At 66.2% G+C, this 57,524-nt stretch carries 50 protein-coding genes and 5 tRNA genes (1 of these 55 running past the window's edge); 33 read left to right on the top strand and 22 right to left on the bottom strand.

All coding sequences use genetic code 11. From position 1 onward, the window contains the following. On the bottom strand, positions 1-636 hold the 5' end (the start) of the coding sequence (locus IEY43_RS15605) for a sensor histidine kinase (protein ID WP_188949541.1). Its footprint begins 882 nt before the window's first position; 636 of the gene's 1,518 nt are visible here — the first part of the coding sequence; its start codon is at positions 634-636; its stop codon lies beyond the left edge, outside the window. After that, positions 633-1,373 carry a response regulator transcription factor gene (locus IEY43_RS15600; RefSeq protein ID WP_047117977.1) on the bottom strand — a complete coding sequence of 247 codons (741 nt, stop codon included), beginning with the start codon at positions 1,371-1,373 and terminating at the stop codon, positions 633-635. The genes IEY43_RS15605 and IEY43_RS15600 overlap by 4 nt, the downstream gene beginning before the upstream one ends. A gap of 617 nt (positions 1,374-1,990) precedes the next feature. Here IEY43_RS15600 and IEY43_RS15595 point away from each other — a divergent pair. The 4 genes from IEY43_RS15595 to IEY43_RS15580 all read left to right on the top strand — a co-directional run bounded on the left by IEY43_RS15595 (position 1,991) and on the right by IEY43_RS15580 (position 6,349). Continuing rightward, positions 1,991-2,776 carry a winged helix-turn-helix domain-containing protein gene (locus tag IEY43_RS15595; RefSeq protein WP_188949539.1) on the top strand — a complete coding sequence of 262 codons (786 nt, stop codon included), beginning with the start codon at positions 1,991-1,993 and terminating at the stop codon, positions 2,774-2,776. A 93-nt stretch (positions 2,777-2,869) separates the two neighbouring features. After that, on the top strand, positions 2,870-3,394 hold the full coding sequence (locus IEY43_RS15590) for a SixA phosphatase family protein (protein ID WP_188949537.1): 525 nt from the start codon (positions 2,870-2,872) through the stop codon (positions 3,392-3,394). A 187-nt stretch (positions 3,395-3,581) separates the two neighbouring features. Further along, positions 3,582-4,715: a DUF1611 domain-containing protein gene (locus IEY43_RS15585; protein ID WP_229777446.1), complete on the top strand. Its 1,134-nt coding sequence runs from the start codon at positions 3,582-3,584 to the stop codon at positions 4,713-4,715. A 17-nt stretch (positions 4,716-4,732) separates the two neighbouring features. Then, complete coding sequence (locus IEY43_RS15580) at positions 4,733-6,349, top strand: ABC transporter ATP-binding protein (RefSeq protein ID WP_188949535.1); 1,617 nt, start codon at positions 4,733-4,735, stop codon at positions 6,347-6,349. On the opposite strand, the gene IEY43_RS15575 is transcribed toward IEY43_RS15580, so the two are convergent. From IEY43_RS15575 to IEY43_RS15565, 3 genes are read right to left on the bottom strand one after another with little or no spacing between them, the layout of a single operon-like run. Then, the gene (locus IEY43_RS15575) at positions 6,346-6,954 is read right to left on the bottom strand and encodes a TetR/AcrR family transcriptional regulator (protein ID WP_188949533.1); all 609 of its coding nucleotides are present in this window, start codon (positions 6,952-6,954) and stop codon (positions 6,346-6,348) included. The genes IEY43_RS15580 and IEY43_RS15575 overlap by 4 nt on opposite strands. Beyond that, a complete protein-coding gene (locus IEY43_RS15570) occupies positions 6,951-9,281 on the bottom strand; it encodes a YhgE/Pip domain-containing protein (protein ID WP_188949531.1) in 2,331 nt (776 codons plus the stop codon). Before IEY43_RS15570 ends, IEY43_RS15575 begins: the two co-directional genes overlap by 4 nt. Positions 9,282-9,284: 3 nt before the next feature. Next, positions 9,285-10,238, bottom strand: coding sequence for a heme ABC exporter ATP-binding protein CcmA (locus tag IEY43_RS15565; RefSeq protein WP_188949529.1), 954 nt, complete (start codon positions 10,236-10,238; stop codon positions 9,285-9,287). 219 nt (positions 10,239-10,457) lie between these two features. Between IEY43_RS15565 and IEY43_RS15560 the strand changes: the two genes are divergently transcribed. From IEY43_RS15560 to IEY43_RS15535, 6 genes are all read left to right on the top strand, one after another. Then, positions 10,458-12,371, top strand: a complete 1,914-nt coding sequence (locus IEY43_RS15560) for an ExeM/NucH family extracellular endonuclease (RefSeq protein ID WP_188949527.1) — start codon at positions 10,458-10,460, stop codon at positions 12,369-12,371. A 306-nt stretch (positions 12,372-12,677) separates the two neighbouring features. Next, positions 12,678-14,009, top strand: a complete 1,332-nt coding sequence (locus IEY43_RS15555; protein ID WP_229777445.1) for an ABC transporter substrate-binding protein — start codon at positions 12,678-12,680, stop codon at positions 14,007-14,009. 63 nt (positions 14,010-14,072) lie between these two features. Then, positions 14,073-15,212, top strand: a complete 1,140-nt coding sequence (locus tag IEY43_RS15550; RefSeq protein WP_188949524.1) for a carbohydrate ABC transporter permease — start codon at positions 14,073-14,075, stop codon at positions 15,210-15,212. Then, positions 15,205-16,086, top strand: coding sequence for a carbohydrate ABC transporter permease (locus IEY43_RS15545; RefSeq protein WP_188949522.1), 882 nt, complete (start codon positions 15,205-15,207; stop codon positions 16,084-16,086). The genes IEY43_RS15550 and IEY43_RS15545 overlap by 8 nt, the downstream gene beginning before the upstream one ends. Beyond that, positions 16,086-17,504 (top strand): GH1 family beta-glucosidase, encoded by a 1,419-nt coding sequence (locus tag IEY43_RS15540; protein ID WP_188949520.1) that lies wholly within the window; start codon positions 16,086-16,088, stop codon positions 17,502-17,504. The genes IEY43_RS15545 and IEY43_RS15540 overlap by 1 nt, the downstream gene beginning before the upstream one ends. 88 nt (positions 17,505-17,592) lie before the next feature. Next, on the top strand, positions 17,593-18,606 hold the full coding sequence (locus IEY43_RS15535) for a LacI family DNA-binding transcriptional regulator (RefSeq protein ID WP_188949518.1): 1,014 nt from the start codon (positions 17,593-17,595) through the stop codon (positions 18,604-18,606). Between the two features lie 81 nt (positions 18,607-18,687). Here the strand turns inward: IEY43_RS15535 and IEY43_RS15530 are convergent. The 3 genes from IEY43_RS15530 to IEY43_RS15520 all read right to left on the bottom strand — a co-directional run bounded on the left by IEY43_RS15530 (position 18,688) and on the right by IEY43_RS15520 (position 19,570). Then, positions 18,688-18,764 (bottom strand) — tRNA-Arg (locus tag IEY43_RS15530). A 90-nt stretch (positions 18,765-18,854) separates the two neighbouring features. Continuing rightward, positions 18,855-19,439, bottom strand: coding sequence for a GNAT family N-acetyltransferase (locus tag IEY43_RS15525; protein ID WP_229777444.1), 585 nt, complete (start codon positions 19,437-19,439; stop codon positions 18,855-18,857). 54 nt (positions 19,440-19,493) lie between these two features. After that, positions 19,494-19,570 (bottom strand) — tRNA-Arg (locus IEY43_RS15520). 318 nt (positions 19,571-19,888) lie between these two features. On the opposite strand from IEY43_RS15520, the gene IEY43_RS15515 reads away from it, so the two are divergent. Continuing rightward, complete coding sequence (locus IEY43_RS15515) at positions 19,889-21,721, top strand: phosphoenolpyruvate carboxykinase (GTP) (protein ID WP_188949516.1); 1,833 nt, start codon at positions 19,889-19,891, stop codon at positions 21,719-21,721. Between the two features lie 88 nt (positions 21,722-21,809). On the opposite strand, the gene IEY43_RS15510 is transcribed toward IEY43_RS15515, so the two are convergent. Further along, positions 21,810-23,012 carry a multidrug effflux MFS transporter gene (locus tag IEY43_RS15510; RefSeq protein ID WP_188949515.1) on the bottom strand — a complete coding sequence of 401 codons (1,203 nt, stop codon included), beginning with the start codon at positions 23,010-23,012 and terminating at the stop codon, positions 21,810-21,812. Between the two features lie 146 nt (positions 23,013-23,158). On the opposite strand from IEY43_RS15510, the gene IEY43_RS15505 reads away from it, so the two are divergent. Together IEY43_RS15505 and IEY43_RS15500 are read left to right on the top strand one after the other, a co-directional pair. Beyond that, positions 23,159-23,686, top strand: coding sequence for a PadR family transcriptional regulator (locus IEY43_RS15505; protein ID WP_188949513.1), 528 nt, complete (start codon positions 23,159-23,161; stop codon positions 23,684-23,686). Continuing rightward, a complete protein-coding gene (locus IEY43_RS15500; RefSeq protein ID WP_188949511.1) occupies positions 23,683-24,795 on the top strand; it encodes an alpha/beta fold hydrolase in 1,113 nt (370 codons plus the stop codon). The genes IEY43_RS15505 and IEY43_RS15500 overlap by 4 nt, the downstream gene beginning before the upstream one ends. 80 nt (positions 24,796-24,875) lie before the next feature. Here the strand turns inward: IEY43_RS15500 and IEY43_RS15495 are convergent, their stop codons facing one another. From IEY43_RS15495 to IEY43_RS15480, 4 genes are all read right to left on the bottom strand, one after another. Beyond that, complete coding sequence (locus tag IEY43_RS15495; RefSeq protein WP_188949509.1) at positions 24,876-26,051, bottom strand: globin domain-containing protein; 1,176 nt, start codon at positions 26,049-26,051, stop codon at positions 24,876-24,878. 153 nt (positions 26,052-26,204) lie between these two features. After that, the gene (locus tag IEY43_RS15490) at positions 26,205-26,657 is read right to left on the bottom strand and encodes an RrF2 family transcriptional regulator (protein ID WP_188949506.1); all 453 of its coding nucleotides are present in this window, start codon (positions 26,655-26,657) and stop codon (positions 26,205-26,207) included. 111 nt (positions 26,658-26,768) lie between these two features. Next, positions 26,769-27,239 (bottom strand): hypothetical protein, encoded by a 471-nt coding sequence (locus tag IEY43_RS15485; RefSeq protein WP_188949505.1) that lies wholly within the window; start codon positions 27,237-27,239, stop codon positions 26,769-26,771. A gap of 9 nt (positions 27,240-27,248) precedes the next feature. Then, positions 27,249-28,682 carry a phosphomannomutase/phosphoglucomutase gene (locus IEY43_RS15480; RefSeq protein ID WP_374189872.1) on the bottom strand — a complete coding sequence of 478 codons (1,434 nt, stop codon included), beginning with the start codon at positions 28,680-28,682 and terminating at the stop codon, positions 27,249-27,251. Positions 28,683-28,828: 146 nt separating this feature from the next. On the opposite strand from IEY43_RS15480, the gene IEY43_RS15475 reads away from it, so the two are divergent. From IEY43_RS15475 to IEY43_RS15465, 3 genes are all read left to right on the top strand, one after another. After that, complete coding sequence (locus tag IEY43_RS15475) at positions 28,829-30,949, top strand: RecQ family ATP-dependent DNA helicase (protein ID WP_188949501.1); 2,121 nt, start codon at positions 28,829-28,831, stop codon at positions 30,947-30,949. A gap of 30 nt (positions 30,950-30,979) precedes the next feature. Next, entirely contained in the window at positions 30,980-31,909 is a 930-nt protein-coding gene (locus IEY43_RS15470; protein WP_188949499.1) for a hypothetical protein, read from the top strand. A 122-nt stretch (positions 31,910-32,031) separates the two neighbouring features. Beyond that, positions 32,032-32,190, top strand: coding sequence for a hypothetical protein (locus tag IEY43_RS15465; RefSeq protein ID WP_188949497.1), 159 nt, complete (start codon positions 32,032-32,034; stop codon positions 32,188-32,190). Positions 32,191-32,700: 510 nt separating this feature from the next. Here IEY43_RS15465 and IEY43_RS15460 read toward each other — a convergent pair. Next, positions 32,701-32,789, bottom strand: a tRNA-Ser gene (locus IEY43_RS15460). A gap of 63 nt (positions 32,790-32,852) precedes the next feature. After that, on the bottom strand, positions 32,853-34,943 hold the full coding sequence (locus tag IEY43_RS15455; RefSeq protein WP_188949495.1) for a prolyl oligopeptidase family serine peptidase: 2,091 nt from the start codon (positions 34,941-34,943) through the stop codon (positions 32,853-32,855). 56 nt (positions 34,944-34,999) lie between these two features. Here IEY43_RS15455 and IEY43_RS15450 point away from each other — a divergent pair, with 56 nt between their 5' ends. Next, positions 35,000-37,039, top strand: coding sequence for an FAD/NAD(P)-binding protein (locus tag IEY43_RS15450; protein WP_188949493.1), 2,040 nt, complete (start codon positions 35,000-35,002; stop codon positions 37,037-37,039). A 74-nt stretch (positions 37,040-37,113) separates the two neighbouring features. Here IEY43_RS15450 and IEY43_RS15445 read toward each other — a convergent pair. Continuing rightward, positions 37,114-37,201 (bottom strand) — tRNA-Ser (locus IEY43_RS15445). 62 nt (positions 37,202-37,263) lie between these two features. Between IEY43_RS15445 and IEY43_RS15440 the strand changes: the two genes are divergently transcribed. The 5 genes from IEY43_RS15440 to IEY43_RS15420 all read left to right on the top strand — a co-directional run bounded on the left by IEY43_RS15440 (position 37,264) and on the right by IEY43_RS15420 (position 42,291). Then, entirely contained in the window at positions 37,264-38,241 is a 978-nt protein-coding gene (locus tag IEY43_RS15440; RefSeq protein ID WP_188949571.1) for an NAD(P)H-quinone oxidoreductase, read from the top strand. 112 nt (positions 38,242-38,353) lie between these two features. Then, the gene (locus IEY43_RS15435; RefSeq protein WP_229777443.1) at positions 38,354-40,588 is read left to right on the top strand and encodes a carbon starvation CstA family protein; all 2,235 of its coding nucleotides are present in this window, start codon (positions 38,354-38,356) and stop codon (positions 40,586-40,588) included. Between the two features lie 2 nt (positions 40,589-40,590). Then, a complete protein-coding gene (locus IEY43_RS15430; protein ID WP_053797362.1) occupies positions 40,591-40,782 on the top strand; it encodes a YbdD/YjiX family protein in 192 nt (63 codons plus the stop codon). A gap of 152 nt (positions 40,783-40,934) precedes the next feature. Next, positions 40,935-41,384 (top strand): hypothetical protein, encoded by a 450-nt coding sequence (locus IEY43_RS15425; RefSeq protein WP_188949489.1) that lies wholly within the window; start codon positions 40,935-40,937, stop codon positions 41,382-41,384. Between the two features lie 64 nt (positions 41,385-41,448). After that, entirely contained in the window at positions 41,449-42,291 is an 843-nt protein-coding gene (locus IEY43_RS15420; protein WP_188949487.1) for an aldo/keto reductase, read from the top strand. 62 nt (positions 42,292-42,353) lie between these two features. Here IEY43_RS15420 and IEY43_RS15415 read toward each other — a convergent pair. The 4 genes from IEY43_RS15415 to tmk all read right to left on the bottom strand — a co-directional run bounded on the left by IEY43_RS15415 (position 42,354) and on the right by tmk (position 45,887). After that, positions 42,354-42,428 (bottom strand) — tRNA-Thr (locus tag IEY43_RS15415). 82 nt (positions 42,429-42,510) lie between these two features. Beyond that, complete coding sequence (locus tag IEY43_RS15410) at positions 42,511-44,031, bottom strand: alpha/beta hydrolase (protein ID WP_229777442.1); 1,521 nt, start codon at positions 44,029-44,031, stop codon at positions 42,511-42,513. A 51-nt stretch (positions 44,032-44,082) separates the two neighbouring features. Next, positions 44,083-45,237, bottom strand: coding sequence for a DNA polymerase III subunit delta' (locus IEY43_RS15405; RefSeq protein ID WP_188949486.1), 1,155 nt, complete (start codon positions 45,235-45,237; stop codon positions 44,083-44,085). Beyond that, the gene (gene tmk, locus IEY43_RS15400; RefSeq protein ID WP_188949484.1) at positions 45,234-45,887 is read right to left on the bottom strand and encodes a dTMP kinase; all 654 of its coding nucleotides are present in this window, start codon (positions 45,885-45,887) and stop codon (positions 45,234-45,236) included. Before tmk ends, IEY43_RS15405 begins: the two co-directional genes overlap by 4 nt. 130 nt (positions 45,888-46,017) lie before the next feature. On the opposite strand from tmk, the gene IEY43_RS15395 reads away from it, so the two are divergent. The 4 genes from IEY43_RS15395 to IEY43_RS15380 all read left to right on the top strand — a co-directional run bounded on the left by IEY43_RS15395 (position 46,018) and on the right by IEY43_RS15380 (position 48,934). Beyond that, positions 46,018-47,175 carry a trans-sulfuration enzyme family protein gene (locus IEY43_RS15395; protein ID WP_188949482.1) on the top strand — a complete coding sequence of 386 codons (1,158 nt, stop codon included), beginning with the start codon at positions 46,018-46,020 and terminating at the stop codon, positions 47,173-47,175. A 66-nt stretch (positions 47,176-47,241) separates the two neighbouring features. Beyond that, positions 47,242-47,559, top strand: a complete 318-nt coding sequence (locus IEY43_RS15390; RefSeq protein WP_229777441.1) for a DUF2516 family protein — start codon at positions 47,242-47,244, stop codon at positions 47,557-47,559. Positions 47,560-47,686: 127 nt separating this feature from the next. Continuing rightward, the gene (locus tag IEY43_RS15385; protein WP_188949481.1) at positions 47,687-48,430 is read left to right on the top strand and encodes a phosphoglyceromutase; all 744 of its coding nucleotides are present in this window, start codon (positions 47,687-47,689) and stop codon (positions 48,428-48,430) included. A 201-nt stretch (positions 48,431-48,631) separates the two neighbouring features. Beyond that, positions 48,632-48,934 (top strand): DUF4193 domain-containing protein, encoded by a 303-nt coding sequence (locus IEY43_RS15380; RefSeq protein WP_038993831.1) that lies wholly within the window; start codon positions 48,632-48,634, stop codon positions 48,932-48,934. Between the two features lie 196 nt (positions 48,935-49,130). On the opposite strand, the gene phoU is transcribed toward IEY43_RS15380, so the two are convergent. Further along, the gene (phoU, locus tag IEY43_RS15375; protein ID WP_188949479.1) at positions 49,131-49,784 is read right to left on the bottom strand and encodes a phosphate signaling complex protein PhoU; all 654 of its coding nucleotides are present in this window, start codon (positions 49,782-49,784) and stop codon (positions 49,131-49,133) included. A 211-nt stretch (positions 49,785-49,995) separates the two neighbouring features. Here phoU and IEY43_RS15370 point away from each other — a divergent pair, with 211 nt between their 5' ends. Continuing rightward, entirely contained in the window at positions 49,996-51,210 is a 1,215-nt protein-coding gene (locus IEY43_RS15370) for a sensor histidine kinase (protein WP_188949477.1), read from the top strand. After that, positions 51,207-51,887 (top strand): winged helix-turn-helix domain-containing protein, encoded by a 681-nt coding sequence (locus tag IEY43_RS15365; protein ID WP_188949476.1) that lies wholly within the window; start codon positions 51,207-51,209, stop codon positions 51,885-51,887. Before IEY43_RS15370 ends, IEY43_RS15365 begins: the two co-directional genes overlap by 4 nt. Before the next feature lie 110 nt (positions 51,888-51,997). On the opposite strand, the gene IEY43_RS15360 is transcribed toward IEY43_RS15365, so the two are convergent. Then, a complete protein-coding gene (locus IEY43_RS15360) occupies positions 51,998-52,534 on the bottom strand; it encodes a hypothetical protein (protein ID WP_188949474.1) in 537 nt (178 codons plus the stop codon). 355 nt (positions 52,535-52,889) lie between these two features. Here IEY43_RS15360 and IEY43_RS15355 point away from each other — a divergent pair, with 355 nt between their 5' ends. The 5 genes from IEY43_RS15355 to IEY43_RS18250 all read left to right on the top strand — a co-directional run. Continuing rightward, positions 52,890-53,375 carry a CarD family transcriptional regulator gene (locus IEY43_RS15355; protein ID WP_047117922.1) on the top strand — a complete coding sequence of 162 codons (486 nt, stop codon included), beginning with the start codon at positions 52,890-52,892 and terminating at the stop codon, positions 53,373-53,375. A gap of 105 nt (positions 53,376-53,480) precedes the next feature. Beyond that, a complete protein-coding gene (gene ispD / locus IEY43_RS15350; RefSeq protein WP_188949472.1) occupies positions 53,481-54,716 on the top strand; it encodes a 2-C-methyl-D-erythritol 4-phosphate cytidylyltransferase in 1,236 nt (411 codons plus the stop codon). 91 nt (positions 54,717-54,807) lie between these two features. Continuing rightward, positions 54,808-56,259, top strand: a complete 1,452-nt coding sequence (gene cysS, locus IEY43_RS15345; protein WP_188949470.1) for a cysteine--tRNA ligase — start codon at positions 54,808-54,810, stop codon at positions 56,257-56,259. 27 nt (positions 56,260-56,286) lie between these two features. Then, on the top strand, positions 56,287-57,234 hold the full coding sequence (gene rlmB, locus IEY43_RS15340; RefSeq protein ID WP_188949469.1) for a 23S rRNA (guanosine(2251)-2'-O)-methyltransferase RlmB: 948 nt from the start codon (positions 56,287-56,289) through the stop codon (positions 57,232-57,234). A gap of 69 nt (positions 57,235-57,303) precedes the next feature. Next, positions 57,304-57,524: hypothetical protein (locus tag IEY43_RS18250; RefSeq protein ID WP_229777440.1), on the top strand; the 221-nt coding region annotated here is incomplete at its 3' end.

Below are 57,524 nucleotides of genomic sequence, written 5' to 3'. Positions count from 1 at the left end.
TACCGAGGCGGCCACCCCGGCCACGCGCTTGAGCGGCGCAAGGGAGCGGCTGATCAGCCAGGATCCGGCCAGGCCCGCCCCGACGATCAGGATCATCGCGATGAACAGGGTCAGCCAGGCCATTTCGCGCAGCGCCATGTCGGTGTCGGACAGCGGCAGGCCGACCACCAGCACGGTATTGGTGCCGGCGTCCTTGACCGCCACCAGGTAGTAGTCGCCGACCGTCAGGTTCGCGCGGCGCGGATGGAAGTCGCCGGTGGTGTGCAGGTCGCTGACCGGCAGCTGCACCATCGGGATGGCGTCCTGCTGGCCCAGCTGCTTGAACTCGCCGGTTTTCTTGTCCAGCACGCCACCGACGAAGACCAGCCGGTCGAAGCGCGCGGTGAGGGTGCCGGCCGACTGCCCGGGGGCCTCGATCCGGCCGTTGCCGGCCTCCTGCGAATAGTTCAGGGCGCGTTCGGTGGTCAGCTTGAGCTGGTCGCCCAGCTGGTCCATGAGCGTCTGGCGCATGCCGGCGTTGTAGAGCAGCCCGAGCAGCGCGGAGACTGCCGTGACGGACGTGAGAAGGATGATCATCAGCTTGCGCTGCAGCGCATGCGGCGAGCTCACCTTCGGGGTGGTGGCGAACATGCTCATGCAGCGGGCTTCAAAACGTATCCCACGCCGCGCACGGTGTGAATCATCGGTTCGGCGTCGACGTCGATCTTCTTGCGCAGGTAGGAAATGTACAGTTCGACGATGTTCGCCTGGCCGTCGAAGTCGTAGTGCCAGACATTGTCCAGGATCTGCGACTTGGACACCACGCGGCGCGCGTTGTTCATCAGGTAGGAGAGCAAGTCGAACTCGGTGGCGGTCAGCTGGATCTCGCGGCCGGCGCGCGAGACGTCGTGGGAGTCGAGATTCAGCACCAGGTCGCCGACCACCAGTTCGGCGGTGTCCGCGGTGGTGGCGCCGGAGCGCTCGACCAGTCGGTGCAGGCGGATTAGCACCTCTTCGAGGCTGAAGGGCTTGGCGACGTAGTCGTCGGCACCGGCGCCGAGGCCCTCGATGCGGTCCTCGACGGCGTCCTTGGCGGTCAGGAAGAGCACCGGGACGTCGGGCAGGTGGGTGCGGACCTTGCGCAGCACCTCGGGACCGTCGAAGCCCGGCAGCATCCAGTCCAGGACCAGGACGTCGGGGGTGAAAGAACGTGCGGTGGCGACGGCTTCGGGGCCGTCGTGGGCCATGGTCGCTTCCCACCCGAGCATGCGGGTTCCCATGGCTACCAGTTCGGCGAGCGACGGCTCGTCGTCAACCACCAGGACCTTGATCGGCGTACCGTCCGGGTGGGTGAGTCGTGGGAGCTGGGCGGGAGAGAATCGGGAATCGTTCATGTTTAAGAGCATCCCCTATTGCCTTGGGCTGACTTTATGATTTACCTGTGCAGAAGCTATGTCCGCATGACGATTTTATGCGAGAAATTTGCAATCAGATAGCGCTTAATTTGGTCAAGGGTATGCAACGGCGAATGTTTGAAGCGTGAACATCGAATGTCAATGAATGAATATTCAGACCCTTGCATAGGGTGCGCATACTGCGCATTGATCCGAAAAATCCTGAACATATTGAGTAGTTAAGCGCTTAGATCGCCGTATTTTGCCTAAAGTGGCACACGTCACTTTCGGACACATCCGTCTCACATGGTGAACATGGGTGCTCATTGTTACTTGCAAGTTCCCAATGTTACGAGGAAACTAGAGGTGTGAGTAAGGCGCAGAGCAGAAATGGGAACCCCGGCGAGGCATCGCCGATGGCTTCCATTTGCTGTTGTCGAATGCTCGGCGTCAGCGGTACCGCATCGAATTCCTGAGTTATCGGGATTCGGTCCACGGACAGCCGCTGACGGGAAACCCAACTGCTGCTGGTGGACGAAGGCCGCTGGCAGCGCAAGCAAAACCCGAAGCATCAGCGCCAAATCACTTGGCCTTCGCACACATAGAGGAAAAGCAATATGTCGGCAGGATCCGGATACGTTCACGTTTCAATTCGCAATGCCCAGAACCGGGCAGCAGCGGCACAGCGCGCGGCCGCAGGAAGCTATGCCCCGGCAGGCTATCGCCCGCTGCGTGCAGTGTCCAACGTGCATGAAACCCGGGAACCAATGCATCAGCCGGCCGCCGCACCGGTCCAGTCGGCCGGAGCCCAGAGCACCGACACCTCGGCCCGCGGCTTCGTGCTGTACGTAGGCCTGGATGAGGCCGCAGCCCAGGCCCAGGGCACCTCGCTGGGCAAGCTGGCCACCCAGGTCCGCGCCTTCCTGGCCACCCTGTCGCCGCAGGCCCAGACGCACGCGGCCGTGGCTCTGGCACCGACCAGCGCCCAGGGCGAGCCGATCGACGTCGTGCGCCAGGCGCTGGGCGATCCGACGCTCTCCCGCCGCCCGCGCGCCGAAGCCCGCCCGAGCACCCCGCGCCCGTCCGGCGTGCTGATCGACCTTTCGCGCCGCGAGGTCTACCTGGACGGCGAGACCCTGAACCTGACCTTCAAGGAATTCGAGCTGCTGAACTTCCTGGTGGAGAACGGCACCCGCACCGTGGGCCGCGAGGAGCTGCTGGAAAACCTGTGGCGCAACGCCGACGAGGTGCCCAACGAGCGCACCATCGACGTGCACATCCGCCGCCTGCGTTCCAAGCTGGGCCGCCTGGCCAACACCGTGCGCACCGTGCGTGGCCAGGGCTACCGCTTCTACGAGCACCCCGAGGTCGTCGTCTGGGCGGCACCGGAATACTCCATCTAGTCTTCGGACGCGGCGCCCCGTCACGGGAGCCGCCAATAGCGCGGCGGGCAAACCATTGGGTTTGCCCGCCGCGCTTGTCTTAAGCTGGGGAACATGAATGCTGCCCAAACCCGCCGACTGATCCTGATGCGCCATGCCAAGGCGGATTATCCGCTGGGCGTGCCCGACCACGAGCGCCCGCTGGCCTCCCGCGGGAACCGCGAAGCGCCCGCCGCCGGAGCCTGGCTCGTGGAGAACAACCTGATCCCCGACTACATCATCTGCTCGGACGCGCTGCGCACCCGGTCGACCTGCGCCTGGGTGCTTTCCAAGCTGGGGGAGAAGGGCCCGACCCCGTACATCGACTCGCGGGTGTACTCCGCCCCGGTCTCCGCATTGTGCTCGATCATCAACGAGGTGCCCGATACCGTGACCACGCTGCTGGTCATCGGGCACCAACCGGTGCTGCAGGAGCTGGCGCTGCGCCTGGCCTCGGCCGACTCCGACGAGGAAGACGTCTACGAGCTGGCGATGAACTACCCGACCCTGGGCACCACGGTGCTGGAGACCGCCCACCCCTATTCGCACCTGGATGCGCGCGACGCGAATGTCACCCACTTCGCCGTTCCGCGCCCCTGAAACCCGGGGCATTGCGCGGGCGGGGCCCTGCGGCCCAAGATGAGAAAACCCTCATGGGTTTCTCCTGCCCATCTCATCGGATGTCCACGTTCGGTTAACCCCGGGCGGCTTTACTGTAAATAGTCGAGCCGAACGGCCGGCCGCGGGGCGCAGGCTCCCCGTGGAAAGCGAGCAAGGAGAACCCGCCATGGGTATTGCACCAATCATCGAAGAGCACCCAACCCCGACGTCGGCGCTGTCGAGCGTCCGCCAGGAGCTGGGCGCCCGCACCGTGGCCGCCATCCGCACCGCCTACACCACCCGCTTCGTCGGCGCGCAGCTGCAGCGCAACCCGGGCGACTTCCATCTTCTGGGCGGCGCCGCGCTGGCCCCTGCCGCCGGCGACGTGGTGGTGGCCCGGGTGACCGAGATCGGCCAGCACACCGCGCTGCAGTCCGCCGAGGGCCGCCGCCAGAAGCTGTTCGTCGGCCAGCTGGTGCTCGTGGCCTACGGCGACCGCTACGCACCGGACCAGTTCCTGGCCCACGTCCCGCTGGATCTCGGCCCGTGCCAGCTGGTGGCCGGCGGCGGCGTGGCCAGCCGCGTGGAATCCATGCATGCCTCCATCGACGCGGCCACCGAGCTGGAGCCGCTGGGCCTGCTGGCCCGCGACGGGCAGGTGGTGAACCTGGCCGACTTCGCCCCGCTGCAGGTGCACACCCCCTCGGCGGGCGCGAGCGCGCAGCCGGCCCAGACCCGCGTGCCGGTCATCGCGGTGCTCGGCACCTCGATGAACTCGGGCAAGTCCACCACCCTGGGCTGCCTGGTCAACGGGCTGACCAACGCGGGGCTGGACGTGGCCGCGGGCAAGGCCACCGGCACCGGTGCCGGCAACGACCCGAACCTCTTCAAGGACGCCGGCGCGGTGTCCGTCGCCGACTTCACCGACTTCGGCTACCCGACCACCTACATGGTCCGTTATGAGCAGGTGCGCGACCTGCTGGTGGCGATGATCCGCGAACAGGCAGCCACCGGCGCCGACGTGGTCGTCATCGAGATCGCCGACGGGCTGTTCCAGGGGGAGACCTCCCGGCTGCTGAACGACCCGGTGTTCTCCCTGCACGTGGACCGCGTGGTCTTCAGCGCCCAGGACGCGCTGGGCGCGTTGGCCGGCGAGCAGATCCTGCGCGCCGCCGGGCTGGACCTGGCCGCGGTCTCCGGGCGCCTGACCGCTTCCCCGCTGGCCGCCGAGGAAGCCCGCGCCAACCTGCGCACCCAGGTCATCGACACCTTCGAGCTGTGCGACCCGCAGGTCGCCACGGCGCTGCTGCCGCGCTCGTAGCCGCGGCACAGGGACTCATGGACAGGGACGCGGACATCCGGATGGGCGAGCGGGCGCGGCGCGGCAAGCTGCCGGCCCTGTGGGCCGCCGGGCGCCGGGCGGCGCTGGCGTGGCTGCTGGGCCTGGGGCTGGCCATGGGTGCGCTCACCATGCTGCTGGCCTGGCTCACCGGACGGCTGACCAGCGCGTTCACCGTCGCCGGGCTCTGGACGGTGCTGGGCCTGGCGCTGGCGTTCGGGCTGGGCAAGCTCGCCGAGCGGGTGCTGGCCGAGAAGCTGGGGCAGCACTATGTGGCGCAGCTGCGCGGGGGGCTGCTGAAGCAGTCGCTCACCGCCGACCGCGCCCCGGGGCTGGGCATCACCGTCGCCCGCTCCACCAACGACCTCTCCTCGGTGCGCAACTGGGTGATCCAGGGCGTCGTGCCGCTCATGGCCGGGATCCCGCTGCTGCTCTTCGCGCTGGCCGGGTTGTATCTCAGCGCGCCGCCGCTGGCGCTGGCGCTGCTGATCCCGCTGGTTCTCGAGCTGCTGCTGCTCGGGGCGCTGGCCCCGGGAGCCTACGGGGCGGCCCGCGTGCTGCGCCGGCGCCGCGGGGCACTGGCCTCGCGGATCGCCGAAACCCTGGGCGCGGCCACCGCCGTGCGGGCCGCCGGAGGCGTGGAGCGCGAGGTCGGCCGGCTGCAGGACACGGCCGCGGGCATGGCCGCCGCCGCGGTGCACCGCGCGCGCTTCGCCGGCGCCCTGCGCGCCAGCGCCCTGGCCGTGCCGCTGATGGGCAGCGTGCTGCTGGTGGGCGTGGCGTCCAGCGCGGCGCTGCCGGCCTCGGCCGTCACCAGCGGCCTGCTGCTGCTGGGCATCAGCAGCGCGGTGCTCGGCGAATTCGGGCGCATGGTCGAATACCGGCAGAACTACAAGGCCGCCCGCCGGATCCTGGCCCCGCTGCTGGCCCAGGTATCCGGCAGCGGCCCCGGCACCGGTGAAGCGACCCGGCTGCCGGCCGGCGCCGTGGGCAACGCCCCCGACGTGGTGCGCCTGCAGCCGGCGCCCGGCCAGGACGCGAAGCGCTGGCCTACGCTGCTGGCCGGCCCGGGCGAGCGCATCGCGGTGGGCGGCGGACGGTCCGCGCAGCAGCTGCTGCACCGGCTGGCCACCACCGGGCTGGCTTCGGATCCCCCGCCCCACGGGGCCTGGGTGGGCGGTCGGAACCTCGGGCTGATCCCCGAGCGGTCCCGGCGCCGGCTGTTGGGCGCGGCGCTGTCCGGGATGGCGCTGGAACGCGGGCCGATCGCCCGGGCGCTGCGCTACCGGCGCCCGCAGGGAAGCCTGGACGAGGCGCTGCGGTTGGCGCAGCTGTTCGGGCTGGAGGTCGACGAGCTGCCCGAGGCGGAGGCGACCATGCTGCGCCGCGGCGGCGAACCGCTGGACGACGCGCAGCGCGCCGGGCTGCTGCTGGCCCGGGCGCTGCTGGAGGAACCGGCGCTGCTGGTGCTGGACGGGCTGCCCGGGGCGCTCGCGCCGAGCGCGGCCCGCGAGGCCGGCAGGCTGCTGGCCGGCTACCCCGGGGTGGTGCTCTACCGCGGGACGCTGCCCGGGCTGCACCCCACCCGGCGCTGGGAGCCGCAGGAGCGGAACTAGCCCGCGTCCCGGGCCATGGCGCGCAGCCCGTGCACGGTGGCCATCACCGCCAGCGTAATGGTGTCCAGGTCCGTCGGCGCCGCGCTGCCCGACCGCTCGCGCGCGGTGAGCAGGGTGGCGCCGAACATCGCGCAGGCCGAGGCCTGCAGCAGCGGCTCGGGCACCTGCACCGCGCGGCGCAGCGCCGCGGTGATCAGGTCGGTGATGCGCTGCCGGAACTCCTGCACCTGCTCGCCCCACGGGCTTTCGCCGCGCTGCTGCTCGCTGACCCACAGCTGGGCGTAGGAGGGGTACTCCTGCACGAAGCCGAAGGCGCGGCGCACCATCGCCTCCAGCGCCGCCAGCGGATCCTCCACTGCCGCATCCCGGCCGAGCTGGTCAAGCAGCTTCTGCGCGCCGAACTCCAGCAGCGCGCCGATCATCTTCTCCTTGGAGCCGAAGTTGTAGTAGACGGTCCCCTTGGACACCCCGGCGGCGCGGGCGATCTCCTCCACCGAGACGGCGTTGACCCCGCGCCGGCCCAGCAGCGCCATCGAGGCGGCGAAGAGCCGCTCCTTGGAATCGGTGGCGCGCACCCGCGGGCGGGCGTCGAACTGCCCGGTCATTCGCCCAGCTCCGGCTGCAGCGTCTTCAGCGTCCAGGTCTTGTGCAGGCGCACCGCCAGCAGGCTGCAGCCCAGGCCCAGCAGGGTGTAGCCGACCAGCACGCCGCCGATGGCGGAGAGCATGCCCAGATCCGCGCCGTACATCAGGTGGCGCATGCCCAGCACCACCGAGCTCATCGGCAGGATCTGGTGCAGCAGGTGCAGCGGTGCGGGCAGGGTCTCCCACGGGAAGGTGCCGCCGGCGGTGACCAGCTGCAATACCATCAGCACCAGCACCACGAACTTGCCAGCGGTGCCCAGCAAGGCGTAGATGCCCTGGATCAGCGCGCTGAAGCACAGCGCCGCGAGCAGGAACAGCCCCCAGGTCAGCCACGGGTGGGCGGTGTTCAGGCCGAGCCCGAAGTGCACCACCGCGAACAGCAGGCTGGTCTGCAGCAGCGCCAGCCCCGCGAAGGGCAGCCAGCCGCCGATGGCGATCTTCCAGTCCACGCCGTTGGAGGCCAGCGCGCGGGTGGTGATCGGGCGGACCACCTGGGTCAGGATCAGCACGCCGATGAACGTCGCCAGGGTCATGAAGAACGGGGCCAGCCCCTCGCCGTAGGCATGCGCCTCGGCCTGCTTCTGCTGGGTCACGGCGACCGGATCGCCGATCACGCTCGCCAGCTGGTCGCTGGTCCGCTCATCCGGGTCCGGGACCTGGCCCACGCCGTCCGCCAGGCCGTTGGACAGCTCGCCCGAGCCGTCCTCCAGCTTGGTGGTGCCCTCGGAGAGTTCGCCGACGCCGTCGGAGAGCTGCACCAGCCCGGAGTGCAGCGCCCCGGAGCCGTCCACCAGTGCCCCGGCGCCGGAATCCAGCTCGCCGGCCCCGGTGGCGGCGCGGGTGGCGCCGTCCAGCGCGTCGTGCTGGCCGCCGGCCAGGGTGGACGCGCCGGAAGCCAGGGTCTTGGCGCCGGCCGCCAGCTCGGAGCCGCCGTCGGCGGCCGTGGAGATGCCTTCCACCAGAGAGGGGACCGCGGCGTTGAGCTTGCCGGTGCCCGCGGAGAGGGTGCCCAGGCCCTGGGCCAGCGCGGCGTTGCCGTCGGCGACCTGCTTCGAGCCGTCGGCCAGCGTATCCAGGCTTGACTGCACGGTGCCCAGTTCGGCGCGGATCTTCGCGGCCTCGTCCTTCACGGACTGGCTCGCGGCCGAATCGTCCACGGCGGCGGAAACGTCCTTGCCGATCGTCGCTGCCTGCTCTTCGCTGAGCACCCCGGAGGCCACCAGCGTATCCAGGCGCTGGGATATGGCGTCTTCGACCTGGCCCAGGCGGTGCTTCGCGTCGGCCTGCAGCTGGTCGATCACCTCGACGGCCCCGTCGGCGGTGGCGGAGAGCTTGGCGTTGCCGTCGGCGACCTGCTTCGAACCGGCGGCCAGCTGGTCCGCGGCCTTCTTGGCGCTGTGCGCGCCGTCCTCCAGCTGCCGCACCGAGTCCGGCAGCGCGGCGGTCTTGGACTCCAAGGTGTCCAGCCCGGCGGAGAGCTTCCCGGCGCCGGCGGAGAGCTCGGCGGCGCCGTCGGCGAGCGAGTCCGCGCCCTCCGCGAGCTTGCCCTGCCCGGCGGCCAGCGTGTCCAGGCCGGAGCTCAGCGAACTGGCGCCGTCCTTAAGCGCGAGCGTGCCGTCGGCCAGCTCGGAGCTGCCGTCCACCAGCTTGGTGGTGCCGTCGGCCAGGGTGAGCACGCCGTCGCCCAGGGACAGGGTGCCGTCGTAGACCTGCTTGGCGCCGTCGGCGGCCTCGCCCATCGACCGGTGGATGTCCACGAAACCGGCGATCATGGCGGAGGCGGTCTCGGTGCCGACCTCGTTGGCCACCGAGGTGCGCACCTCGCTGGCCAGGGTCTTGGCGAAGTTGCTGACCATGAAGTTGTTTGCGTCATTGGTCAGCAGCTCGATGTCCGCCTGGGAGGCGTCCTTGAAATCGCCCGGGGAGGTCAGCGCCGCGGAGAAGTCCTCCGGCAGGATCATCGCGAAGGCGTAGGTGCCGTCCGCGACCGCCTGCTCGGCCGCGTCGCGGGAATCCAGCTGCGCCCAGCTGAAGGTGCCGTCCTCCTCCAGCGACTCGACCACGGTGTCGCCGACCTGCTTCTCCTCGCCGTCGACGACGGCGCCGTCGTCCAGGTTGACCACGGCGGCGGTGACATTGTCCAGGTTGGACTGGGGGTCCCAGTTGGCGTAGAGGTAGAGCGCGCCGTACAGCAGGGGCACGCAGGTGATGGCAATGAGCGCGAGCTTGGGCAGCGTGCCGCGGCTCATGCGCTTGAGTTCGGAAAGCGCCAGACGCAGTGTCGTCATGGGTTAGTCCTTTGCTTGGCTGGGGTCGCTGGCCGGCTGCGGGGCCGGCGCGGGAGTGTCCTGTTCTTCCGGCATTCCGGGCTCCGCCGGGATGTCCCCGGCGCCGGCGGATTCCCCGGCCGCCGATGGCTCCCCGGCGGGTTCGCCGGGCTCGGGCTGCGGTGCCTCGGCGGTGGGCGCGTCCTGTCTGTCCTGCTCGTCCGGCCTGTCCTGCTCGTCCGGCCTGTCCTGCTCGTCGGGTTCGGTCGGGGCCGGGCCACCGGGGTCCTCGGAGGGTTCCTCCGGTTCGGCGTCCTGAGCCGGTTCAAGCTCTGGCTCCGGCTCGAATTCCGCGGCAGGTTCGGACGCCCCGAGATAGGCCACCGGCCCGGCCCAGCTCTCGGGGACCCGGGCCACGGTGGCGATGACCGCGAACTCGCGGTCCGACAGGGCGAAGCGTTCCAGGGCTTCGAGCCACGCCGCGTCGTCGCCCGGGTGCCGGTCGGGTGAATCCACGACCAGCAGCCTGGTCTGCGGATTTTCGGCGGCCAGCTGCATGAGCATCTCCGTCAGGCGCACGGGGTCGACCGCATCGACCCAGTCGCCGGCGATATCGCTGTAGCCGTGCTCCGCCATCCACTTCTTGGGGTTCGGCTTGCGCCACGGCGGCGAGGGGATCAACGAGAGGTCCTCGCTGACCACGTCACGCACCTTCAGATGGGCCTCGGGATCGTTGATGTTCGGGGAATCGACCACCGCGCTGTGCTTGCGCAGGTGGGCCAGCCGGGCGCTGCCGCCCCAGGCCACGACGCCGCCGCCGGGTTTCATCCGGCCCGACAGCAGCAGCGCGAGCGCGGTGCGCGCGCCCTGCGGTTCTCCGGCGACAAGCAGCATTTCCCCGGGCGCGACGCGCAGGGAGGTGGGTGGAACCAGTTCGCTATGGCGTCCCTGGAATGAAATCGAGTCTGCAACAAGCACGTTAACGAGACTAATTGAACTGACCGGTCAGTTCAATTAGTAAGAATATCTTTTGCGTCACCCTAGACGTAAAGCGCGTAATGCACTTGGATGATTCATGAGCTGTCACCGAGTGCGCCCGGGAAATTCACGGTGAATTCATGTGCGTCTGGTTAATTCGATAAAGAGCTCGCTGCGCGGTCGCTTGGCCGCGCTCGCCACACCGACGTTGGGAATCACATGCGCAAACGTACCAGCATGGCTCTTGCGGCCGCTGCTCTGGGCGCCAGCCTCGCGGCTGGCGGTATCGTGCCGGCCACGGCCGACGACTCCGGAATCACCTCGATCGAGCAAATCCAGGGAGCCGCCGACACCTCGCCCTTCGCGGGGAAAAAGGTGACGGTCCGGGGCGTGGTGACCGGGGCCTACGCCGACGGCGGCATCCGCGGCTTCTACCTGCAGACCGCCGGCAGCGGCGCGGAAATCTCGCCGCTGGGCAGCTCCGGCATCTTCGTCTACGCACCGCGCCAGGTTTCCTCCGTCGCCGTGGGCGACCATGTGGAGGTCGCGGGCACGGTCTCCGAGTACTTCGGTCTGACGCAGATCAGCGCCTCCGGCGTGGCGCCGCTGGCCGAACCGGCAGAAGCCGTCAAGCCGCTGTCGACCCCGCTGCCGGCCTCGGACGCCGACCGCGAGCGCTTCGAATCCATGCTGGTCGACCCGCAGGGGCAGTTTACGGTGTCGGACAACTACTCGCTGAACCAGTACGGCGAGATCACCCTGGCGCAGGGAACCAGCAGCATCGTTCCCGGGGAGCGCACGCTGCGCCAGCCGACCGATGTCTTCGCGCCGGGCAGCGCCCAGGCGCTGCGGCTTGCCGAGGAGAACGAGCAGCGGGCCATCGTGCTGGACGACGGCGCGACGCTGAATTTCTCGACCGCCTCCAATACCTCGGTGCCGCTGCCGTACCTCGATGCGCAGCGCCGGGTCACGGTGGGCGCGGCCGCGGCCTTCACCGATCCGGTGATCATGGACTACCGCTACGACCTGTGGCGGCTGCAGCCGACCGGCCAGGTGACCGGTGCGCAGGATGCGGACATCCCGGTCAGCTTCGAGCAGATCGACAGCAGCAAGCCCCAGGACGTCGGGGGCAATGTCAGCGTCGGCAGCTTCAACGTGCTCAACTACTTCACGACCACCGGCGACAGCCTCGAAGGCTGCACCTACTACAACGACCGCCAGGGGGTTCCGGTGACGGTGCGCGGCGGCTGCGATGCCCGCGGCGCGGCCACCGAGGCGAGTTTCGAACGGCAGCAGGCCAAGATCGTCGCGGCGTTGAACAAGTTCGACGCCGACGTGGTGGTGCTCGAGGAGATCGAGAACTCGGCGCGCTTCGGCCAGGACCGGGACGCCGCGCTGGCGCACCTGGTGGACGAGCTGAATGCCGCGGCCGGGCAGAACCGGTGGAGCTATGCACCGAGCCCCGGCGCCGTCCCGGCCGACGAGGACGTGATCCGCACGGCGATGATCTACCAGCGCGACGCGGTGAAGCCGATCGGCAAGTCCCGGATCCTGGACGACCCTGCCTTCGACAACGCCCGCGACCCGATGGCGCAGGCCTTCCAGCGGGTGGGCGGCAACCAGAAGACCCGTTTCCTGGTGATCGCCAACCACTTCAAGTCCAAGGGATCGGATCCCAAGGACGGCTCGGCCAATGCGGACCAGGGGGACGGCCAGGGGGCGTGGAACGCCGCGCGCGTCGAACAGGCCACCGCGCTGGTGAAATTCGCCGATTCGCTGAAGAAGACCTCGAACACCGACCAGATTCTGCTGGCCGGCGACTTCAACTCCTATTCTGCCGAGGATCCCATCAAGGTGCTGTCGCAGGCCGGGTATGTCGACCTGGGCGCGGCGGCGGATTCGCGCAGCTACCTGTTTGCCGGGCTGACCGGCTCGCTGGACCACGTCTTCGCCTCGCGGCCGCTGGCGAAGAAGGTGGCGGGCCAGGATATCTGGAACATCAACGCGACCGAATCCATCGGCTACGAGTACAGCCGCTACAACTACAACGTGACCCAGCTGGTCACCGGGAACCAGTACCGCTCTTCGGACCACGATCCGGTGCTGGTGGGCCTGCAGCTGGACAAGAAGTAGCCGGTTCCGGATGCCAGCGGGGCCCGGAACGGCGCAGGCGACATGCCGGCGCGGTTCCGGGCCCCTGCTGGCGGTTCTCCGGCGGCAGCAGAAATTGGGGGTTGACACTTTTCGTTTCCACGGGCAGTCTTAGTGCAGATGAATTGTGAGAGCGCTCACAGAGTGATGGGCGGGCGCTATCGTGACTCATGCTGTATCGAAAACTCCTCGGAGTTTATTTTTTTCCCCAAGTTTGAGAGCGCTCTCACGAATGAGCGGGACGCTCGAAAGTACACTCGCAAGCTCAGCACTCTGAACGGAGTCACCGTGGACATCTCTCGCACATCCCGCATCGCCAAAGCGGTCGCCGTCGCCGGAAGCCTGGCCCTGCTGGCCACCGGTTGCGGCGGCAGCAACAACGCCGCCGACGAACAGCCGGCATCCGCCGACAACCCGGTCACCCTGACCGTCACCACCTTCGGGACCATGGGGCTTGATGCCCTGTATGCGAAGTACGAATCCCAGAACCCGGGCGTCAAGATCCAGGCAACCAACATCGATACCGGCGGCAACGCACTGACCGACTGGAAGACCAAGCAGGCCGCCGGCGCCGGCCTGCCCGACGTGCAGGCGGTCGAGGAGGGATGGCTCGGGCAGGTCATGGCCGTCTCCGATTCATTCGCCGACCTGCGCGACTACGGTGCGGGCGAGATCTCCAGCCAATGGGTGGACTGGAAGGTCCAGCAGGCCACCGATGACGAAGGCCGAATCATCGGCTACGGCACGGACATCGGCCCCATGGGCCTGTGCTACAACGCAGACCTCTATAAGAAGGCCGGCCTGCCCAGCGAGCGCGACGCCGTCGTCGAACTCTTCGGAGGGGACAACGCCACCTGGGAGAAGTTCGTCGATGTCGGCAAGGACTATGTCAAGGCATCGGACGAGGCCTTCTACGATCAATCCGGATTCGTGTGGAACTCCATGGTCAACCAGCTCGGCGAGGGCTATTACAAGGCCGACGGAACCTTGAACATCGAAGGCAATACGCAGCTGCGCGAACGCTGGGATCTGCTGGCCGATGCGGCCTCCAACGGGCTGTCTTCCGGGCAGACCCAGTGGGACTGGGGCAAGGGCCAGGCGTTCATCGACGGTTCCTTCGCCACCATGCCGTGTCCGGGCTGGATGCTCGGAGTGGTCAAGGGGCAGATCGAGGGCGCCGGCGGCGATGCGGCCAGCGGCTGGGACTTCGCCGACGTCTTCCCCGGCGGCCCGGCGAACTGGGGCGGGACCTTCCTGACCGTGCCCACGACCTCGGAGCATCCGGCCGAGGCCGCCAAGCTGGCCCAGTGGTTGACCAGCGCTGAATCCCAGGCCGCCGCATTCGAGGAGGCCGGCGCCTTCCCGAGCAGCCTCGAAGCCCAGCAGTCCGAAGCGGTGACCGGCGCCAACGAGCTGACCAAGTTCTTCAACGACGCGCCGATCGGGACGATCCTGGCCAGCCGCGCCGAAGGAGTCAAGGCGCAGTTCAAGGGCCCGAACGACTCGGTCATCCAGGAGCAGGTCTTCGGCCCGGCAACCATCGCGCTGGATTCCGGAACCGATGGCCAGAGCGCGTGGAACGACGCCCTGTCGACCCTGAAAAACCTGGACATCAAGTAACGGCCGATGCAGCCGGGGCCCGGGTCCGCTGACCCGGGCCCCGCGGAAGAAGAGAACATTTTCATGAGCACCTTGACCAACAAGCCTCCCGGTTCCGGCACCGGACACCTCCGGAGGAAGGCGCGCCCCGCGAGCCCGACTCCGGAAAAGCTCCTAGAGGAGCGCCACTCCGGGCCGCAGCGGCGCCGCCACTTGTTCAGCCGGCTGGACTACAAGTACTCGCCGTACCTCTACATCTCGCCCTTTTTCATCCTCTTCGGACTCGTCGGGCTCTTCCCGCTGGTCTACACCTTCGTGGTCTCCATCAACGACTGGGATCTGCTGGGCGGGGCGGGGGACTGGGTGGGGCTGGAGAACTACGCCGCAGAGCTGTCCTCGCCGCTGTTCTGGAACTCCCTGTTCAACACGTTCAGCATCTTCCTGCTGTCGGCCATTCCGCAGCTGGTCATCGCGACATTCATCGCCGCGATGCTGGACCAGAACCTCCGCGCCAAGACCTTCTGGCGGATGAGTGTGCTGGTGCCCTATGTGGTGACCCCGGTGGCGGTCACCCTGATCTTCTCCAATGCCTTCGACGAGAAGTACGGCCTGATCAACAACCTGCTGCAGCTGGTCAACCTGGATCCCGTGGCCTGGAAGACCTCGGTGTTCCCGTCCCATCTGGCCATCGCCGCGATGGTGAACTGGCGCTGGACCGGATACAACGCGCTGATCCTGCTGGCCGCCATGCAGGCGGTTCCCCGGGAGCTGCACGAGTCGGCCGCGATTGACGGCGCGGGTATGCTGCGCAGGTTCTTCTCGATCACCCTGCCCGGCATCCGGCCCACCATGATCTTCGTGATCATCACGGCCACCATCGGCGGCCTGCAGATTTTCACCGAGCCCAAGCTGTTCAACGCCAGCAGCTCGGTGCCGGGCGGACCCGACCGCCAATACCAGACAACCGTGCTGTACCTGTGGGACCTGGCGTTCAACCGCGGGGACTTCGGCCGGGCCTCGGCCGTGGCCTGGATGCTGTTCCTGATCATCATCCTCATCGGCGTCGCCAACTTCCTGCTGTCCGGGAAGATCGCCTCCTCCGGAGAGAAGCGCGCAGGCCGCCGGCCCATGCGCCGCGGCAGGAATGCCAGCAGGCCTGGCATGACTGGCAAGCCTGCTGGCGGACAGGACATGACAGAAACCCGGAGGAGAGACCATGGCTAACCCACCCCTTGCCGCGGCACCGCCGCGGCCGCGGCGCAAGCGCCCGCGAAGCTTCACGACCGAGCGCCGGCCCGGGTTCCTGGTCTACGGCATCCTGCTCGCCTTCTTCCTGGGCAGCACCTACCCGCTGTGGTATTCGCTGGTCATCGGGTCCTCGGACCCGGGGGTTTTCGCCTCGGCCTGGCCCCCGCTGCTGCCCGGCGGCCAGTTCTGGCACAACGTAGCCGAGGTGTTCAACACCGTCGACTTCTGGGCGGCGCTGGGCAACAGCCTGGTGGTGTCCTCGGTGATCACGCTGTCGGTCGTGTCCTTCTCCACCTTGGCCGGGTACGCCTTTGCCAAGCTCCGGTTCCGCGGCCGCGAGGGCCTGCTGGTCTTCGTGATCGCGACCCTGGCGGTGCCCACCCAGCTGGGCATCATCCCGCTGTTCATGATGATGAAGGAATTCGGCTGGACCGGATCCCTGGGCGCCATCATGATCCCTACCCTCGTCACCGCGTTCGGCGTCTTCTTCATGCGCCAGTACCTGGTGGACAACATTCCCGACGAATTGATCGAGGCGGCCCGCGTGGACGGTGCCAGCATGATCGGCACGTTCTGGCATGTGGGGGTGCCCGCCGCCCGCCCGGCCATGGCGATCCTGTCGCTGTTCACCTTCATGACAGCCTGGACCGACTACCTGTGGCCCATGCTGGTGGCCCCGCAGAACCCCACGCTGCAGGTGGCGTTGAGCCAGCTGCAATCCGCCCGCTACGTCGACTACACCATCGTGATGGCCGGGGCCCTGATGGCCACCATCCCGCTGCTGGTGCTGTTCGTCGTGGCCGGCAGGCAACTTGTTTCCGGAATCATGGCAGGAGCTGTAAAGGGCTAATGACTCGACACCCATCCCACTCGTTCGCGTGGCCCGAGACCTTCATCTGGGGTTCGGCCACCGCAGCAGCACAGATCGAGGGCGCCGCCCATTCCCACGGAAAGGAGGATTCCATCTGGGATGCCTTCGCCCGCGTCCCCGGGGCCATCGCCGGCGGGGAGGACCTGGAAACCGCCGTGGACCACTACCACCGCTACCGCGAAGACGTCGCCCTGATGCGCGAGCTGCACCTGGACTCCTACCGGTTCTCCACCAGCTGGGCCCGGATCGTGCCGGGAGGACGGAGCGTCAACCCGCAGGGGCTGGACTTCTACTCGCGGCTGGTCGATGAGCTGCTGGAACACGGCATCCTGCCGTGGCTGACGCTGTACCACTGGGACCTGCCGCAGGCCCTGGAGGAGCGCGGCGGCTGGGCCAACCGCGACACCGCCTTCCGATTCCTGGACTATGCCGAGGCGGTCCATGCGAAGCTCGGGGACCGGGTCGCCCGCTGGACCACCTTCAACGAGCCCTTGTGCTCGTCGCTGATCGGCTACGCCGCAGGCGAGCACGCCCCGGGCCGGCAGGAGCCGGCCGCGGCGCTGGCCGCGGTGCACCACCAGCACCTGGCCCACGGGTTGGCCACCGCGCGGCTGCGCGACCTGGGAGCGGAGCACCTGGGGATCACCTTGAACCTGACCAACGCGGTGCCCGACAACCCCGCCGATCCGGTGGACCGGGAGGCCGCTCGCCGGATCGACGCCCTGTGGAACCGCATGTACCTGGACCCGATCCTGCGCGGGGGCTATCCGGCAGACCTGCTGGAAGACGTCGGCCACCTCGGGCTGAATGCGGTGATCCAGGACGGCGACGCGGCGCTGATCGCGCAGCCCATCGATTTCCTCGGGGTCAACCACTACCACGACGACAACGTGTCGGGGCATCCGCTGGCAGCCGGCGAACCGCAGGCCCTGGTTCCCACGAACTCGCCGAAAGCCTCCCCGTTCGTGGGCAGCGAGTACGTCACCTTTCCGACCCGCAACCTCCCGCGCACGGCCATGGGCTGGGAAGTGAATCCGCAGGGACTGCGCGTGCTGCTCAACCGGCTGCGGGACGACTATCCGAACCTGCCGCCGCTGTACATCACGGAAAACGGGGCGGCCTACGAGGACGCGGTCACCGCGCGGGGCACGGTGGAGGACCCGGAACGAGAGGAGTATATTTTCAGCCACCTGGACGCGGTGGCCGGGGCGCTCTCCGACGGGGTCGACGTACGGGGCTACTTCCTCTGGTCCCTGCTGGACAACTTCGAATGGGCCTGGGGCTACAACAAGCGGTTCGGCATCATCCACGTGGACTACCGGACGCAGCAGCGCACCATCAAGAACAGCGGCCGGGCCTATGCCGGGCTGATCGCCGCCAACCGTACAATGGCATGACGCCCGGGCCGGGGCGCGGACATCGATTCGTGCCCCGGCCCGCCCAACGCCTAGGATCGTCGAAGCCCCTGGAGTAAAGAGAACAAGCATGTCCGAACCACGCAAGCAGCAGCCGACGCTGGAGCTCGTCGCAGAACGCGCCGGCGTCTCCCGCGCCACGGTTTCCCGCGTCGTCAACGGCTCGGAGAAGGTCAAGCCCGAGGCGATGCGAGCGGTCGAGCAGGCGATCCGCGAACTGAACTACGTGCCCAACCGGGCGGCCCGTTCGCTGGCGCAGGGCCGGACCAACGCCATCGCGCTGGTGGTTCCCGAGAACACCGCGAAGTTCTTCGCCGATCCCTATTTCGCCAAGGTGGTCCAGGGCGCCGCGCAGTATCTGGCGGATACCGAGTTCATGCTGTCGCTGCTGCTGTCCACCGAATCCGATCCGGGGAAAACCACACGCTACCTGCGCGGCGGCAATGTTGACGGCGCGCTGGTACTGTCGCACCACGCAGCCGACCGTTCCTACGCGGACCTCGGCGGGCAGCTCCCGCTGGTGTTCGGCGGCCGGACCATGAGTACCGACCAGAGCGAAATCTTCGTGGTCGATATCGACAACATCTCCGCCGCGAAGCAGGCCACCGAAGTGATCATCGAACGCGGCCGCCGGCGCATCGCCACCATCGCCGGCCCGCAGGACATGGGGGCGAGCCTCGATCGCCTGACCGGGTTCACCCAAGCGCTGGCGGAGGCGGGGCTCGAACCGGCGGCGGTGCTGGAAGGCGATTTCACTCCCGACAGCGGACACGACCTGATGCGGCAGCTGGTCGATTCGGGCACGGACTTCGACGGGGTGTTCGTGGCCAGTGCCCAGATGGCCTTCGGAGCGTTGCAGGCGATGGCGGATGCAGGGCTCGGGGTTCCGCAGGATGTTTCCGTGACCACGGTGGACGATGACGCCTTCGCCCGCAATGCCACCCCGCCGCTGACCACGATTGCCCAGCATCCGGAGCGCCAGGGAGCGATCATGGCCGAGATCCTGATCAAGCGGATCAACGGCGAAAGCGTGCCCGAGTGGAGCATCATGGACACCGAGCTGATTCTGCGCGCATCGCATTAGCCGTCGGATATCCTGCCGCTCCGGCGGGAATACGGGGTACCGGTTAAAAAAGAATTCCCATTCTTTCGAATGGGAATCTATTGGTGCGCCCAAAGGGATTCGAACCCCTGACCTTCTGTTCCGTAGACAGACGCTCTATCCAGCTGAGCTATGGGCGCATATTTACTTGTTTGTCGCCTTGACGACTTGAATAACAATACACGAGATTCGACGGCGGCAAAAATTGAAAAGCCCAAAAGTGCCCGGTGTCACATTGATTCGGCTTCTTGTGCCGCGGCCTCCTGGCCGGACTCGTTTTCCAGGAGGCACTGGTAGAGGTTGTGGTCTTGCCATTCGCCTGCGATCTTCAGGTAGCGCGGCGCCATGCCGATCTGCTCGAAGCCGCATTTTCGCAGCACCGCTTGCGATGCGTGGTTGTGCAGCAGCGTGCCGGCCTCGATGCGGTGCAGGCCCAAGGCCGAGCCGGCGATCTGGCACATGGCGTGCACCGCAAAGGTTGCCAGGCCCCGACCTTGGTGCGCTGCGTCCATCCAGTATCCGAGGCTTGCGCTTTGGAATGGCCCGCGGACAACCCCGGAGAGGGTGAAGCGTCCGATGATGCGGCCCTCCGCAAAGAGCGCCGCCGGGTAGGCCAGCGCCGCCGCAAGGCTGTCGAGTTGGATGTCCAGAGTCCGCCGCTGTCCGGCCGGAGTGAAAAATTCTTCCGGGCGCTCGGGCTCCCAGGGGGCCAGGTGGGCCCGGTTGCGCAGGTAGGCGGCGGCCATTTCCCCGGCATCGCCAGCTTGGAGCAGGCGCAATGCTGCACCGTTGCCTGAAGTCACTGGAAAGTGCACGACACTCCTCGGGAAAGAAAAAAATTCCCACTCATTCGAGTGGGAATTTCAGTATGGTGCGCCCAAAGGGATTCGAACCCCTGACCTTCTGTTCCGTAGACAGACGCTCTATCCAGCTGAGCTATGGGCGCATATTCATTTGTTGTGATCCGCCGTGGCGAACCTCGAATAACTATACAGGTGGTTGCACGTGCGTACAAATCGAGAATTCGAATCCCTGGGAAATGGCAGATGAATGGTTTTATGAAGAAACCAAAAGGGTACCGGTCTACGTGACCTTCGTCACATTAACGCGGTGTTATGAATTGGCAAACCCCCGGAATTCCGGCGATCTCAACTATTTCAGTTTAGTCCACCTCGAGTCGTGAGGTTTGAGTCACAGGGTTTCGGGAAGTGCCACCCCCTAGCCTTGTTTTATCGCTAGTTCAGCCCAATGGAGGGAATCGATAATGAGCACGAGCTCGGATCAGAACGTAATCGACGCAGCGCCCACTTCGCATGTGAAGCTGGCGGCTTGGGTCGAGGAAGTTGCCGCACTGACGAAGCCGGATCGTGTTTATTGGGTTGACGGATCAGCTGAAGAGAACGACCGCCTGTGCGCCGAGCTCGTTGAAGCCGGCACCCTGGTCAAGCTGACCGACCCGAACTTCCCCAACTCCTACGCCGCATTCTCCGATCCAAAGGACGTTGCCCGCGTAGAAGAGCGCACCTTCATCTGCTCCGAAAAGGAAGAAGATGCGGGCTTCACCAACAACTGGGAAGACCCGAAGGTTATGAAGGAGCGTCTGAACGGCCTGTTCGACGGCTCCATGCGCGGCCGCACCATGTACGTGATTCCTTTCGTCATGGGTCCGTTGGATGCAGAGCAGCCAGCCTACGGTGTAGAGCTCACCGACTCCGCCTACGTTGTCACCTCGATGCGCATCATGGCCAAGATCGGCAATGAAGTACTGCGCAAGATGGAAGCAGAGAACGCTTTCTTCGTTCCAGCGCTGCACTCGATCGGCGCTCCGCTTGAGCCGGGACAGGAAGATGTCGCCTGGCCGTGCAACGAAGACAAGTGGATCGTGCACTTCCCTGAAGAGCGCGCCATCATGTCCTACGGCTCCGGCTACGGCGGAAACGCCCTGCTGGGCAAGAAGTGCTACTCGCTGCGCATCGCGTCGGCCATGGCCCGCGACGAGGGCTGGCTTGCCGAGCACATGCTCATCCTGAAGCTGACCAGCCCGCAGAACAAGTCGTACCACATCGCGGCAGCCTTCCCGTCGGCCTGTGGCAAGACCAACCTGGCGCTGCTGGATCCGACCATCGACGGCTGGAAGACCGAGACCCTGGGCGATGACATCAACTGGATGCGCATCGGCAAGGACGGCGAACTGCGTGGCGTGAACCCGGAGTACGGCCTGTTCGGCGTGGCACCGGGCACCGGCTGGTCCACCAACCCGAACGCCATGCGCGCCATCACCAAGGGCAATTCCATCTTCACGAACGTCGCGCTGACCGACGAAGGCGGCGTGTGGTGGGAAGGCATGACCGACGAGGCTCCTGCGCACCTGGTCGACTGGCTGGGCAATGACTGGACTCCGGAGTCCGGCACCAAGGCCGCTCACCCGAACTCCCGCTTCTGCACCCCGATCGACCAGGTCGACATGCTGTCGCAGGACTACTACTCGCCTAACGGCGTGAAGATCGATGCGATCCTGTTCGGCGGCCGCCGCAAGACCACCATCCCGCTGGTGACCGAGGCCCGCAGCTGGACCAACGGCATCTTCATGGGTTCGACCCTGTCCTCCGAGACCACCGCGGCAGCGGCAGGCGCCGTGGGCCAGGTCCGCCGCGACCCGATGGCCATGCTGCCTTTCATCGGCTACAACGCCGGCGATTACCTCAACCACTGGGACCAGATCTCGGGCAAGCTCAACCCGGAGCAGATGCCGAAGATCTTCCTGGTCAACTGGTTCCGTCGCACCCCCGAGGGCGGCTTCGCCTGGCCTGGCTTCGGCGACAACTCGCGTGTCCTGAAGTGGGCCGTCGAGCGCATCGAAGGCACCGCAGACGCCAAGGAAACCGCCATCGGCTACGTGCCGACCGGCGAAGCCCTTGACCTGACCGGCCTGGAAGGCTTCACCCCGGCAGACGTGGAAACCGCCGTTGCGGTGAACACCGACGAATGGCTGACCGAGGTCGAGAGCATCGAAGAGTGGTACGCCAAGTTCGGAGAGGCTCTGCCGGCTTCGCTGCGCGCCGAGCTTGATGGCCTGAAGGCCCGCCTGAACGCCTAGGTATGACAAGAAAATCCCCGGCTGCCCGCCATCTGCCCTTCGGGGCGGAGAACGGGTTGCCGGGGATTTTTTGCGCCCGCCGGGGTCGCTAGCCCAATTTCGGCTGGTGGAAGCGGTCCGCGGTGTAGACCAGGGCGCCAACTGCCACCGTGGCAGAGGCAAGCGCGGTGATCGAGAAGGCAACGGGGGAGTCCTCGCCGCTCAAGCCCACCAGCGGGGTGGCCACCGCGCCGATGAAGAACTGCGCGCAGCCCAGCAACGCGGAGCCTGACCCGGAAACTTCTCGGACTTCGGCCACGGCAAGCCCGGTGGTGTTTCCCATGGTGAAGCCCACCGAGGTCACCATGATGAAGATGACCGCGGCCAGGGCCAGGCTGCGCACCCCGAGCTGTGCCATGACAGCCATGGCGCAGCTGGACACGAGCAGGACGCCCAGCGCGATGCTGATGGTGCGGCGCAGCGGGACGCGGGTGGCGAGCCGGGCAGAGACCAAGCCGGCGGTGATCAAGCCGAGTGAATTGATGCCGAAGCACAGGGCGTAACCCTGCGGACTGAGCCCCATGACGTTTTGGTAGAGGAACGGGGAGGCCGAGACATAGGCCATCATGGCTCCGAAGGCGAAGGCGAACTGGACCATGTAGCCCACGAAGCGCGGCTTGGACAGGGCGATGCGCAGAGGCGCCAGGAAGTTTCCTGTCGAACGCTGGGGCTGCGGGTGGGTTTCCCGATAGATGCCGAAGGACCCCGCCGCCATCAGCAAGGCGATCAGGGAGATGAACCACAGCACCGTGCGGAAGCCTCCGAACTCGCCGAGTACCGAGCCGATCAACGGGGCCACGGCCGGTGCCACTCCGCCGAAGGTCATCAGCAGCGAGAAAATTCGGGCGGTCTGCATGCCCCGGGTGGTGTCCGCGACGATGGCCTTGGAAATCACCAGGCCGGCCGCGCCGCCCAGCCCCTGCAGGGCGCGGGCGATCGTCAGGGTCGTCAGCGTCGGCGCCACGGCGGCGACAATGGAAGCGACGACAAACAGCGCGGTGCCCCAGCGCAGCGGCTTGGCCCGGCCCAACCGGTCCGAGAGCGGGCCCCAGAAGATCTGGCCGAAGGCGATGCCCATCAAGAACGCCGTCAGCGTGAGCTGGATACCGGAGGCCGAGGTGGCGAATTCCCGGGTCATCGCCGGGAATGACGGCAGGTACATGTCGGTGGCCAGCGGGCCGGTGGTTCCGAGCAGGATCAGCAGGGCGAAAAGCGGCGGCGTCAGCCGCGAGCGTTCAGGGGCGTTGGGCATGTGCCAATTCTAGGGATCGTTGCAGATGAACCGGCAAAGATGACTGCGCAGCGCGGGATGAATAGCCCAAGGTCACAATCGGAGAACAGTTTTCACACGCCCGCGCAGGTGGGTGCAAAATCAACTAACTGTGAAAAGATGAAGTTATGGTTTTGGCACGATTGATTCTCGGGCTGCTGTGCTTGTCGCCGATGACCGGCTACGAGCTCAAGAAGCACTTTGATTCCTCTATTAACCACTTCTGGAATGCAGACAAGGCGCAGATTTACCGCACCTTGGCCCAGCTGGTGGACCAGGGGTACGCCACGGTGCGCACCGTCCCGCAATCGAACTACCCGGACCGGCAGGAACACCACATCACCGAGGCCGGCAGGGAAGTGCTGAACCAGTGGCTTTCCAGCGGGGCCGCCCGGTCCCCGGAGCGCGACCCGTTCATGGGGCAGGTCTTCTTCGCCGCGGAGCTGGAGCGGGATGGCATCGAGCAGCTGCTGATCGAACGCCGACAGGCTACCCAGTACGTGCTGGACGACTACCTTTCCCAGCGCGAGGGGATTGATATGCGTGCCGCCGCGGACCGCCGCAGCTTCCTCATGGCCGCGACCTTGGACCATGCAATCAGACAACAGGCCGCCGAGCTGGAATGGCTAGACGCAGTATTGGAGCATTTGCCATGACCTCTGCCAACGACCAGGGAAAGAACCAGACGCCCAAGCCGGCGCGGGATGCGACCGATTATCCCGAGATGCATCCCGCGCGCCGCAAGCCCGAGGACAGCGGCCCCGTGCAGACCCTGGTTTTCCTTCACGGGGGCAACGTGGGCAACTGGAGCTGGGATCCCCAGGTGCTGGCCTTCAGCGACTTCAACATCCTCACCCTGCACCTTCCCTCCTTCGGCGCCCGGTTCGAGGAAAAATGGGAAGGCCTGGACTCCGCGGCGGACGATGTCGCCGCGCTGATCGCGGACGAGGTGTCCGAAGGCGGCGTGCACTTGGTGGGCATGTCCCTGGGCGGAGTCATTGCCCTGCATGTGGCCGCGCGGCACCCGGAACTGGTTGATTCGGTGTTCGTCACCGGTGTGTCCGTCGCGCCGCCGGGAACCGCGGCGAAGGCGGTGCAGCGTATGCAGCTCAAGCTGATCGGCAGCGAGTGGTACTGGAAGTTCCAGGCCGGGGCCTACGGCATGGTGGACAATGAACGCGAGTTGTTCGCCGAGCACGGAGTCAAGCTCAAGCCGGAGAACATGCGTGCGGTCATGGGTGATCTTGACACCGGAGGGCTGCCGGCGGACCTGTCCGCATATTCCGGTCCGGTCCTGCTGCTGGCCGGCGCCAGTGAGCCGAAGTTCGTCCAGCGTTCCTTCCCGGCCATTGGCGAGGCCCTGCCGCAGGCGGCCATCCGCGTCGTGCCCGGCATGCACCACCAGTGGAACATCGAAAATCCGCTGCTGTTCAACTCGGTGCTGCGCCGCTGGATCACCGGACAGCAGCTGCACCAGGTGCTGCGCGAGCCGGTGGAGCCCAAGCTGCGCGGTGCCTCGTTCAAGCGCACCTCCACCCTGGAGGAAATCGACCCGCAGGATGCCGAAGATACCGCCGCCGATGCGGTTCCGGAAACGGTAGCCGAGGCCGGAAAGCCCGGTGCGGAAGCCAAGGCCAAGGGCTTCGCGGAGCGGCTGGATCCGCGCAAGCTGGACCCGAGAAAGCTCGACCTGAAGCACGCGTTGTCCAAGAAGCCCCCGGTGGCCAAGCGGCCCACCGACTCCGACGGCCCCGCCGCCGACTAGTTTTCCGGCAAACAGAACAGCCCGGACTGGACCCCCATATGGCCAGTCCGGGCTGTTCCGGTCTTAGTGGGCTTCGCGCCTTAGGCTGCGAGCCATACGTCCGGTCCGAAGACCTCGTAGTGGATGCGCTCGGCCGGAACACCGGCGGCCAGCGCCTGCGAGCGCACCGCGTGCATGAAAGGCAGCGGGCCGCAGAGGTAGACCTGGCTGTCGGCGGTCAGCGCCTCGGTGAGGTCCATGTAGCCGGCCTTGGCGTCCAGCCCCTCGGGCAGCTCGCCGCGCTCGAACCAGGTGCTGATCTTGGCGTTGGGCAGCTGGCCCAGCGATTCGAGCATCTGCTCGCGCAGCGGCCAGGAAGCGAATTCCTGGTCGGCGTGCAGCACGGTGATCTCGCGGGTGGAGCCCGCGGCGGCCAGGGTCTGCAGGGCCGCGGCGCTCGGGGTGCAGCCGATGCCGGCGGTGGCGATGACCAGCGGGGAGCCCTCGGTGTCGATGACCAGGTCGCCGTACGGGTTGGACAGCTCCACGACGTCCCCGACCTTCAGCGAGTTGTGCAGCACCGGGGTGAACTCGCCGTCCACGTCCAGCTTCACGGTGACGGTGCGGCGCGTGGTGGACTGGACGTCGTTGCTCAGGGTGAACTGGCGGACCTGGCGGATGCCGTCGGTCATCGGCATGCGCATGGAGACGAACTGCCCCGGCTTGGCGACGGTGGCGGCGGTGTCATCGGCTGGTTCGAAGCTGAAGCTGACCGAATCCACGCCGGTCTCGGTGCGCTCGACGAGCTTCCAGTTGCTGTAGATGGTGGCATTGGCCTGCTGGGCGTAGAGGCCCTTTTCGATCTTGATCAGGGCCTGGGCCATCAGCCAGTACACCTCGGTCCAGGCGTCGGCGATTTCCGGGGTCAGCGCGTCGCCCAGGTCTTCGGCGATGGCTGCGAACAGGTGCTCATAGACGATTCCGTACTGCTCCTCGACGACGCCCAGCGAGGTGTGCTTGTGGGCGATGCGGGCCAGCATGGTCTCCGGGGTGGTTTCCGGGTTGTTCACCAGGTAGGTGGCGAAAACGGCGATGGAACCGGCCAGCGCCTGCTGCTGGGTTCCGTTCTTCTGGTTCGAGCGGGAGAACATGCCATCCAGCAGCTCCGGTCGGGCGGCGAACATGCGCTGGTAGAACTTCGGGGTGATGCTCGAAATTCGTTCTGCGATGATCGGCAGCGTTGCTTCAATGACCGGGCGGGACTGGGTGGACAGCATGGTGTATCTCCTCGGAGAGTGTCTGGTTTATCTTGCATTTGAAATGCAAGATTTATGCTTTAAGTTCTACGCGACGTAGAAACGAATTGCAAGTTGAGCTGCGCCACATCCGGAAAAGCAGGGTTTGACTGGTATTTTTGCGGCGCGGAAAAATTACGCGCTGCGTCGCACAGTGGGGAAGGGCAGCAAGGTGATGGCCGGCGAGGTCTCGCAGATCTCCTGCACGGTCAGCGGATCAAGGGCCGCGTAGAAGGCCTCGCGGGCCGCGCGCAGGGCGCCGCGCAGGCGGCAGCCGCCGGCCAGCGGGCAGTTGCCGCTCGCGTCGTGGTCGGTGCAGTCAACGACGTCTTCGCGCTTGTCCAGCGTGCGCAGCAGGGTGCCGACCGAGGTCTGCAGTCCGGTCTGGGTAATCGAGGCGCCGCCGTTGCGGCCGCGCACGACGTCCAGCACCCCCAGGGTGCGCAGTTCCAGGACCGCCTTGGTGACGTGGTTATAGGGCACCGCAACCAGGTCCGCGATCTCTCGGCTGGTCAGCTGGCCCGCTCCGGGCGCGCCCAGCACCATGACGGTCCGCAGGCAGACATCGGCAAAGGCGCTGAGTTTCATGTTCTCCAGTCTACGACGACGCCCTCCGGCCGGTCAGCGGTGTAGCTCACTGCTGGGTGGCCGGAGGGCGTGGAAGTTGTCGCGGCAGGCGCCTCCCGTCGCGGGCGCGTGCTAGCGGGCGTTGGACCAGACGGCCTCCGCCGCTTCGGCGGCGGGATCCTCGAAGGTCCACTCGCCGCCCGGCTCGGCCGGCATCACGTAGGGCTGCACGATGGCCAGCGCGGCGCCGGCCTTGTGCTCGGCGACCACGTGGATGGCGTCCTGGTCGTTCTCCTGGAGCAGCACGTCGGAGGCGATGGCGATGGCCTCGAAGTGGGCTCCCTGCTGGCTGAGCACCTGAACCAGATCCGCGGCCATGGCCTCGGTGTCGATGTCGGCGTCCGGGTCCTCGGGGTCGTCGGTCGGCGGGACGGCAATCAGGCGCAGCTCGCCCTCGTCGGAACCGTCCTGCGGCTCCAGGCCGATGGCGAAGGGCAGGAAAACGCCCTGCTCTTCCAGCTGCTCGCGGGCCACGCCCAGCGCGGTGCTCAGCACCTTGTTCAGCGCGTCCTTGACGCCCTCGTCCAGTGATTCGAAGTTCATGGCTTTCCCCTAGTCGGTTGGCTGTTCTTGGCGCACGATCGCCAGTACGGCGTCGCGGATCGGTTCGATGACTTCCGCACTCGCACCCTCGCCGTTGAAGCGCAGGTACGGTTCGGTGTTCGACGGGCGCAGGTTGATCCACCAGCTGCCGTCGGCGGCCGCGATGGTGGTGCCGTCCATGGTGAAGATCTCGACGGGCTGGCCCTCGAAGTGGGCCACGACCCGGGCGGTCGCCCCGGCCTTGTCCTGGACTTCGGAGTTGATCTCCCCGGTGGCGACGTAGGGCTCGTACTCGGCGCCCAGCTGGGACAGCGGCAACTCCTGCCCGCCCAGCGCGGCCAGCACGTGCATGGCGGCCAGCATGCCGGTGTCGGCATTGTAGAAGTCGCGGAAGTAGTAGTGCGCGGAGTGCTCGCCGCCGAAGACCGCGCCCTGGGTGGCCATCTCCGCCTTGATGAAGGAGTGCCCCACGCGGGTCATCACCGGGGTGCCTCCGGCGCGGGTGACGAACTCCGGCACGGCCTTGGAGGTGATCAGGTTGTGGATGACCACCGGGCTTGCCTCGCCGGCCGCCTGCACGCGGGCGATCTCCCGCACGGCCACCAGCGCGGTGATCGCCGAGGGGGACAGCGGCAGGCCGCGCTCGTCGATGACGAAGCAGCGGTCCGCGTCCCCGTCGAAGGCCAGGCCCAGGTCCGCTCCGTGCTCCAGCACCGCGGCCTGCAGGTCCCTGAGGTTCTCCGGCTCCAGCGGGTTGGCCGGGTGGTTCGGGAAGGTGCCGTCCAGCTCGAAGTACAGCGGCACGATGTCCAGCGGCAGGCCCGGAAGCACCGCGTCGCCGAGCACCGCCGGGGTGGTCAGCCCGCCCATGCCGTTGCCGGCGTCCACCACGATCTTCAGCGGGCGGATGGCGGACAGGTCGACCAGGCTGCGCAGGTAGCCGGAGTAGTCGGCCAGCACGTCGCGGCGGGCGACAGAGCCCTGCGGGGCGTCCCCGGAGACCGGCAGCCCCTCGTCAAGATACTGCTGGGCCAGGTCGCGGATCTCGAACAGCCCGGTGTCCGAGGAAATCGGCAACGCGCCGGCCTTGGACATCTTGATGCCGTTGTACTGGGCCGGGTTGTGGCTCGCGGTGAAGACGACGCCGGCGGCATCCAGCTGGCCGGAGGCGAAGTAGAGTTCGTCGGTGGAGATCTGCCCCAGCATCACCACGTTGGCTCCACGGTAGGTCGCGCCGCGCGCGAAGGCCTCGGAGAACTCCGCGGAGGACGGGCGCATGTCGCCGCCCACCAGCACGGTGTCCCCGGACAAACCCAGGATGTCGACGAAGGCCGCGCCGATGGCCTCCACTGCTTCGGCGTTCAGCGACTGTCCGACGATGCCGCGCACGTCGTAGGCCTTGAAGCTCTGGCTCAGGTCAATTTCTTCACTCACAGGATTCAGCCTACCGGCTGGAGCGGCGCGCGGGCCGGTGGATGACGCCGTGGACCATGGGAAATGCCTTACATTCCAGGCGCGCGCCGGGCCGCGGATCCCCAGCGCGGGTGCGGTGCGGGCAATTCGTGGGTTGGAACTGAAATACTGGTGCCATGGATGCCTCACTGCACTCGGACCTGCTGACCTCCGCCACGGCCAAGCTGCGCGCCCTGGTGCGCAACCCGGACGCGCAGTTCCACGACGGCCAGTTCGAAGCGATCAGCGCGCTGGTCGCCCAGCGCCGCCGCGCCCTGGTGGTGCAGCGCACCGGCTGGGGCAAGTCCGCGGTGTACTTCATCGCCTCGCTGCTGCTGCGCGAGCAGGGCTACGGGCCGACGCTGATCGTCTCCCCGCTGTTGGCGCTGATGCGCGACCAGGTGGCCGCCGCCGAACGCGCCGGCGTGCGCGCCGCGGCCATCAACTCCGCGAATGTGCTGGAGTGGCGCGAAATCCTGGACAAGCTGCAGCGCGACGAGATCGACGTGCTGCTGGTTTCCCCGGAACGGCTGAACAACCCCTCCTTCCGCGAACAGCAGCTGCCGATGCTGCTGAACCGGCTGGGCCTGCTGGTGATCGACGAGGCGCACTGCATCTCCGACTGGGGGCACGACTTCCGCCCCGATTACCGCCGCATCCGCGACCTGATCAACCGGCTGCCGGCCGGGCTGCCGGTGCTGGCGACCACCGCGACGGCCAACTCCCGCGTGGTGGAGGACGTGGCCGAGCAGCTGGCCGGGGGAGAGGGCGACGTGTTCACCCTGCGCGGCACGCTGGCCCGCGACTCGCTGCGCCTGGGGGTGCTGCGCCTGCCCTCGCCGCGCATGCAGCTGGCCTGGCTGCTGAGCCACATCGAGGACTTCACCGGTTCGGGCATCATCTACACGCTGACGGTCTCCGCGGCGGAGGACATCGCCCGGATGCTGCGCGAAGCCGGCCACCAGGTGGCCGCCTACACCGGCCGCACCGATCTGGAAGAGCGCGAGCGGCTGGAACAGGCCTTGAAGGCCAACGAGGTCAAGGCCCTGATCGCCACCAGCGCGTTGGGCATGGGATTCGACAAGCCGGACCTGGGGTTCGTCATCCACATCGGCGCGCCCAGCTCGCCGGTGGCCTACTACCAGCAGGTCGGCCGCGCCGGCCGCGGCAGCATCAACGCCGACGTGCTGCTGCTGCCGGGCGCCGACGATGCGGAGATCTGGGAGTACTTCGCCACCAGCTCCATGCCTGACCAGGTGCGCGCCACCGCGGTGCTGGAGGCGCTGGGCCAGGCCGACGGCGCGATGAGCGTGCCGGCGCTGGAAAGCGCGGTGAACCTGCGCCGCTCGCCGCTGGAACTGCTGCTGAAGGTGCTGGCCGTGGACGGCGCCGTGGAACGCGTGGCCGGCGGCTGGATGCGCACCGACCTGCCCTGGTCCTATGATGCGGACCGCTACAAGCGCGTGGCCGCGAGCCGCGTGCACGAGCAGCGGCTCATGATCGACTATGAGAACACCCGCGGCTGCCGCATGGAGTTCCTGACTACGTCCCTGGACGATCCGCGCTCCGCGCCGTGCGGACGCTGCGACAACTGCGCCGGCGCCTGGTACGACGACCATATTCCCGAGGAATCCAAGGACAACGCGCAAAACGCGCTGGGCCGCGCCGGGGTGAGCATCGAGCCGCGCAAGCTCTACCCGTCGGGGCTGAACCGTCTGGGTCACACGCTCAAGGGCAAGATCCCGGAGGACGAGCAGGTCTCGATCGGCCGGGCGCTGGCCCGACTGACCGACCTGGGCTGGGGCAACAGGCTGCGCCAGCTCTTCGCCGATCCCGCCGACCACCCGATCGACAAGGCCATGTTCGAGGCCTGCATCAAGGTGCTATCGGAATGGAATTGGGACCAGCGCCCGGTGGGGGTGGTGGCCATGCCGTCCTCAACCCGCCCGCAGCTGGTCACCTCTCTCGCCCAGCAGCTGGCCTCCGTGGGGCGCTTGAGGTACCTGGGCCAGCTGGAGTATCGCGGGATGCCGCCGCAGAACGGCCCGGGTGGGAACTCGGCCTTCCGCGTCGCGGCGGTGGCTGATGCCTTTGAGATCCCGGAGCCGCTGGAAGCCCTGCTGGCCGATGCGCCGGGCCCGGTCATGCTGGTTGACGACCTGACCGATTCGCGATGGTCGCTGGCCATGGCCGGCAGGGCTTTGCGCATCGCCGGGGCTCCCGGTGTTTTGCCTTTCACTTTGGGAATCGCTGGGTAAATGTTCAGTTAAACGAAGTACGCTGGATGTATGGATTTTTTCATCTGGCTCATCGTCGTCATCGCCGTGATTGGCCTGGGCTACCTCGGACTGCAGTCGCTTCGCAAGAAGAACTCCGCGGAAGTTGCCCAGGCGATGACGCGTGAGGCCGCGCAGGCCGCCAACGCGAAATTGGACGATGCCTCGCGCAACGCCATCTATCGCAACCTTGCCAAGGGCGATGTCATGGGCGCGGTGCAGAACTACCGTGCGGTCACCGGAGACACGGTGAAGAACTGCGTTATCGCGGTGCGCAGCCTCGACAAGTATCCGCAGACCGCCCCTGCCAAGGAGCTTCCCGTCAGCGAGGAAGAAATCCAGGAGCTGCGCGAAAAGCTTGAAGCGCAGACCGCCATCGATGAGGGAACCCCGGCCGCGGAATCCAAGGACGCCGAAGTGCTGCCGGTGGCCGACCCCGTGCCTTCCGAGGATTCCTGGGTGATCCCGCAGGAATGGCATGAACAGTTCGGCTCCGAGTCGGAGCCAAGCGCCACCCACTTCAAGATGGCGTTCGAAGTCGACGGCGAACAGCGGGAATTCTCCAGCGAGCAGCTGCCTCCCAACGAATACGACCAGCTGTTCTCCATGCTGCGCGACTCGAACTTCTCCGGCGCGGCAAGCGTCCTGCACGGCTACACGGGGCTTCCGCTGGAAGACCTGGAACGGATGATCGCTTCCTCGCCGATGTCCGGAGACAACATCCAGGGCAATGTGGCGGACTTCCGTTTTGAGGGCCAGGGTCCCGACGGACCGGTGCACTTCGACGCGGCTGATCTTCCTGAATCCGAACGCGAAGCGCTGTTCGACGCGATCTCCGACAACGACCTGCAGGGCATGACGGACATCATCGCCCGCCATACCTCGCTGCCCGAAGATATCGTGCAGAACATGCTGCGCACCTTCGTCAAGCGCCAGGACTAGCGCCAGCCTCGCACTGCTGGGAGATCCATGAACGTCCGGGGCGCGCCATTGTGCCGGCGGACATGACTCATTAGTCTGTATTCCACATTTCTCTGCAACGAGTTGTGGAAGGGGGAGCGACCATGTCAGACGAGAAGGAGAACGGTTCCCAGCCGGGCGAGCCGAACGGCGACGACGCACTGCGCAATGAATTGCTCAATGCAGAAGCCGCCAAGAAGCTCAAGCAGGCCGAGGACCAGGTCAAGGAGACCGCCCACGACGTTGAACGCAATCTCAAATAGCTGGTGCTTCGTCAAAACCCCGGGTTTCAGCCCGGGGTTTTCGCGTAGTTGGCGGTGGTGCGCCGCAGGCCGGCGAGGTTGTGAAACCGCCGTGTGGCAAATCCCCTGAAGCGTTCCGACCAGCTGATTTCTTCAAGCAAATAAGCTTTAAATGCACCTACCCAGCGCACGAGACCCGGCACTACCTAGTTTGCCTTTGGGAACTACCTAGTTTTAGCGATTTGGTCGATATTCCTTGCCTCGGCGCGAAATGAACGGTAATCTCAGAAGTGCGTTAAGCGGTTGACTGGACATTATGGGGATGCTTCTGGTTGCTGGAGCACTTGGTTGGGGGACCGGGTGTTCACCGTGTAGGCCCCGCGGGATTCTCAAGGATTTCGCGGGGCTTAACCATTTAAGTCGGAGAATGCCCTGGATGCGCCGAGGCGCCGCGCCTCCGAAGCCGGGCCAGGGCCTTCGGGCAGAAGCTAGTTAAAAGTAAAACCCCCTAGTCACCTAGGGGGTTTTCGGCGGACACGGGGGGATTTGAACCCCCGGTCGAGTTTAACCCCGACCCTTCATTAGCAGTGAAGTCCATTCGGCCGCTCTGGCACGTGTCCATCCGCTGTTTCCAGCAGAATTAAGCCTACCCGAAGATGGGCGCGTGTTCCAAAACGAGGCTCCTACCTGACTTGGCGCCACAGGAATTCGTAGCTGGTCGCCAGCATTTTTGCCGTGGACTCGTTGTCCGTCGACCCGGCATGGCCGCCACCGGATGGTTCGTGGTAACGCACATTCTCGATACCCAGATCCATCATCTTGGCCGCCATGACCCTGGCCTGCGACGGCCCCACGCGGTCATCCGAGGTCGTCGTCCAGATCAGCGACGCCGGGTAGTCGTCATTAGGGTGCGGCTGGTCGGAGAGCCGGTGCACCGGGGAGAAGGTGCGCAGGAACTTCCAATCCTCCGCGACCTCGGGATCGCCGTATTCGGCAATCCAGGAATGGCCGGCAGCCAGCTGGGTGTAGCGCTGCATGTCCAGCAACGGGACCCCGCAGGAGATCGCGCCGAACAGCTGCGGGTATCCGGTGATCATGTTGCCCATGAGCAGCCCGCCGTTCGAGCGTCCGGTAGCCGCCAGATGCGCCCGCTGGGTCACTCCGCGGGCCACCAGGTCCTCGGCGATGGCCGCGAAGTCCTCGTAAGCGCGGTGGCGATTTTCGCGCAGCGCAGCGCGGTGCCAGTCCGGGCCGTATTCTCCGCCGCCGCGGATGTTGGCCATGACGTAGACCGGTCGGCGGCCGGCCGCGGTGCTGCGGCTGAGCCAGCCGGCGCCCATGGCCGGTGCATAGCCGGGAGTCATGCTGTGCTGGAATCCGCCGTATCCGTCCATGAGCACCGGGTTCTTCCCGTCCAGCGGCATCTCCCGGGCAGATACCTGGAAATACGGCACCTTGGTGCCGTCGGCGGACCGGGTGAAATGCTGGGTGACTTCGAAGCCCGATGCGTCGAAACGTTCGGGCGAGGTCTTGACGACGCCCTGGCCGCCTGTCACGGTGCCGCGCAGCAGCGTGGTCGGGGTGGTGAAGCCGGTAACGGTCATCCAGTAATCGTCCGGGTGCTCGGCATCCTCGTCGTCCACTGCTGCCACCGAGACGCTGAGCATCGGGTCTTCCAGCGGGAGGGTCGACTGATCAAAATTCTTGATCAGATCGATGACGCGGACCTCTGCGGCCACGTCCTTCAAGACCGTCAGCAGCAGGAAGTTCGCGGTGAAGCTCAGCGACTGCAGCGAGGTTGCGGGATCCGGGGTGAACAGCAGCCGCTCCAGCGCACCGTCCTCCAGGAAGGCATCCAGCTTGGCCAGCGCCAGCGAACCGGCGGGAATCATCTGGTCCTGGTGAGTCCAGTCGGTCTGCGGGGCCAGAAGCAGCCACTCGCGATGCAGGCTGACCTCCACATCGGTGGGCACATCGATGGTCCGATGCTCCGCACCGTGCAGCACCCCAGTGCGCGAATTGTAGAAGTCGATGGCATCGGTGGTGATGATCCGCTCGAATCCCGGGGTGGAGTCGAAGTAGCCGAAGGCGGCCACGTGCCCCAGATCCACCTCGTAGACGACCTCGGCGGCTTCCAGATCCGCCCCGCGGGCAAGCCGGCGCAGGGTGCTGGCGTAGGTGGAGCGTGTCGTGTTCGCCTCGGTGGTGGCGGAGCCGACCAGCAGGGTGTCCGCATCGATCCACGAAACGTTGGTCTTGGCCACCGGCAGGTCGAATCCGTCCTCAGGGAAGCTGAGGGTTTCCAGATCGAACTCGCGTACCCGCACCTGGTCGCCGCCGTCGGGGCTGAGCCGGATCAGGGCGCGGCGATGCGGCTCGCCCTGCGCGGGGCGCAGCAGCTGCGAGCCGGCGAAGTGCCACTGCCTGCCTTCCTGCTCGGCGTAGGCGTCGAGGTCCAGCAGGGTCTCCCACCGTGGCGACTCGCTGAGGTAGGAATCCCAGGTGGTGCGGCGCCACAGGCCCAGGCGGTGTTCAGCGTCGCGCCAGAAGTTGTAGTAGTGGTTCCCGCGCTTGGTGACCATCGGGATGCGGTCCTGGGAATCCAGCACGGTCTTGATGCCGTGGACGGTGCCGTCGAACTCGGCATCGCACAATTCGGCGTCGGTTCGCTCGGTTTGCCGGCGGACCCAGTCCAGGGCGGCTTCGTCGTGGATTCCCTCCAGCCATGAGTAGGTGTCGGGCAGATGGGCGGCGGTGGCGGCGCGGTCAGTCATGCTCACAGTCTAAGGCGCGGTGCGGGGCGGCCGCCGGAGGGTAATACCCTAGGAGTGTGAGCACCTTGACGCAGAACCCCCGACCCGAGTTCAGCCTGGCCATCGTCGGAGCCGGGCCGCGCGGCACCAGTGTTGTCGAGCGCCTGGCGGCGCTGGCCCTGCGGCTTCCCGACGCGGCGGTGCGGGTGCGGGTGACAGTCTTCGATTCCTGCCGCCCGGGCTCGGGCCACGTCTGGGACCCCAAGCAGTCGGATCACTTCCTGATGAACACCCCGGCTTCTTTCCCCACGGTCGCCCCGGAACGGCGTGGTAGCGAGCCCGGGCTGAGCTTCCGCCAGTTCGTCGCCGCCCAGGGAGACGGAAAACGGATGAGCGAAGCCCATGCTGCGCAGCTGCACGAAATCCAGGATGGCACCTATCCCGCCCGGGCGCTCTACGGTGAATACCTGGAGCACGTGTACGACAGCAGCGCAGCGGTGCTTGCCGCCCACCCGGGTTTCGAGATTTCCCATGTTCAGGCCGAGGTCGTTGCCGTGCGCCCCGAAGCGAACGGCTACCGCGTGGAATTCCGTCGCGGCCCGTTGGGACAGGGAGCGGCGGAAAGCTTGGAAGCCGACGGCGTGGTGCTGGCGCTGGGGCACCAGAGCGCGGAACTGAACCCGTGGCAGAAGCAGCTGCAGCGCTCGGCGGCCCAGTCCGGCGCCACCTACCTGCCGCCGAACGTCCCCGCAGACCTGGACTACTCGCAGTTCGCCGCCGGCCAGCCCGCATTGGTCAGGGGGCTGGGGCTGAACTTCTTCGACGGCATGGCGGAGCTGACCGCCGGCCGCGGAGGCATCTTCCGTGAGGTCAGCGACGAGCCGGGCCTCCGGTTCGAGTACGTGGCCTCCGGGCGCGAACCCCAGCTGGTTGTCGCTTCGCGCCGCGGGACGCCGTACTGGGGCAAGCCTGTGGTGGACCAATTCATCCCGGAAGAGATCAGCCTGCACTACTTCGACGCGGGGGAGCTGATCGGCAAGCTGGCCGAGTCGCGCGCCGGAAACCCGGAGGCGGCGCTGGTCTTCTCCCGCCACATCTGGCCGAGCCTGCACCGCGACATCCTGCTGGCCTATTACCGGCAGTGCGCCGTGAACTGCGACGGCCGCTGGGATGTCCCGGCCGTCGACTTCATCCGCTCGCTCGAAGCGATCCTGGACGCAGAGCACCACGAGGGCAGCCAGGTCTGGCTGGGCAAGCTGCGCGAATTCATTGCAGGCTTCCCGGAGATCGAATGGCTGGATGTGCCAGCACTGGCCCGGCCCTTCGACGAGGTGGGCTTCGAATCCAGCGAGCAATTCCAGCAAGCGGTGCGCGACTACATGCAGGACAACGCCCGGCGCAGCGCCGGCGGGCTGGAAGATCCGCTCTCCCGCGCCATCATGACCATGAACCTGGGCCGCATGGTGATCAAGGACCTGGTGGCCATGGGAATCCTTGACGAGCAGTCCCGCATCGAGGAGGTGCAGGCTCACTTCGAGCCGCTGGTCGAAGGCCTGTCCTCCGGCCCGCCGCTGCAGCGCATCGAGCAGCTGCTGGCGCTCTCGCGCGCCGGACTGGTGACCTTCGTCGGGCCGGAACCCGAGTTCGGTTTCGACGAGGTCAATGGCCAGTTCACCGCCTCGTCGCCGTGGGTGGACTCCGAGGTGCACACGGCGCGGACGCTGTGCGAGGCGATGATGCCGGCAAACCGGGTCCTGCAGAACGACACCCCGCTGATCACCCAGCTGTTGGCCGAGCATGTGGCCCGGGTGCACACCTGGAACAACGCCGAGGGCGAGGTGCTGCCGGGCAGCGGCTTCGACGTGGTGGGACAGCCCTACCGGCTGGTCAACAGCGAGGGGATGGCGCACCGGGGGATCTTCGTGTTGGGCCTGCAACTGTCGTCGGTGCAATGGGGCACGGCCATTGCCGCCCAGGCCGGGAAGACCGAGAGTCCTGCAGCCAGAACCCTGCAGGACGCGCAGTATGTGGTCAACGAGGTCGCACGGCTCGTGGGGCTTCCCTACAATGAGCTGCAACTGGAGCATGGGGCACCCGCACACGAGATGCAGCCGTAGCGGTTGGGGGAACCGGCGGGCATGAAAAAACCTCCGGAACTCGGGAAACCGAGAACCGGAGGTTTCTACTCACGCGGATGGTATGGGATTTGAACCCATGAGACGGGGTTGCCGCCTACTGGTTTTCAAGACCAGCTCCTTCGGCCGCTCGGACAACCATCCAACCCGAAAAATTATACGGCATGAATAGCTAGGGACAGGAATTGGCAACGATGAAGGACGTTATGAAGGCCTATATTTACCGCGAAGCCGGAGGCCCGGAAGTGATCGAAGTCCAGCAGCGCGAAGCGCCTGCCGCGGGCCCCGGAGAGGTGCTGATCAAGACCGCGGCGTTCGGGCTCAACCGGGCCGATGTCCAGCAACGCCGGGGAGTCTACCCGCCGCCGCCCGGTGCCAGCGACATTCCCGGTCTGGAGGTTTCCGGAACCATTGCCGCACTGGGCGAGGGGGTCACCGGATGGAACCTCGGGGACAGGGTCGCCGCGCTGCTGGCCGGCGGCGGCTACGCCCAGTACGTCAACGTCGCCCAAGAGCTGCTGATCCGCATGCCGGAAGACCTTTCCTTCACCGACGCGGCAGCGCTTCCCGAAGTGGCCGCCACCGTAGTCTCCAACCTGTTCCTGGAAGGCGGGCTGCGCCAGGGGCAGAGCCTGCTGGTCCACGGCGGTGCCGGAGGCATCGGCTCCATGGCGATCCAGCTGGCCAAAGCCGCCGGTGCCACCGTCTACGTCACCGCCTCCTCGGCCGAGAAGCTGGAATACTGCGCGCGGCTGGGCGCGGACGCGGGAATCAACTACAAGGACGAGGACATCCTGGAACGCGTCAAGGAGCTGACCTCCGGCCGCGGGGTGGACCTGATCCTGGACGTCGTGGGCGCCAAATACCTGCAGCTGAACCTCAAGGCGCTCGCCGTCGGGGGCCGGCTGGTGGTGATCGGCCTCCAGCAGGGTGCCAAGGCGGAGCTGAATCTGGGACTGCTGCTGGCCAAGCGCGCCAGGATCATCGGCACCACGCTGCGGGCGCGGCCGCTACCTGAGAAATCCGAAATCATCCGGGAAACCGTACGGCGCGTGCTGCCACTGCTGTCGGCAGGCAAGCTCGAGCTGAACGTCTCCAAAACCTACGATTTCTCCGAACTGGCTAGGGCCCATGAGTATTTCGACTCCGGAGCGCATACCGGAAAAATTGTCATAAAAGTTTGATTTATCCCCATCGGATGGGCGTAGAGTGACAGGCGTATCCCCAATATCGTGACCTGGGGCATGGTCGCGGGTCACGTGCATCACTTGTCCCCATACGAGGAGGTTGCTCCGAGTGAGTACCCAGAACACCCTGCCGCCGGCCGGTGTGGACCCGGAGATCGCCGAACAGGAAGAGAAAAAGTGGACCCCGCTGCGCATCGCGGTATGGGTTGCCATTGCCCTGATCGGCGGCATCGCCTGGTCCATGCTGGCGTTCTCCCGCGGCGAGACCATTAACGCCATCTGGTTCGTCTTCGCCGCGGTGGCGACCTACCTGATCGCCTACCGCTTCTACTCGAAGTTCATCGAGCGCAAGATCGCCAAGCCCAACGACTTCCGCGCGACCCCGGCCGAAAGCATCAACAACGGGCGCGACTACGTGCCCACCGACCGGCGCGTGCTCTTCGGACACCACTTCGCCGCCATCGCCGGCGCCGGACCGCTGGTCGGCCCGATCCTGGCGGCCCAGATGGGCTACCTGCCGGGCACCATCTGGATCATCGTCGGCGTGGTGCTGGCCGGAGCGGTCCAGGACTACCTGGTCATGTTCTTCTCCATGCGCCGCGGAGGCCGTTCGCTGGGCCAGATGGCCCGCGAGGAACTCGGCCTGATCGGCGGCACCGCCGCATTGATCGCCACCCTGGCCATCATGATCATCATCACCGCCATCCTGGCGCTCGTGGTGGTCAACGCCCTGGGCGAATCCGCGTGGGGCGTCTACTCGGTCGGCCTGACCATCCCGATTGCGCTGTTCATGGGCGTCTACCTGCGCTTCATCCGACCGGGCAAGGTCTTGGAAGTGTCGATCATCGGCTTCGCACTGCTGATGTTCGCCATCATCTCCGGACGCTGGATCGCCGAGTCGCCCTGGGGCGCCGAGCTCTTCCATCTGGATCGCACCACCATCGCCTGGGCCATCATCATCTACGGCTTCATCGCCGCGGTGCTGCCGGTCTGGCTGCTGCTGGCCCCGCGCGACTACCTGTCGACCTTCATGAAGATCGGCGTGATCCTGCTGCTGGCCGTGGCGATCCTGGTGGTCCAGCCGCAGATCAGCGTCCCGGCCGTGTCCGAGTTCGCCTCGCGCAACGACGGACCGGTGGTGGCCGGGCATCTGTTCCCGTTCCTGTTCGTGACGATCGCCTGCGGCGCGCTCTCCGGCTTCCACGCCCTGATCTCCTCGGGCACCACCCCGAAGCTGGTCGAGAAGGAAAAGCAGACCCGCTTCCTGGGCTACGGCGGCATGCTGATGGAATCAATGGTGGCCATCATGGCGCTGGTCGCGGCGATCTCCATCGACCGCGGCGTGTACTTCGCGATGAACGCCTCCTCGGCGGCCACCGGCGGCACCGTGGAAACCGCGGTGGCCTTCGTGAACTCGCTGGGCCTGGCCGGGGTGAGCCTGGAGCCGGGCACGCTGACCGAGCTGGCGAACAACGTCGGCGAGAACAGCGTGGTCTCGCGCACCGGCGGTGCGCCGACGCTGGCCGTGGGCATCGCCCACATCATGCACCAATGGTTCGGCGGCACCGCGATGATGGGCTTCTGGTACCACTTCGCGATCATGTTCGAGGCGCTGTTCATCCTGACCGCCGTTGACGCCGGTACCCGCGTGGCCCGCTTCATGCTGCAGGACACCATCGGCAACTTCATCCCGAAGTTCAAGGACAACTCGTGGCGCCCGGGCGTCTGGGTGTGTACCGCCATCATGGTGGCCGGCTGGGGATACATCCTGATCCTCGGCGTGACCGACCCGCTGGGCGGCATCAACACGTTCTTCCCGCTGTTCGGCATCTCCAACCAGCTGCTGGCCGCCATCGCGCTGGCGGTGGTCATGGCCATCATGGCCAAGCGCAACCAGTTCAAGTACCTGTGGGTGGTGGTGCTGCCGCTGGCCTTCGCCGTGGTGGTCACGTTCGTCGCCAGCTGGCAGAAGATCTTCTCCCCGGACGTGAAGGTCGGCTACTTCGCCAACCACTTCGCGTACAAGGACGCGCTGGCCGCCGGGGAGACCTCGCTGGGCTCGGCCAAGACCGTCGAAGCCATGGAAGCGGTGGTCCGCAATACCGGCGTCCAGGGCTGGCTGTCGGTGATCTTCCTGATCCTGACCGCCGTGGTCATCACCTCGGCGATTGTCGCCACGGTGAAGGCCAAGATCAACGGCGGAGGCGAGGACAACGAGGATCCGGTGGTCGAATCCAGGATGTACGCCCCGTCGGGGCTGATTTCCAGCCCTGCCGAGAAGGAGCTGGCGGCGGCCTGGAAGCAGGTTGCCCCGGAGCACCGGATCCACCGGGGCGGTCACTAGCGATGGCCGGCCTGCGTGAACGCCTGGGCCAGGCGAAGCGGTTCGTCGACGGGGTGCTGGGAGCCGACAAGTACCAGCACTACCTGGAGCACCACGCGCGGACCCATCCGGGGCAGACCCCGATGACCGAGCGGGCGTTCTGGAAGGACTACTCCGACTGGCAGGACAAGAACCCGCAGGGACGCTGCTGCTGACGCGGCGCGGATACCCGCGGAGAACGGGCAACCACCCTGTGGTTGCCCGTTCTTCCGTTGCGGGCCGATGAAGTCCACTTCGATACTCCACGCGGCGGTACTGCCCGGTAGGCTTGGTACTGACTTGAAACGACGACCTGCAAAGTAGAGCGATGGCATTCTTCTCACGTTTGCGCGCACAGCGTGCGGCAAACCGCGAATTGGGCGAGGGCGTCTGGCGCCGCGCCCACGATCGCTTCACCCGCTCCCTGGACCGGATTTTCCAGGTGCTCGAAGGCATCAACGACGTCGAGATCTACAACCAGCTGGTGGCGCCGGCCAACGAGATGGCCGAACTGCTGCCCGTGGTGCGCCAGCTGTGCACCGACGCCCAGCGGATCACCCCCAGCGACGACGAAGCCATTCCGCAGTCCACCGCCGGCGTGCACCGCTCGCTGACCAAGTCGGCCAACGACCTGGCGACCACCGCGCAGGTGATCGCCATGATGCGCATGCAGGCCGAAGCCGGTTCGCCAATCAACATCCTGTCGGTCGAGCACCGCGCGCAGATCGTGAAAGATGACGTCAACCAGGCTGCGCAGCTGCTGGCATCACTCAAGTAACGCCGCCTTACGAATTTCCTGAAAGCACCTGCGGGCGCGGCTTGGGATGCACTAGATTGGGTGCATGACCCAAACTGTTCCAGAACTGACATTCCACGACGGAAACACCATCGACCAGCTTGGCTACGGCGTGTGGCAGGTGCCGGACGCTGAAGCCGAGATCGTGGTCGGCAAGGCCATCGATGCGGGCTACCGCCACATCGACACCGCCAAGATCTACGGCAACGAAGAAGGCGTCGGCCGCGCCATTGCCTCGGCCGGCATTCCGCGCGAAGAGCTGTTCATCACCACCAAGGTATGGAACGCCGACCAGGGCTACGAGAACACCCTGGCCGCCGCCGATGCCTCCTTGCAGCGCCTCGGCCTGGACTATGTCGACCTGTACCTGATCCATTGGCTGCAGCCCAAGCGCGGCACCTACGTGGACACCTGGAAGGCCTTGATCCAGCTGCAGAAGGATGGCAAGGCCAAGTCCATCGGCGTCTGCAACTTCACCGTCGAGGCACTGGAAGAGCTCTACGCCGAGACCGGCGTGCGCCCGGTGATCAACCAGGTGGAGACCCACCCGTACTTCCCGCAGTCAGAACTGCGCGCCTACGAGGCGCAGCACGGCATCCTGCACGAGTCCTGGTCCCCGCTGGGCCAGGGCGGCGACCTCCTGACCGACCCGGTGCTGGTGAAGATCGCCGAGAAGCACAGTGCTTCCGTGGCGCAGGTGGTCATCGCCTGGCACCTGGCCCTGGGCAACGTGGTGATCCCGAAGTCCGTGACCGAGTCGCGCATCATCGAGAACTTCGCCTCGCTGGAGCTCACCCTGGATGACGAGGATCTGGCCGAGATCAACAGCCTGGACCGCGGGGCCGAAGGCCGCATCGCCGCCGACCCGGCCACCGCAGACTTCGCCTAGACCCTGATGCGGATGCGAAAAGGTCCTTGGTTTCAACTGAAACCAAGGACCTTTTCTTCACATGGAGCCCCCTGCCGGATTTGAACCGGCGACCTGCTCTTTACGAGGGAGCTGCTCTACCCCTGAGCTAAGGAGGCCTGCACCTGCAAGCAGGCACTGTGTAACTTTATCCAAGTAGAACTCGCAACGTCAAAACGACAGGCGAATTCGGGCCAATAATTAGCAGACGGTATCCGCTTCGGGGACCTTGCCGTCGATCAGGTAGCCGTCGACAGCATCGGTGATGCACTGGTTGGAGCGTCCGTAGGCGGTGTGGCCATGGCCCTCGTAGGTCAGCAGGGTGGCGTTCTCCAGCTGCTCGGCCAGCGACTGCGACCAGGCGTAGGGGGTGGCCGGGTCGCCGGTGGTGCCGACCACCAGGATTTCGTTGGACCCCGGGGCGTCCAGCGACTCGGGCTGGCCGGTGGCCTTGTAGCTCCACTTGTCGCAGGTGATGTCGCCGTAGGCGAGGTACTTACCGATCGTCGGGGAGGCCTCCTCAAGCGCCTTGGCCTCCGCGTCCATGGCCTGTTCGCTGGCGTCCATCGGGCGGTCCAGGCAGTTGATCGCGGTGAACGCGTCGGATGAGTTGGACCCGTAGCTGCCGTCCTCCTGGCGGTCGGCGGACAGGTCGGAGAAGTACAGGATCTGATCCACGTCGCCCTGCACGGCCGCGGCCATGCCCTGGGTCAGGTACGGCCAGTTCATGTCGTTGTACAGCGGGATGATGAAGCCGTTGATGAAGTCGATGATGGGCACGGCGCGCCCGTCCGAGGACTGCAGCGGCTGCTCTTCGAGGCGCGCGAAGAAGTCCTGCAGCTGGGTCTTGGCCTCGTCGAGGTTTCCGGTGAACGGGCAGTTCTCGCCTTCCAGGCAGTTCTGCAGCCAGGCGTCGATCTCGCCCTCGAAGCCTTCGGCCTGGGCCAGGGTCAGCTGCTGCGCGGTGGCCAGCGGGTCCATGGCGCCGTCCAGCACGAACCGGCCGACCTTCTGCGGGAAGAGGTCGGCGTAGGTGGAGCCGAGGAAGGTGCCGTAGGAGTAGCCCAGGTAGTCAAGCTGGGTGTCGCCGAGCACGGCGCGGATGATGTCCATGTCCTTGGCCGCGGAGACGGTGTCCACGTGGCCCAGCAGGTCGCCGGTGTTCTGTGCGCAGTCCTTGGCGTAGTCCTCGGTGCCGGCCTCGACCTCATCGCGGTCCGCCGGGTCCCAGACCTTGAGGTTCTCCTGGCGGCCCTCGTCGATTTCCTCATCGGTTTGGCAGGTCACCGGGGTGCTCTGCCCTACTCCGCGGGGATCGAAGCCGATGATGTTGTAGGCGCGCTGCAGGTCGTTGCTGAGCATCAGCTGCACCGAGTCGGTAACCATGTCCAGCCCCGAACCGCCCGGGCCGCCGGGGTTGACCAGCAGGTTGCCCTGCGCGCCGTCGACGGCGCGGCGGTTCAGCGCCAGGGTGATGCTGTCTTCTTCCGGAGCGGAGTAATCCAGCGGGACCTTGATGTCCGCGCATTCGATGGTGCTGCCGCACTTCTCCCAATCGATCTGCTGGGTGTAGTACTTCTGAAGCGCCGGGACCTCGGTCTTCGCGGCGTCGGCGGCGGCGCCTGCGCCGTCCTCGCCGGAAGTCGGCGCGCAGGCGGTCAATGCCAGGGCGAGCGCGGCGGCCAAGGCTGTCAGGCGGTACATGGTGCGTCGTGCGGGCAAGATGGTGGTCTCCTTGGGGTGGAAGCGCCGTCCGGGCAGCGGGTGGGGAGGCTAGCGGCGGCCGGGGTTCTGCAGCAGCCGGGTCATGAGGGCCTCGAGCGCCATGAGCTGGTTGACGTTGGCGGCGATGCGCCGGCGGGCTTCGTCGATCGCGTCGATCTGCGACAGGGTCTTCTCGCGGCTCTGGTGCGCGGCGAAGGCATTGAGCTTTTCGCGCAGGTGCTCGTTGACCAGCTCGACCCGGGTATCCAGCTGCAGGCTGAGCACGTCGCGGAAGAAGGTGGTCAGATCGGTTAGGGTGCGGTCGATGGCGTCGAAGCTGGCGCGGCGGGCGAAGCGCTTGGCGTTCTCCTCCAGCTCGCGGAACTGCCCGCGCAGCCCGGCGGGGATGTTCTCCTCCTCGCCCAGCCCGTTGGCCTTGCGCAGCTCGGAGACCTTGTGCTGCAGGTCGGCGCCGGTGATGTGCTCGGCGCGTTCGGCGGAGAGCTTCGAGATCTCCGCGGCGGCCTCCATGGCCTGCGGCAGGGTGGTCACGCGCAGGGGCAGGGTGACGACCTTCTCACGCTGGATGCGGGCCTGCTCGTCGCGGGCCAGCAGGCGGGCCACGCCGATGTGCGACTGCGAGGCGCGGGCGGCGAAGCGCGCAAGTTCCGCATCCAGCCCGTCGCGGCGGACCAGCAGCTGGGCGACGTCCTCGGTGGAGGGGATGGACAGGTTCACCGCGCGGCAGCGCGAGCGGATGGTGACCAGCACGTCGGCCGGGGACGGCGCGCACAGGATCCAGATCATGTTCGCCGGCGGTTCCTCGATGGCCTTGAGCATCACGTTGCCGCTGCGCTCCGACATGCGGTCGGCGTCTTCGATGATGATGATGCGCCACCGGGCCTGGGAAGCCTTGTCCTGGGCCTGGGTGATGATCTCCCGGATGTCGCGGACCTGGTACTCGAACTTCTCGGTTGAGATGAAGGCGACATCCGGGTGCTTGCCCGAAACGACGCTGACGCAGGTGGGGCAGGTGCCGCAGCCGGCGGGGGACGCGGTGCACTGCAGCGCCGCGGCAAAGGCGCGCGCGGCGGTGGTGCGTCCGGAACCCGGGGGACCGGTGAACAGCCAGGCATGGGTGGGTTCCCCCTGGTCGACCTGCTCGGTCAGCGTGGTGATGACGCGCTGCTGTCCGGCCAGGTCCGCGAAGACCGGGCGGATCACAGCAGGCCCTCCAGATGCGCGGTGATCTGCTCCTGCAGCTGCTCGATGCCCTGGTTGGCATCGATCACCAGGTAGCGTTCGGGCGCCTGGGCGGCCAGGTCGGCGAAGGCGGAGCGGATGCGCTCGTGGAAGTCGTCCGGCTCGGATTCCAGCCGGTCCGATTCCTCGACGCCGCCGGTGCCGGCAATGCGCCGGGAACGGCCGTCGGCTGCGGAGATGTCCAGCAGGATGGTGGCATCCGGCTGCAGGCCTCCGGTGGCGAAGCTGTTGATGGAAGCCACCGCGTCCACGCCCAGTCCGCGTCCCACGCCCTGGTAGGCCAGGGAGGAATCGACAAAACGGTCGCAGACCACGTGGGTGCCGGCTTCCAGCGCCGGGACGATGACCTGCTGGACATGGGCCGCGCGGGCCGCCGCGTACATCAGGGCCTCGGTGCGCGCGTCGATCTCGCCGTGGCCGTGCTCCAGCACCAAGGTGCGCAGCTTCTCGCTGATCTGGGTGCCGCCGGGTTCGCGGGTGGTCAGCACGGTGGCGTTGCGCTCCTTGAGCCACTGGCTGGTGCGCTGGACCTGGGTGGACTTGCCGGCGCCGTCGCCGCCTTCGAAAACGATGAACAGACCGCGGGCAGGGGCAGACGAATCGATACTCACCCCACTAGCCTAACGAACCTCGCTGAGATCTCCCTTTGCGCCGTTCGCCTTGCCCATAGATTCTCGTGCCCGAGGACATGAAATGAAACGCATCCGGGAACACGGAAACCGCAGGCGTAATCTGGAGAATATGACCAACCCCGCAGAATCCGCCGCCCCTGCCGCCTCCTGGGATCCCAAGACCCTGATCGTTGCCGGGGGACGCCCGGCCCACGGGTTCGATGCCCCGGTCAACCACCCGGTGACCTTCACCTCCACCTACCATTCGCAGGGCATCGCCGCCGCGGGGGAAAAGGTCTATGCACGCTTCTCGAACCCCACCTGGGATCCCTTCGAGCAGGTGCTCGGCGGCCTGGAGCGTTCCACGCTGCCGGCGCTGGTGTTCTCCTCGGGCATGGCTGCGATCGCCGCGGCGCTGAGCCTGGTTCCCGAGGGCGGGACCATGGTGCTGCCGGCCCACTCCTACAACGGCACCCTCGGCCTGGCCAGGGAACTGGAAGCGGCCGGGCGCTTCACCCTGCGCCCGGTGGATGTCGCCGACACCGACCAGGTGCTCGCGGCCCTGCAGGGCGCGGATGTGCTGTGGCTGGAATCTCCCACGAACCCGATGCTGGAGGTCGCCGACCTGCCGGCGCTGCTGGCCGCCGCCGCGGCGCAGGGCGCGCTGGGCATCGTGGACAACACCTTCGCCACCCCGCTGCTGCAACGGCCGCTGGAATTGGGCGCGGATCTGGTGGTGCATTCGGTGACCAAATACCTTTCGGGGCATTCGGACGTCATCATGGGCGCGCTGGTCACCCGCGACGAAGCGCTGCGCACCCGTCTGCACGGCTACCGCACCCTGCATGGCGCGATCGCCTCGCCGATGGATGTCTTCCTGGCGTTGCGCGGGGTGCGCACCATGGCGGTCCGTCTGGAGCGGTCGCAGGCCAACAGCCAAATCCTCGCCGAACGCCTGGCGGCGCACCCGAAGGTCAGCGTGGTGCGTTATCCGGGCCTGGAGCAGGATCCCGGCCATGCGCGGGCCAGCGAGCTGATGGACGGCTACGGTTCGGTCATCGCCTTTGAAGCCGGTGCCACGGCAGGGGATGCGGATGCGGTGGTCGCGGGCTTCAGCTTGATCACCGCCGCCACCTCGCTGGGCGGGGTTGAAACACTGGCCGAACGCCGCGCCCGCCACGCCTCGGAACCGGCCACGGTGCCGCCGAACCTGATCCGCCTTTCGGTGGGCATCGAGGACGTGGAAGACCTGTGGAACGACCTGTCCCGGGCGCTGGAAGGGATCTAGCCGAGGTCGGCAATCGGCCGCGTGGCATGCTGGGCGTGAAGCGCACGTCGCAGGTAAGGTGAAAACATGCAATTCATGAATCTTGCGGTCCTGATCGAGGCCTACATGCTGCGCGCCCTGGGGATCGCGATCCTGGTACTGGCGGTCTGGGCAGTGGTCGATTGCCTGCGCCACCCGGCAGACCGCTTCGCCCAGGAGGGCAAGCGCACCAAGGGCTTCTGGACCGCGTTGACCGTCGGCAGCGCCGTGGTTGCTGCGTTGTCGGTGCTCAGCTCGGGCAGCGGCGGATTCCTCCAGCTGATCGGCGCCTGCGTCGCCTGCGTCTACCTGGCCGATGTCAAGCCCGCGGTGAGCGGCAAGGGCGGCGGCTGGTACAACTACTAGCCTGGTTCGCCGGCGAAGTTTTCCACTCAACCCGGGTCGCAGCATGTAATACATGTCGCGGCCCGGGTTTTGCGTTCGCGGGTAACGTTCAGCAGGAGTTGCCCCGGGATTGGATAAGATGGAAAGCATGAGTCACACTTTGATCTTGCTTCGCCACGGACAGAGCGAATGGAACGAAAAGAACCTTTTCACCGGTTGGTACGACGTATCGCTGACCGAAAAGGGTCGCGCAGAGGCCGCCCGCGGCGGCCAGCTGCTGACCGAGGCAGGCTACAAGCCTGAGGTTCTGCACACTTCGCTGCTGACCCGCGCCATCGTCACCGCGAACCTGGCGCTGGAAGCCGCCGGCCGTTCGTGGATCCCGGTCAACCGCGACTGGCGCCTGAACGAGCGCCACTACGGTGCGCTGCAGGGCAAGGACAAGGCCCAGACCCTCGCCGAATTCGGCGAGGACCAGTTCATGCAGTGGCGCCGCAGCTACGACACCCCGCCTCCAGCGCTGGCCGACGACTCGGAGTTCAGCCAGATCGGCGACGAGCGCTACGCAGCCCTGGGCGATGACGCGCCGCGCACCGAATGCCTCAAGGACGTACTCGACCGACTGCTGCCTTACTGGGAGAACAACATCAAGGCAGACCTGTCCGCTGGCAAGACCGTCATGGTGACCGCGCACGGCAACTCGCTGCGCGCCCTGGTCAAGCACCTGGACGGCATCAGCGACGAAGCCATCGCCGGCCTGAACATCCCGACCGGGATCCCGCTGGTCTATGAGCTGGACGACAATTTCCAGCCGATCACCGCGGGTGGAACCTACCTGGATCCGGAAGCCGCAGCCGACGCCATCAAGGCCGTCGCCAACCAGGGCCGCTAGCCAACCGGACTTTTCGGCGGCACCGTCCACGCCATCTCGGATGAGATCGGCCGGCGGTGCCGCCGTTTCCGCTTAACGGCAGGTAGCCGTGAAGTCTCCGGCTGTGAGCGAAACCATGAGCAAGGATTGTCTTTTTGGTATTACTATGCTGTAATCTCCTATTTCGAATAGGCTCAATGGCTCACGTTAGGAATGCAATTCGTGGCAACTGATTACGACGAAGTCCGCCCGGACGTTGCCGAGGCGCGCAAGGCTTCTTTGGACGCGGTTAAGTCCGCTAACGCACCAGACGCCAAGTCCGTGGTGCGGGAGCTCGACGAGACCGATCACACCGACGGCATGGACCTGCCAGGTGCAGACCTGTCCAACGAGGAACTGACCGTTACGGTCATTCCGCAGAAGGACGACGAATTCATCTGTGGTTCGTGCTTCCTGATCCGCCACCGTTCACAGCTGGTACGTGAAGAAGGCAATGTAGGATTCTGCGTCGAGTGCGAAGGCTAAACCTTCCTTAGACACCGTGCTCTGCGACTGTGCAGAACACATCGACCGTGAAGGCCAACCGTTGTGGTGGCCTCTGCAGTCGTTTAAACCGGGTTTCCAAGGCTGTGTCAGGTCCTTGCAGCCGGTTAAACCATGACGCCGCGGGCGCCGGGGATTTCTCCCCGGCGCCCGCGGCGTCAGTGCTGGCTTGCCGTACTTAGAGCTCGGATGGATCCCATTCGCCGGTCACCAGGTAGGTGACCTTGCGGGCCACGGAGACGCCGTGGTCGCCGAAGCGTTCCAGATAGCGGCTGGTCAGCGACACGTCGACGGTGGTCGGCGCGTTCGCGCTCCAGGACTCGTCAGCCACCTGGGTGAAGACGCTGGCGTGGAGGGCATCCAAGCGGTGGTTCAGCTCGATGATGTCACGGGCAATCTGCAGGTCGCGGGTGTCCAGCAGCTTGGCGACGGCTTGGGCGATCTGGATGTCGAGCTTGGCCATCTCGGAGAAGGTTCCGGTGATCTCCGATGGCAGCGCACGGCTCGGGAATCGCAGTCGGGTCAGCTGGGCCAAATGGCGGGCCAGGTCTCCCATGCGTTCCAGCGAGGCGCTCATGCGCAGCGAGCCGACAATCATACGCAGGTCCGAGGCCACCGGCCCCTGGAGCGCGAGCGTGTCGATGGCGCGCTCGTCCAGCTGGTTCTGCAGGAAGTCGATCTTCGCGTCCGCGGCGATCACTTCCTGGGCCAGTTCCACATCGGCGTTGGCCAGCGAATCCCACGCCCGGTCCATGGCGACCGCTACCTGGTTCGCCATCTCGATCAGCTCTTCACCGATCTGCTGCAGATCTGCCTGAAATACCTTGCGCACGTAGTAATCCCTTTCAAGGTTCGGAAGGTGCTCATGCCCGCGTCAACATGGTTCTGTTTTCGGGCATGGCGGAGGGTCTGAGTCCAGAATGCCAGCGGGTGATTAACGATTATTCCCGGAAAGGTGAACGTTTGGTGAACAGCACGCAGAATCGGCCGTTTTCGCGTCATCTGCGGACAAAACTCCCGTGGATGAAAGATAGTCTAAGGATGTGAACGAAGTAATTTCGATCTTGATTGCCGCGGTGCTCGGTTTGGCGCTGGGTGTCGTGGGCATCCTGGCCTTCCGGTTCTCGCAGAGCCGCACCGCCCGGCTGCCCGAGGTCGACGAGCCAGTCCTGCCGGAAGGCGCCGCCGCGGTGCTCTCCGTGATCGGGCGCGCCTTCGTCATCCTCGACGACGTCGACGGGGTGGTCCGCGCCAACCCCGCCTCCTACGCCTACGGCTTGGTCCGCGGGCACACCCTGGTGCACGACGAGCTGCTGGCGCTGGTGCGCCAGGTGCGCGCCGATGGGGTCATCGCCGAAAGCCAGTATGAACTGCAGCGTGCGACCCTGGGTGCCGGGCAGCTGATCGTGCATGTGCGTGTGGCCCCGCTGGGGGACGAGTACATCCTGCTGCTGGCCGACGACCGCACCGAGATCACCCGCACCGAAGCGATGCGCAACGACTTCGTCGCCAACGTCTCCCACGAATTGAAGACCCCGGTCGGGGCGATCTCGCTGCTGGCCGAGGCCATCAGCGAAGCGGCCGACGATCCGCAGGCGGTGCTGCGCTTCTCCACCCGGATGGGCAAGGAATCGCGCCGCCTGGCCGCACTGGTGCAGGACATCATCGAGCTTTCCCGGCTGCAATCCAGCGACGCGATCACCCACGGACGCGAGTTCCAGCTCGCCCCGGTCATCGCCGAGGCGGTGGACCGCAACAAGCTGCTCGCGGAGGAAAAGGGGATTACCGTGTCGGTGGGCGGCGACCTGACGGAGGACCTCCACGGCGACCCCGACCTGCTGATGACAGCGCTGCGCAACCTGATCGACAATGCGATCCGCTACTCCCCGCCGAACACCACCGTGGGCGTGGGCATCCGCCAGCGCGACGGCTACGCACAGATTTCCGTGACGGACCAAGGCCCGGGCATATCCGCGGAGGACCAGGAGCGCGTGTTCGAGCGCTTCTACCGCGTGGACGGCGCCCGATCGCGCCAGACCGGCGGTACCGGGCTGGGACTGAGCATCGTCAAGCACGTGCTGGCCAACCACGGCGGCGAGGTGTCGCTCTGGTCCCAGCCGGGGCAGGGATCCACGTTCACACTCAGACTTCCCATGATGGATGAAGAACCGGCTGCAGCGCTTGAGCCGGCCACAGATATGAAGAAGAAACAAGCGGTTGCCGCTGCTGCGGAAGACCGCGAAGGAGGACGCCGATGACCCGCATCTTGATTGTCGAGGACGAGGAGTCGCTTTCGGACCCGCTGTCCTATCTGCTGGAGCGGGAGGGTTTCGAGGTCAGGGTTGCCGACGACGGGATTGTCGCGGTCAGCGAGTTCGAACGCCATGGCGCGGATCTCGTCCTCCTGGACTTGATGCTCCCGGGCCAGCCGGGCACCGAGGTGATCCGCCAGATCCGCCTGAACAGCCAGGTCCCGGTCATCATGCTCACTGCCAAGGACTCGGAGATCGACAAGGTGGTCGGCTTGGAGCTGGGCGCCGACGATTACGTCACCAAGCCGTACTCCTCGCGCGAGCTGCTGGCTCGCATCCGTGCGGTGCTGCGCCGCCAGGGCGAGAGCGAGGAGCTGGTCAGCAACGTCGTGACTGCCGGCCCGGTGCGCATGGACGTGGAGCGGCACATCGTGTCGGTCAACAACTCCGAGGTGGCCATGCCGCTGAAGGAGTTCGAGCTGCTGGAGATGCTGCTGCGTAATGCCGGACGCGTGCTGACCCGCGGCCAGCTGATCGACCGGGTCTGGGGCAGCGATTACGTGGGCGACACCAAGACCCTTGACGTGCACGTCAAGCGACTGCGCTCGAAGATCGAGGGAGACCCGGCGGCGCCCGAGCTGCTGGTCACCGTACGCGGGCTGGGTTACAAGTTCGTGGCCTAGCAACGGCCGTTGAGCCGGCGGCTGCTTCGCGCAGCCGCCGGCGGCAGACAGAAAACCCCGGCGGCGCCCACTGTACAGTGGGCGACGCCGGGGTTTGCGTGTTCTGAAGCCTAGTGTCCGGATTCGGTCTTCGGGCTTGGAACCAGGTGCTCGGTGGTGGCTGCCTTGTAACCGCCCGGAACGAAGTCGCGGTATTCGGCCAGGGTGCCGTCTACGACTGGAACCGAGAAGTCAACGGTCGTGCCGGAGACGGTGAATTTGGTGTCGGCGTGCTTGCCGGCCATGATGCCCAGGTCGCTGATGACGGTCTTGTTCTTGTCATCTTCCAGCTTGGTCTCGCCCTCGGCGGCAACCTTTACGGTGACGGAGGAGGCGTTCCCGGCCTTGATCTCAAGGTTCAGGTCGGACTTGCCGTCGTTGACGACGGTGCCGATGAGGCGAGCGTCGGTGGCCTCGGTGTTGGTCACGAACATCAGGTTGCGAACCTCGGCGTCGGCAACGTTGACGTTGATTCCATCGCTGGCTGCGTAGTCGATATCGGTGGCCTGCTGGTTGATGGCGCCACAGCTGGTGACACCGAATGCCAGGGCAGCCACAGCGAGGGACGCGGCAATGCGGCGTCCAACGGTCATGCGTGCGGTGATCACGACACTAACTCCTCGGTGAGAATAATGAGATGCTTTGGTTCGCGGCCGCGTGAAACGGTCGGCACCTAAGGAGCAGTGCAGACAGCCTTATAGACCACGATTACCTCTAAGCCTAGCCGTTTTTTGGTCAAAGACGCGATTTAGCGACGTGCAACACACGCTTTTCGAGAGCTTGTAGACAAGTTGCTCTTTTGGGAAAGGGGCAGGTGGGCAACGTGCATACTATTTTCATACCACGTTCCTACGGCGATTGGAAGAGGGAATTCCGCGTGATTTCGCGGTTATTTGGGGCACAGTGAAAACGGCGTCAGCACCAGACATGGTAGACTGGGAGGTGGGAAAGGGGTTTATCCACATGGTTTTTGAGGTTGGCGAGACTGTTGTCTACCCGCACCACGGCGCTGCAACGATCGAGGAGATCAAGCTGCGCAAGATCAAGGGCGAAGAGAAAATGTATCTCAAGCTTCGCGTAGCTCAGGGAGACCTGACTATCGAAGTTCCCGCCGACAAGATTGATCTAGTAGGCGTGCGAGACGTGGTAGATCCGGAGGGCTTGAACCATGTGTTCGACGTCCTTCGTGCTGAATTCACCGAAGAGCCGACCAACTGGTCGCGCCGTTACAAGGCGAACGTTGAGAAGCTTGCTTCCGGTGACGTCATCAAGGTGGCAGAGGTCGTTCGCGACCTGTGGCGCCGTGAGAACGACCGCGGCCTGTCGGCTGGCGAGAAGCGCATGCTGGCCAAGGCGCGTCAGGTCCTGATCAGCGAAATGGCGCTGGCCAAGGATCTCGACGAGACCAAGGCCGAGGGGCTGCTGGACGAGGTTCTGGCTTCCGCCTAGGAAGAATCTCCTGACAACACCGCGGGGCGCATTAAGCGCACCCGCGGTTTTGCATTTAAGCCTGAACCGCCGGGGTCCGAAACCCGGCGCGATAAGCTGTGCTCTGTGAACCAAGTGAAACAGCGCAAAGCATCGGTGATCCTGGTGGCTGCGGGAATGGGGACCCGGCTGGGTGCGGGCATCCCCAAGGCCCTGGTCGAAATCGCCGGCAAGTCCCTGGCCGAACATGCGGTGGACCGCATCCTTCAAGTGCCCGGGATCCGGGAAGTCGTTGTGGTGACCCCGCCTGCCGACGAACGCCTTGCCGACGCGCTGCGCGGCCGCCCCGAATCGGTGCGCACCACCCCCGGTGGCGCGAGCCGCGCCGAATCCGTGCGCAACGGCTTGGCCCATGTATGTGCCGACGCCGAGCTCATCCTCGTCCACGACGCCGCCCGCGCCTTCGCCCCCGCCTCGCTGTTCCAGCGGGTGCTGGATCAGCTGGACATGCCGGGCTGCGCGGCAGCGATCCCGGCGCTGGCCGTCTCCGACACGATTTCGGTGGTCGCCCAGGATCCTGCCGGCGGCGAACTGGTCGTCCAGACCCCGGACCGCTCAACCCTGCGCGCGGTGCAGACCCCCCAGGGATTCAGCGCCGCTGCGCTGCGCGAAGCCCATGCGGGGCTCGGGTCATTGAGCGCGGAGCAGCTCGCAGCGGTCACCGACGACGCCTCGATCGTCCGCGCCGCCGGCGGCGCGGTCCATGTGGTGGCCGGGGACGCCAGGGCGCTGAAGGTCACCCACCCCGACGATCTGGCGGCCGCCGAACAGCTGGCCGCGGCGACCACCGAAGCACCCCACCGAAATGAGCCACAGGACATGCTGCTGCCACGCGTCGGCACCGGAATCGACATCCATGCCGTGAGCACCGACCCGAAGCGCGAAATGTGGCTGGCTGGGCTGTATTTCCCGGAGAATGTCGGCCTGTCCGGGCACTCCGACGGCGACGCCGTGGCCCATGCTGCCTGCGACGCGCTGTTCTCCGCCAGCGGCATCGGGGACCTGGGGACCCACTTCGGGGTCGACCGCCCCGAGTTCGCCGGGGCCAGCGGGGTCAGCCTGCTCGCCGAAGCCGCTCGCTTGGTCCGCGAGGCCGGATTTGAGATCGGTAACATCGCGGTGCAGTTCGTCGGGCGGCGCCCGCGCTTCGGCGCACGTCGCGAAGAAGCCAACCGCGTGCTCTCCGCGGCGGCCGGCGCACCGGTGAGCATTACCGCCACCACCAGCGACGGGCTGGGATACGAGGGCGCGGGAGAAGGCATCACCGCCTACGCCACCGCGCTGGTCTACGAACGCCCGTAGGCTCCGTCCCGGAACCGGGCGGAGCCGCGCCTCGCGCGGCGAGCTTCCCTCCCGGCACGCAAGCGGCAGGTTCTTCGGATAACCTTAAACCGTGAGCCTGCGATTCTATGACACCAAATCCGCGTCCGTACGGGACTTCCAGCCGCTGACCCCCGGTGAAGTGAAGCTGTACTATTGCGGTGCCACCGTGCAGGGCATGCCGCACGTGGGGCATGTGCGCAGCGCCATCGTCTTCGACGTGCTGGTGCGCTGGCTTGAATACCGCGGGTTCGCGGTCACCACGGTGCGCAACGTGACGGATATTGAAGACAAGATCCTGGAAAAGTCGGCGGCCTCCTTCGCCGAGGATTTCCAGGCCGACGAGTACTACACGCCGCGCGAACAATGGTTCGCGCTGGCCTACCGCTTCGAGCAGGAATTCGCCCGCGCCTACGAGACCCTGGGCGTGCGCCGCCCGACCTACGAACCCCGCGCCACCGGACACATCACCGAGATGCACGAGCTGATCGAGCTGCTGATCGAGCGCGGCCATGCCTACCCGGCGACCGACGGCTCCGGCGACGTCTACTTCGACGTGCGCTCCTACGCGCAGTACGGCGCGCTGACCCGGCAGAACATCGAGGACATGCAGGCGGCCACCGACGCGGATCCACGCGGCAAGCGCGACCCCCGGGACTTCGCCTTGTGGAAGGGGCACAAGGACACCGATCCGCTGACCGCGTCCTGGCCAAGCCCCTGGGGGCGCGGCCGACCGGGCTGGCATCTGGAATGCTCGGCCATGGCCACCAAGTACCTCGGCACCCACTTCGATATCCACGGCGGCGGACTGGACCTGCGCTTCCCGCACCACGAGAACGAGCTGGCGCAGTCCGCGGCGGCCGGCCACGGGTTCGCCAACTATTGGATGCACAACGGCATGGTCACCTACGAGGGTGAGAAGATGTCCAAGTCCGTCGGCAACACCATCTCCCCGCAGGAAATGCTGGAGCTGGCCGACGCCCGCGTGGTGCGCTACTTCCTGGGGCAGGCGCAGTACCGTTCCATGCTGGACTATCGTCCGGACTCCTTGACGGAGGCCGGCGCCGCGGTGGAGCGCATCGACACCTTCATCTCCAACGCCTGCTACCGGCTGGGGGACGCGGCAGGTGCGAGCACCGCCACGAGCGTTCCGGATGCCTTCGGCGCGGCAATGGACGACGACCTGAACGTGCCGATGGCGCTGGCCTCGCTGCATGAAACAGTCCGCCGCGGCAACGCCGCGCTGGATGCCCATGAGGATGGCGCGGTGGCCGAGGCGCTGGGCCAGGTGCTGGCGATGACCCGGGTGCTGGGTCTGGACGACGCCCGAGAAGACGCCGGGGCTGCAGCCTCTGCGGAGCTGCAGGCGCTTGACACGTTGATCCAGGCGCAGCTCACCGAACGCGCCGAAGCCCGCGCCGCCAAGGACTGGGCCCGCTCGGATGCCATCCGCGATGCGCTGGCCTCCGCCGGAATCACCGTGGTGGATTCCGCGGACGGCGCCCGCTGGACCCTCGAGAACTAAAACGACTTCAAATCAAAGGACAATCAGATGAGCAAGAAGGGCCCAACCAAGGGTAGTGGGGGCAAGGGACGTAGTTCCCTCAAGGGCAAGGGCCCGACCCCCAAGGCGGAAGACCGCCCGTACCACAAGGCCTACCGCAGCAAGCAGCTGGCCGAGCGTTCGGCTGCCAAGCGGACCGATAACAAGCGCACCGACCGCATCCGCGTCAACGCCGAGTACGTCACCGGACGCAACTCCGTGGTCGAAGCGCTGCGTGCCGGGATCCCGGCCAAGGCGCTGCACGTTGCCATCCGCATCGATGTGGACGACCGCGTCCGCGACTCCCTGAAGCTGGCCGCAGAGCAGGGCATTCCGCTGATGGAAGCTTCCAAGACCGAGCTCGACCGCATGACCGACGGCGCGATCCACCAGGGCCTGGCCCTGCAGATCCCTTCGTACGAGTACAAGGATGCAGTCCAGCTGGCGACCAAGGTGGTTAAGGACTACGACAAGGGCTACCGCACCGCGCAGCCGTTGCTGCTGGCCCTTGACGGCATCACCGATCCCCGCAACCTGGGTGCGATCGTTCGCTCGGCTTCCGCTTTCGGCGCCGACGGAGTGATCATCCCTGAACGCCGCAGCGTCGGCATGACAGCTTCGGCTTGGAAGACCAGCGCGGGCGCAGCTGTCCGCGTTCCGGTAGCCAAGTGCACGAACCTGACCAACGCCCTGAAGGAGATCAAGGCCGCGGGCATCTTCGTCATCGGCCTGGACGCCGGCGGTGACATGATGCTGCCGAACTTCGAACTGGCAACTGGTCCGTTGTGCATTGTCGTTGGTTCCGAGGGCAAGGGCTTGTCCCGACTGGTTCGCGAACACTGCGACGCGATCGTCTCGATCCCGATCAACTCTGCAATGGAATCTCTGAACGCTTCGATGGCAGTGGGCATTTCGCTGTACGAGGTTTCGCGACTGCGAGCCGAAGAAGCGAAGTAGCTGCTTCACCGACCAATTAGGCTGTAATCCGCGTACGGAAGTGCGCAGATTGCAGCCTAATTGCATTAAGTGAGCCGCTTCATAAACCCGATTTTCGGTGATATTTGCGAGTTCCGGGCTGTTTGCGATGGAGAATCCCCGGAATCCTGCGGAAAAGGTGACTTCCGTTTGGGAAACGGGCCGATTTTGCGTGGGGGCGGAAGGCGTGTAGAGTTTTATCTCGCGCCGCTGACACGGACCAGCCGGAAACGGCAGGGATGTGGACGCGAAGCGAACAAGCGTGAAACACG

It is taken from the genome of Glutamicibacter protophormiae (assembly GCF_014647495.1).
Classification (GTDB): Bacteria; Actinomycetota; Actinomycetes; order Actinomycetales; family Micrococcaceae; genus Glutamicibacter; species Glutamicibacter protophormiae.
This window is presented reverse-complemented; position numbering and strand designations above follow the sequence as displayed.

Coding starts and splice junctions, on each gene's coding strand:
- IEY43_RS15540 (WP_188949520.1), top strand. CDS start 16,086: ATGACTCGACACCCATCCCACTCGTTCGCGTGGCCCGAGACCTTCATC.
- IEY43_RS15495 (WP_188949509.1), bottom strand. CDS start 26,051: ATGCTGTCCACCCAGTCCCGCCCGGTCATTGAAGCAACGCTGCCGATC.
- IEY43_RS15395 (WP_188949482.1), top strand. CDS start 46,018: ATGACCAACCCCGCAGAATCCGCCGCCCCTGCCGCCTCCTGGGATCCC.
- IEY43_RS15430 (WP_053797362.1), top strand. CDS start 40,591: ATGGCCGGCCTGCGTGAACGCCTGGGCCAGGCGAAGCGGTTCGTCGAC.
- IEY43_RS15600 (WP_047117977.1), bottom strand. CDS start 1,373: ATGAACGATTCCCGATTCTCTCCCGCCCAGCTCCCACGACTCACCCAC.
- IEY43_RS15425 (WP_188949489.1), top strand. CDS start 40,935: ATGGCATTCTTCTCACGTTTGCGCGCACAGCGTGCGGCAAACCGCGAA.
- IEY43_RS15470 (WP_188949499.1), top strand. CDS start 30,980: ATGGATTTTTTCATCTGGCTCATCGTCGTCATCGCCGTGATTGGCCTG.
- IEY43_RS15590 (WP_188949537.1), top strand. CDS start 2,870: ATGAATGCTGCCCAAACCCGCCGACTGATCCTGATGCGCCATGCCAAG.
- IEY43_RS15595 (WP_188949539.1), top strand. CDS start 1,991: ATGTCGGCAGGATCCGGATACGTTCACGTTTCAATTCGCAATGCCCAG.
- IEY43_RS15575 (WP_188949533.1), bottom strand. CDS start 6,954: ATGACCGGGCAGTTCGACGCCCGCCCGCGGGTGCGCGCCACCGATTCC.
- IEY43_RS15545 (WP_188949522.1), top strand. CDS start 15,205: ATGGCTAACCCACCCCTTGCCGCGGCACCGCCGCGGCCGCGGCGCAAG.
- IEY43_RS15505 (WP_188949513.1), top strand. CDS start 23,159: ATGGTTTTGGCACGATTGATTCTCGGGCTGCTGTGCTTGTCGCCGATG.
- IEY43_RS15510 (WP_188949515.1), bottom strand. CDS start 23,012: ATGCCCAACGCCCCTGAACGCTCGCGGCTGACGCCGCCGCTTTTCGCC.
- IEY43_RS15390 (WP_229777441.1), top strand. CDS start 47,242: ATGCAATTCATGAATCTTGCGGTCCTGATCGAGGCCTACATGCTGCGC.
- IEY43_RS15420 (WP_188949487.1), top strand. CDS start 41,449: ATGACCCAAACTGTTCCAGAACTGACATTCCACGACGGAAACACCATC.
- IEY43_RS15550 (WP_188949524.1), top strand. CDS start 14,073: ATGAGCACCTTGACCAACAAGCCTCCCGGTTCCGGCACCGGACACCTC.
- IEY43_RS15465 (WP_188949497.1), top strand. CDS start 32,032: ATGTCAGACGAGAAGGAGAACGGTTCCCAGCCGGGCGAGCCGAACGGC.
- IEY43_RS15535 (WP_188949518.1), top strand. CDS start 17,593: ATGTCCGAACCACGCAAGCAGCAGCCGACGCTGGAGCTCGTCGCAGAA.
- IEY43_RS15455 (WP_188949495.1), bottom strand. CDS start 34,943: ATGACTGACCGCGCCGCCACCGCCGCCCATCTGCCCGACACCTACTCA.
- IEY43_RS15355 (WP_047117922.1), top strand. CDS start 52,890: ATGGTTTTTGAGGTTGGCGAGACTGTTGTCTACCCGCACCACGGCGCT.
- rlmB (WP_188949469.1), top strand. CDS start 56,287: ATGAGCAAGAAGGGCCCAACCAAGGGTAGTGGGGGCAAGGGACGTAGT.
- IEY43_RS15580 (WP_188949535.1), top strand. CDS start 4,733: ATGGACAGGGACGCGGACATCCGGATGGGCGAGCGGGCGCGGCGCGGC.
- IEY43_RS15500 (WP_188949511.1), top strand. CDS start 23,683: ATGACCTCTGCCAACGACCAGGGAAAGAACCAGACGCCCAAGCCGGCG.
- IEY43_RS15385 (WP_188949481.1), top strand. CDS start 47,687: ATGAGTCACACTTTGATCTTGCTTCGCCACGGACAGAGCGAATGGAAC.
- IEY43_RS15560 (WP_188949527.1), top strand. CDS start 10,458: ATGCGCAAACGTACCAGCATGGCTCTTGCGGCCGCTGCTCTGGGCGCC.
- IEY43_RS15365 (WP_188949476.1), top strand. CDS start 51,207: ATGACCCGCATCTTGATTGTCGAGGACGAGGAGTCGCTTTCGGACCCG.
- IEY43_RS15585 (WP_229777446.1), top strand. CDS start 3,582: ATGGGTATTGCACCAATCATCGAAGAGCACCCAACCCCGACGTCGGCG.
- IEY43_RS15475 (WP_188949501.1), top strand. CDS start 28,829: ATGGATGCCTCACTGCACTCGGACCTGCTGACCTCCGCCACGGCCAAG.
- IEY43_RS15515 (WP_188949516.1), top strand. CDS start 19,889: ATGAGCACGAGCTCGGATCAGAACGTAATCGACGCAGCGCCCACTTCG.
- IEY43_RS15440 (WP_188949571.1), top strand. CDS start 37,264: ATGAAGGCCTATATTTACCGCGAAGCCGGAGGCCCGGAAGTGATCGAA.
- IEY43_RS15485 (WP_188949505.1), bottom strand. CDS start 27,239: ATGAACTTCGAATCACTGGACGAGGGCGTCAAGGACGCGCTGAACAAG.
- IEY43_RS15490 (WP_188949506.1), bottom strand. CDS start 26,657: ATGAAACTCAGCGCCTTTGCCGATGTCTGCCTGCGGACCGTCATGGTG.
- IEY43_RS15570 (WP_188949531.1), bottom strand. CDS start 9,281: ATGACGACACTGCGTCTGGCGCTTTCCGAACTCAAGCGCATGAGCCGC.